Genomic DNA, 57,671 nt, shown 5'->3' on the forward strand with positions numbered 1-57,671 from the left:
ATTAGCAAAATCCTCTTCAATAACTTTCATCATTGAAGAATGAAAAGGACCGGAAACAGCTAATGGAAGAACGCGTTTAGCACCAAGTTCTTTGCCCTTTTTTACTAATTCATCAATTAAAGATTTATGTCCAGACACCACGATTTGACCTGGTGAGTTAATATTAGCAGGTTCAATTAACTGTTCTTTTGTAGATAACGTTTGACATATCTTATCAACATCATCATAATCCAAACCTAATACTGCTGCCATACCTCCAACACCGTTAGGAAACGCTCGAGCCATAAGTTGGCCACGTTTACGCACAATTCTAACCGCATCTTCAAAAGATAATACACCACTAGCAACTAAGCTTGAATATTCTCCTAAGCTATGTCCCATAGTATAATCTACTTTTAAATGATTTAATGATTCTAGTAACGCAACACTATGTGTTAATAGTGCAGGTTGTGTATTTTCTGTTTCTCCTAATTTCCCATCATTATCAGTAAACATCGTTTCTAGCAAATCAAAGTCTACTGTCTCTTGAGCTAAATTTAATACTCGAGTCGAGCGTTCCTCTTCATTATATAAGTCACTAGCCATCCCTACTTTTTGTGCACCTTGGCCTGGGAATACAACTGCTATTTTACCCATTTTACTCACCTACTGTATCTTTCATAATTTGAACGATATTCTCTTCACCAGCAATTTTTGCTTGTTTAATTGCAGAATAAAATGCTTTAGCGTTTGAACTACCATGAGCTTTTACAACCGTACCATCTAAACCTAATAATACTGATCCACCGTATTCAGAGTAGTCCATTTTCTTAGCAAATGTTTCTAAATCTTTTTTCAATACTGCACCAGCTAATTTATTTTTGAAGCTACTCATTATTGTTTCTTTCAACATTTTACCTATAGATTTTGCAGTACCTTCAAGATTTTTAAGAACCATGTTCCCTGTATAACCATCTGTTACTACGACATCAACATTTCCATCCATAAGTGTTTTTGCTTCAATATTACCTGTAAAGTTAAATGATTGATTTTTCTCAAATAAATCATATGCTTTTTTAGTTAAAGAATTTCCTTTAGCTGCTTCAGTGCCAATATTAAGAAGTGACACCGAAGGATTTTGAATACCACGAATTTTTTGAGCGTAAATATTTCCTAATTGCGCATATTGTAGTAAATGTTCTGCTTTAGCATCAGCATTGGCACCAACATCTAAGAACACAAATCCCTTGCCATCAGTAGTGGGCAATGTTACAACTAATGCAGGTCTCGCTACGCCTTTAATACGTCCAACAATAAATAATCCAGCCGACATTAAAGCTCCTGTATTTCCAGCTGATACACAACCATCAGCTTCTCCTGATTTTACCGCCTCAGCCATCTTAACCATCGAGCTATCTTTTTTACGTTTAATTGCACGTACTGGTTCATCTTCCATTTCAATCTTTTCAGTACAATGTCTAAACTCTATTCGCTCATGACTTAAATTGTATTGTGATTCGTCACCAAAAAGAATAATTTCCAAATCTTTAAAGTCCTCGACAGCTTTTTTAACTGCATCTAATACAATACCAGGCGCATCATCCCCGCCCATCATATCTACTGCGATTTTAACCATTTTATTCATCCTCACTTGTATAGTACATTTTGAATTTACCTTTAAAAACTAACATATCTGAAACATAAGAATTCACTTCAATAATATAATGCTTATCTGTTATATCTATGACACGGGCATCTGCTCGAACTGTATCATTTAATTTTACTTTTTCTTTAAATTCAACTTGACTTTCATGTGTCAATACTATTGGTTTATGTATAAGAGCTACACATAATGAGTTAGCTTGTGCAAATAAGACGTGCCCTCTAGCAATCTCACTTTTTGCAAAAACAGAATCAATTGTAATTTCAATTAAAGATTGTGCGCTAACATCAGGATTCACTTGAATCAAATCACCTATAATTTCATTGGCTTCTATTGATTTAATTCGTCCATAATTTTGTTCAGCTACCAATTTAATTCTTTTACGTAACTCAGGAATATTTAAATGCGTGCGATCTAAACGTATAGTTTGAATACTTACATCAAACTTCTCACACAATTCATAATCAGTGATGAAGGGGTTTAATTCGATAGCCTCTTTAATGGCTACTCGTCTATCGTTTTTCTTTAATTTCACACGCTCACCCCTCATTTTAGTACCAAGTCTTAAATATTCCTTAAATATCATAACACTTTCTTTATCTATTACTCAACAATAAACTGTATCAATCTATATTCAGCTGATTGTATCTTTTAATAAAATCAAAATATATCTTTGAATAGTATAATATTTTTCTAATCGAAACGAATATGGCGTAAGTTTTGTTTAATAAACTCTCTTAAATGACTATATTGTTGTTCGAAAAATTGGCCAGATTGTATAAGTTCTGCTGCTTCATCTCTAGCAACTTCAAGCATACGATAATCTTCTACTACATTTGCTACAAGAAAGTCTGGAAGACCGCTTTGTTTTACTCCAAAGAAATCCCCTGGACCTCTCATTTCTAAATCTCTTTCACTTAATTCGAATCCATCAGTAGTTTGAGTCATAATGGTCATACGTTCAATACCTGTTTCAGTCTTGGGAGATGCAATTAATACACAATAACTTTGATGTTCACTACGACCAACACGCCCACGTAATTGATGTAATGTAGATAAACCGAATCGATCTGCATCATAAATCATCATAAACGTTGCATTAGGTACATTTACACCTACCTCAACTACAGTAGTAGAAACTAAAATATCTATTTCATGTTTACTGAATTTTTGCATGACTTGATCTTTATCTTCTGCAGACATTTTCCCATGTAATAATCCAACTTTTTCATTACCATAATCACTTTGTAAGGATTCATAAAGTGCCACAACATTTTGTACATCTTCTAAATGCTCAGAGCTCTCAATTAATGGACAGATGACATAGGCTTGTCTACCTTTTTTTAATTCATTCGACATTTGTGCAAGTACTTGATCATATTGTTCATGTTTGGCCCAACTTGTTTTTATAGGTTTTCTCCCCTTTGGTAATTGTTTAATTGAAGATACATCCATTTCACCGAAAACAGAAATAGCGAGTGTTCTAGGGATTGGTGTCGCTGTCATAAACAATACATTTGTCATTGCACCTTTTTCTCTTAGAATTTGTCGTTGGTTAACACCAAATCGGTGCTGTTCATCTGTAATGACTAATCCAACATTATTGAAGACTACATCATCTTGAATCAAGGCGTGTGTACCAATCAAACAATCGATAGTTCCATTTTCTAATTGCTCTAAAAGAAGTCGTCTTTTTTTCCCTTTAACAGAACCAGTTAATAAAGCTACGTTCATTGTATTACCAAATAGTTGTATTAAACTTTCAGCGTGCTGTTCAGCTAAAATCTCCGTGGGAACCATTAATGCAGATTGATAGCCTGCAGTTTTTAAGGCGTACATACAAATTGCTGCTACCACAGTTTTGCCAGATCCAACATCACCTTGTAACAACCGATGCATACGAATAGGCGCCTTTAAATCACGAAATATTTCATTGACACTAACTTTTTGAGCGTCAGTTAACTCAAATGGCAAACTATCAATAAATTGTTTTACTTTATTTATATCGTAATTAATTTCAATAGCCTCATCTGATGTCTTTTCTAAGCGATTTAACCATTGCATACGTAGCTCAAACATAAATAGCTCTGTAAATGCATAAGTCCGTCTAGCTCTTAGCAAATTTTGTTTATTAATAGGATGATGTAGTGTTTGTATTGTATAAGCTAAAGTTTCTAATTTATACTTTTCTCTGAGGTCATCAGTTAACCATTCATGAATTGTAACATCACTAAGCGCCTGTCTTATATTATCGCGTAACTGCTTTTGCTTTATTCCTTCTTTAATCCTATATATTGGTTCTAAATGAGTATCCTCTTGATTTTTTTGATCTTTAAAAAATATACGATTACCATTAATCTCTTGTTTATTACGATTCCATTTCCCTTTTATAGTGACAATACTATTTAATTCAAGTTTCTTTTTTAAATAAGGTTGATTAAAAAATACGCATTTAACAGCGATATGATTTATCATAAGATGGACAGTTAGTTTCGATTTATTACGACCAAAAAAAGCAACAGTTGGACTGGAATAAACCTCACCTTGCACTGTTACAGTTGCTTTATCGTCTGCTTGATTTAAGTCAATAACAGTATTATCTTCATAACGTGTTGGTAAATATAATACTAAATCTTCAACTGATTTAATATTTAATTCTTCTAACAACGCTAAACGTTTCGGACCTATACCTTTAATTTTATCTAATGCATATGGGCTCTCAATAAGATGAACTTTTGACATGATGAATCACCTATTATTTTTCATTATCTTTAATCTCAACATCTATTCTACCATGTTCAATTGATTAATTTGCATTTCACAGGTTAATTATATCAACACTTCACTATAAAAATTCTCATTAATATATAAAAATAACGATTAGTGAGTTAAATTCACTAACCGTTAGTTCGACTATTTATTATCAAAAAGTAAATAGCATTTCATTTATTCTACTGCAAAGAAATATTGATAAATAGGTTGTCCACCTTCATGTTGTTCCACTTCAACATCAGGGTACTCCGATTCAATCCAATCAATGATTTGGTTTGTAATTGAATTATCAGCATCTTCGCCTGAAATCATTGTTAAAATTTCGCTATCTTCATTAAGAAGTTTGCTGAGTAGACCTTTTACTGCATGAAATTGATTAACATCACTTGTCACAATTTTGTCTTCAGCTAGACCCATGAATTCATCTTTCTTGATTTCAATACCGTCTATTTTAGTATCTCTAACTGCAAAAGTAATTGAACCAGATTGAACAGTTTCCAAAGCATCACTCATATGGCGTTTATTATCTTCTAAACTCGATTCTAGATCATATTGGAATAAGGCTGATATTCCCTGTGGAATAGATTTAGTAGGAATCACTACAGTTTCAGCTTCTACAATACTAGCTGCTTGTTCACTGGCCATCATAATATTTTTATTGTTTGGTAAGATAATTGCACGTTTACATTGTGATTGTTCAATAACTTTAACTATATCTTCAGTAGAAGGGTTCATTGTTTGCCCTCCACTAATAATGTGCGTTGCTCCCATAGATTTAAATAATTCAGCAATCCCATCGCCTACAGAAATTGTAACAATAGCTGTTTCAACTGTTTGGGATTCATTAGCTTCTTTATTTTGAAGTCCATCTTGTTCCTTACGAATAACTTCACGATGTTGTTCACGCATGTTTTCTACTTTAAGTTTAATTAGTTCACCATATTTTTGACCATAATTAAATACATCACCCGGATGTTCTGTATGTACGTGCACTTTAACAATTTCATCATCATTAATTACTAATAACGAATCTCCGAATTCACTCATATCATTACGAAATTCTTGCTCGTCAAATGCTTTTTTATTTTTACCAAATCGAACCATCATTTCCGTACAATAACCGTAAACAATATCCTCTGTATTAATAACCCCATGAAAATCATGATCGTCATTAACAAATGATTCAGTATCAAGTTTAGGTGCTTGTGCTTCTATTTTTTCGCCTTTAAGACCCTTTAAGAATCCTTCATAAACGCATAATAAACCTTTACCACCACTATCAACAACGCCTACTTCTTTAAGTACTGCTAATAAATTAGGCGTATTATCTAGAGATTCGCTTGCAGCTTCAATCACATGTGCCATTAAATCAACGCAATCTTCAGCTTGATCCACGTAATCCATTGCGGCTTTTGCTGCATCTTTGGCTACTGTTAAAATCGTTCCCTCTACCGGTTTCATAACTGCCTTATAAGCTGTTTCAACTCCAGCTTGAAAACTCTCAGCAAACTGTTGCACGCTTATTTCTTTTTCTTCTTCAATATTCTTACAAAAACCTCTGAATAATTGAGAAAGAATAACACCGGAATTACCACGAGCCCCCATAAGTAATCCTTTTGAAAATGTTTTACCTAACTCTCCAATATTTTGAGATAAATTATTTTCGACTTCCTCACGACCAGAAGTAATAGTTAAATTCATATTTGTCCCTGTATCTCCATCTGGAACAGGATAGACGTTTAATGAATCCACTAAGTCTGCATTATTTGATAAATTTTGTGCCCCTTGTATAATCATATCGGCAAATAATTTACCATTTATTTTGCTAATCATTTCACGTTGTCCTCCTAAACCTTTTTCACTGTCTCATTTACACGTACACCTTGTACGAAAATATTTATTGAATTAACTTTCACATTTAGTGTTTTTTCTAAAGTATATTTAACAGTTGATTGAAGATTGCTTGCTACTTCAGAAATTTTCACACCATAGCTCACGATGATATACATGTCTACATCAATAATTCCGTTGTCTTCTCTAACTTTAATGCCTTTAGCATAGTTATCGTGTCCAAGGATTTCAGCGATACCATCTCTAACTTGTTGTCTTGATGCCATACCAACAATTCCATAACTTTCAACGGCTTTGCCACCAACTACTGATGCAATTACATCATTTGAAATATCAATTTTACCGTAGTCATTTGAAATTTCTAATGTCATATCTGTTCCTCCTGAAAATTTCAGAGTTTTATTTTTAAAGCGTTATGCCTAGGTTATTTTATTAATGCCTTAAATACTTTAAAAATCAAATCATTGTTGATGCTTTAAATTAATAAAATTTGTATTTTTAAAAATTAGGTTTACATTGTTTGTAAATTTATCTAATTAATTTAACTGTTTCTTTACAGTATCATACTATATAACTCCACATCACACAATTATAGCATAATAAATTGCATTTTATTGTAATTTTTATAATTTATAAAAGTCTTTATTGCCGACAATCTCATTATGTGTTATCTTATTAAAGTATATAAGTAGTAGTGTGTATTTATATTTATTAAAGGAGGTACTTTCATGGGTAAACAATGTTTCGTAACAGGTCGTAAAGCTTCGACTGGTAATCATCGTTCACACGCTTTAAATGCGAATAAACGCAGATGGAACGCTAACCTTCAAAAAGTTAGAATCCTTGTAGACGGCAAACCAAAGAAAGTTTGGGTTTCTGCACGTGCTTTAAAATCTGGTAAAGTTACTAGAGTTTAATAAATATAATGCACATAATAAAAATATCCTTATGTGGAGGATAAATTTTAAGACCTTAAAGGTGAGACCTTTAAGGTCTTTTTTAGTCACGACTACGTATTTTTAAAACTGTTCCTTGTTCAACTCGAATGATTGCTTCATTAACCTTTACTTCATTTGAAATTGTGAGTGTAGAGCCTAAATTTAAGTGTTCTTGATTTAAATTATATTTGAAACCCTGTAAAGTTAATATAGTTTTATCATTTAGAGGGATAAACGATATATATGGATAAGTACTATCTCTGTTGATTACATACTTACCTTCATTTAATAATTGAATATGATTTTGTTGATCAATGACTTTTATTTTTATAGATTGATGTAAGTATTGAGGTTTTTGTAAAATTTGAAGCACACCCATAAAGTGGTCTAACCGACCGCCTGTTGCACCATAAATTGTAATTTCTGTGTATCCTCTTTCAACTGCTTGAGCTACTCCTAAAGCTAAATCAGTATCATCTTTTTCAGCTTCAACCGGTTCGATTTGAAGATTTTTCATCAACATCAAACGTTCTTCATTATTCACTGAGTCAAAATCACCTACAGAAAATATAGGTTGAATACCTTGTTTTACGAGTATAAGCGCACCTCTATCAATACCTGCCCAATTAGAATCTTTTTCTTTTTCAAAAATATGATTAGGTAATAAACGTTGAGAACATAATAAATTAATCTTCACATTATCATTCCTTTAATAAAGATGTTACTTTTGCATAATCCTCTTGTTTAAAGAAGTATGAACCAGTGACTAACATTGTAGCACCCTGTTCTACACATCGTTTACTCGTTTGATCGTTAATGCCTCCATCTACCTCAATATCAAAAGTTAAATGATTTTCATGTTTAAGTTGATTTAATTGCTCAATCTTAGTCACGCATTGTTCTATGAATGTTTGTCCACCAAAACCAGGATTTACAGTCATTACTAGAACATAATCAACAATACTCAATATAGGTAAAATTGTTTCTACAGATGTTCCGGGATTGATGACGACACCTGCTTTTTTCCCTAATTGTTTAATTTGTTCAATTGCTCTATGTATATGCGTTGTCGACTCAACATGAACAGAAATCATATCAGCACCATGTTCGGCAAAAAGATTAATATAATTTTCAGGTTGCTCAATCATTAAATGAACATCTATTGGCAAATGAGATTGTTGTCTAACAGCATCCAAAATCGGAATACCGATTGAAATATTAGGGACAAATTTACCGTCCATTACATCAAAGTGTAATCCGTCTACCTTTGCTGTTTCTAACAATTGAAGCTCTTCTTTTAAATTTAAAAAATCTATAGATAAAAGTGATGGTAAAATTTTAACCATTTAGTATCGAACCTTTCTATTGGAAATTTCATTATATAATTGCTGATAATGATCATACCTGAATTGTGGAATTTCTCCTTTTTCAACGAGTGCTTTGACATGACATTGTGGTTCTTTTATATGATTACAATTACGAAACTTACATTGCTCTCCAGCTTCATGAATATCAATAAAAAAATCTTTTAGTTGTTCTTTTTCAATATGATTAAAATCTAACGCACTAAACCCCGGTGTATCAGCGATGTAACCACCTTTTCTATCGTATAATTCGACATGTCTTGTAGTATGTTTACCCCTATTCAATGACTTAGAAATATCATTTGTTTCTAACTTCAACTGAGGCTGATAACTATTTAAGAAAGTAGATTTACCCACTCCAGATTGGCCACTTAATACTATTAAACCGTCAGACCATTCATCAACAGTAGCAGTATAATTACTATCTTTTCCAATAAACTGCGTAGCATATCCTATTTTTTGATATATTTTTATTGTGTCTTTGATTTTAAGAATTTCTTGTTCGGAAGCTAAATCATGTTTAGTGATTAAAATTCTAGGTTTGAGATGATAAGAATGAGCAATCACTAAATAGCGATCTAATAATTGTGTTGAAAATTCAGGCTCGACTGCACTCATTACTATAACTAACTCGTCAATATTACTTACAGGTGGTCGTTTTAGTTCATTATTTCGGTCATGTACATGATGAATATAGCCCTCTTTTGTATTTTGAACTTCAAAATCTACGATATCGCCCACCACAGGTGAAAACTTCTTTTTTCTGAATAAACCACGTGGTTTGGTATCAAATCTCTCACCTTCTACGTCTACTTGATACACACCACTGATTAGTTTAACGATTCGACCAGTCTTCAAAAAGACACCTCTCATTTATATTTTCTTAATCATATTATATCAAAATACTAGTACTTATAATATAACAACTCAATTCAAGCTCAATGATCTACCTACAAATATATAGTTTTTAATAAACTCTAAAGACCAATTGTCTCATATTAATAAAACGAGCCTGCAACATATGTATTCATATGTACAGACTCTTCATCTTTTACAAGGATTTTTTCATTTTAATCAGATAATCATTTAAAATTATTTCAATTATAATCATCATTGAAAAGTTACACTACAAATTTATTATTAATTTATCATTAGTTGTTACTCATTTAGCCATCATAGCTCACATCTTTATCAGCTACAATTTTATTATCAACTCTTATGGTGTACCCAGCGTCACTTCCTTTTTTAATTTTCAAAGGAATATTAATTGTTTTATCACTTTTAATATTAAACGTTTGAACTGCTGAATCACCTTTATTTTCAATATCACGAATAAATACTTCTACTTTTTGACTTTTACTTTTTTTACCGGTATACGGTACTTTAACAGTCTCATTTTTAGTCGTTGTATCCTTGTCCTCCTCATCATCTTCTTCTTCAGACTTTTCTCCTTTAGAAACCACTAATAGTATAGTAGAACCTTCATCAACAGTTTTATCCTTTGGAGATTGAGAAATGACATTACCTTTTTCGACATCATCGTTGTTTTCTTTTGTCACTTGAACTTTAAATCCTTTATCTTCAAGTTCTTTTTTTGCTGACTCATATGACTTATTTTCATAATTATTGACATATACTTGTCGAACACCTAATGATTCATAAATTGTAATATGATGATTATTAACGGCAACCTCACTATTAGCTACAACGCTTTGTTCAGAAATTAATCCTTTTTCATATGTTTGACTATAAGCTTGCTCAACGTGAATATCTTTAAATCCGATAGCCTTTAATTTTTTTAGCGCATCATTTTTCGACATACCTAAAACATTTGGCATCTTAACCTTCTCTGGTCCTTTGGATAGAACGATATCAACTCTATTCCCTTGTTCGACGCGTTCTCCACTATCTGGATTTGTTTTAATAATTTGGTTTTCAGGATATTTATCACTATAATTTCTTGATATGTCACCTACTTTTAGATGATGACTGTCTAATACCTTTTCAGCTTGTTTTTCAGTTTTCCCTTTAAGGTCAGGCATTTCTTCATATTTATTTCCAAAAACAGCCATAGCTACAAAAGAAAATAAACCAATTAATAATATTACAAAAATGATTGATAAAATTGCAATTTTCATTTTAGAACGTTTCTTGTCGCTTTTTTGATAATAACGTGGTTCAGACGATTGAAATTCTTGTTGCTTTATTGAATCGTTAACAATAGGTATTTGCATGGTTTTATTAAGGTCATTTTGATTTTGTTCATCATAGATTTTATGATTCAAATCATCTTTAGTGAGTGGTACCGTTTTAGTTTTATCTAGCTCGTATTTTTCTTCATTCAAACGATTCTCATGTAAAGCACTTGTTAAATCGTCACACATTTCTTGAACAGTATGATAGCGATGATATTTATCTTTCTCGGTAGCACGTAAAACGACATTACTCAATGATTGAGGTACATCATCTCTTTTATCCGTTGTTATATTTGGGATACTATCTTGAATATGCTTTATAGCAATACTCACTGCAGTCTCTCCATTGAATGGTGGCTCTCCAACTAACATCTCATATAATACAATTCCAATTGAATATATGTCAGTACTTTCATCAGTAGCTTCGCCTTTAGCCTGTTCAGGCGATAAATATTGAACAGTTCCTAAAACATGATTTGTTTGAGTCAGCGACGTTTCACTCAATGCTTTAGCAATACCAAAATCAAAAATTTGTAATTTTTTATTCTTATCAATTAATATATTCTGTGGTTTAATATCGCGATGAACAATTCTCATATCATGCGCATGTTTGATTCCACTCAAAATTTGTTCTGTAAACTGAATAGCAGTTTCTACACTAAGTGGACCATGACTGTGTATATATTCCGCTAAAGTAGGACCTTCTATGTATTCCATAACAATATAAAAACAATCATCTTCCTCATCTACGTCAATCATACTGACTATATTCTCATGAGAAAGTTGAGAAGAATTATGTACTTCTCTTTCAAAACGTTTAAATGTCTCTTCTTTTTCACTTGGAGGAATCGAAATCGCTTTAATAGCAACTTTTCTGTTAAGTATTGAATCTACAGCTAAGTAGACAATACTCATCCCACCACCACCGAGTTTATCGGTAATAGTATAGCGTTCATTTATGACTTTACCTATCATACTTTATCACCTTCTAACTTTAAAAGGATAAAGCTGACATTATCTTTTGAATCATGGGCAAGCGCTAAGTCCAATAACTCATTACCATGGACGTCTAATGAATTATTTGAACTTAGTAGTTCTTGGATTTCATAATCTCTGACATAATCAGTAAGTCCGTCAGAGTTCAAAAGAAGATAATCATAAAAATGAGTTCTCTTGATAAATAAATCTGGAGAAACACGTTTATCTGTTCCCATGACTTTAGTAATAATATTACGTTGTGGATGATGAAATGCTTCATCTTTAGTAATTTGTCCAGTCATTACTAAGTGATTAACAAATGAATGGTCGCTCGTAATTTGATCCATCTGTCTCTGATTAATTACATAAGCGCGCGAATCTCCTACATTTGCTACAACAACTTGTTTGTCATAAATGATGGCACAAACGAGCGTTGTACCCATACCTCTGTAATCTTCATTTTCTTGAGCATAGTTGTACAGCTGAAAATTGATTTCTTTAATGTTCGAACGCAACCACGATTCAGCACGATTTATTTCAATTAGATTTTCTTCTTCAAAACGCTTTTGAAGTTCATAAGTAACAAACTGACTAGCTATTTCTCCAGCTTGATGTCCACCCATGCCATCGCATAATACTAGCATTTGTTGCTGTGTTTGATTGTAAAATATACCGCCAGCGTCCTCGTTTTTCTCACGATGTTGCCCAGTATCAGTGAAAAATTGTGCGTTTAACATATGTCTTTACCTCGTTTCTACTTGTCGTTCCTTCGCTCTTAATTGTCCACACGCAGCATCAATATCTGACCCTTGCTCACGTCTAATTGTAGCATTAATTCCTAATCTCTTTAATTCCTTCTCGAATTTAAAAATATCATCTTTTGGTGTCTTTACATAATTTCTTTCTGGGACATGGTTAACTGGTATTAAATTAACGTGGCAATTGAGATTCTTAATTAAATGTGCCAAATCTCTCGCATGTTCAAGTTGGTCATTAACACCACCAAACAATCCATATTCAAAAGTAACACGGCGATTTGTCTTTTCTTGATAATAACGAATAGCTTCCATTAACTTATCAACGTTATAAGCACGATTGATAGGCATTAATCTTGATCTTATTTCGTCTTTAGCACCATGAAGACTCACAGCAAAATTTATTTGTATATCTTCTTCGGCAAAATCATAAATTCTTGGAATAATTCCTGAAGTAGATACAGTAATATGACGTGCACCAATATTTAAACTGTTATCATCATTAACAATTCTTAAGAAATCCATCATTTCATCATAATTCTCGAAAGGTTCACCTATGCCCATAATGACAATTTGTGATACACGTTCATTCGTTTCGTCTAGTGCCTTTTGTACAGTTAATACTTGAGAGACAATCTCTCCGGCCTCTAAATTACGCTTTAATCCGCCCAAAGTGGAAGCACAAAACGTACAACCAATTCTACATCCTACTTGTGTTGTTACACAGACAGAATTTCCATATTCATGTCTCATTAAAACAGTTTCAATAGTATAACCATCTTGTAATTCAAATAAGAACTTGATTGTTCCATCTTTACTTTCTTGTTTAACAACAGTGGTCAATGTCGTCATTGCAAAATGATCTTTGAGAATTTGACGTAACTCTTTAGACAGGTTAGTCATTTCATCAATAGTATTCACACGCTTTTGGTATAACCATTCAAAAATTTGTTTTGCTCTGAATTTTTGTTGTCCGTGATCAATAAGCCATTGTTGCATCTCGTCATATCTTAAGGAGTAGATCGATTGTTTTTCGAAATTAGGTAAGAATTTGTTTCTCTTCTTTTTTTCTGCAGTTATCATCTCTAACTTTCCTTTCTTTTTATCTTGCTAATAAAGAATCCATCCGAATTAAAATCTTGTGGAAGTATCTGTAACGTTTTAACCTGTTCACCAGTCGCTGGATTTTGGAATGGTTCAAACTCAAAATCTTTATGTCTCTTTAAAAAAGTATAGATGACATTTTCGTTTTCCATTTGTTCTATTGTACATGTTGAATACACTATTGTACCACCAGGTTTAATATTATCTTTAACATTTTCTAAAATTTGTAATTGTAATTCTACTAAAGACTTAATGCTATTTTGTGATTGACTATATTTAATTTCAGGTTTGTGTCTAAGAACACCTAATCCACTACATGGTGCATCAACAAGAATCTTATCATACATTTTATCGTATACTTCTGTAGCATCATGTTGAAAAGCCTTGATATTATTCAATTTCAATTTTTTAATATTTTGCTTTATAAGATTTATTTTATGTTCATGAATATCTGTTGCATCGACGTGACCTTCTGGTGAAAGAATTTCTGCCATATGACAAGCTTTACCACCAGGTGCGCTGCACGCATCTAAAACTTTGTCATCTCGCCCTAGGTTCATTACATAAGCTACCATCATTGAACTTTTATCTTGAATAGAGATATAACCTTCTTTAAAAGCGTTTGAATTAACCACAGGCATACCTGATATATGAAGACAAAATGGTAACATATCGTCTTTTTTAACGTGGTAACCTTCCTGTTCTAACTTAGAGATAATTGAATCAATAGAATCACGAGATATATTGGCGCGCACGGTTGTGGTTACAGGCTCTAAAAAAGATCGTGCAATGTTTTCAGTTTTTTCTACTCCAAAATGTGTAACCCAATGATCAACAATCCATTTGGGAAGACTATATTGAATTGCAATTCTTTTTTTAGTATCATCTATATCTTCAAAGCTTGGCAATTCAGTGCGCATTACTGTTCGTAATATACCATTGACTATATTCCCTGTGTGAAAGCCACCACGTTTCTTTGCTATATCTACCGCTTCATGAATAATAGCATGGTTAGGTATTTTATCTAAATATAAATATTGATATAAACTCATCCACAGTAATTGTCGCACCCATGATTTGATTTTAGTTTTGATAAAAGGCTTTAGTAGATAATCTAACGTGTATTTTCTTTTTATTGTTCCATATACTAATTCTGTGAACAAATTTTTATCTACTGTATTAATGTTATTTGTAGATAGAACTTCATTAATTTTCAAATTACTATAAGCACCTTTATTTAGGACGTCGTTGATTGTTTCTAATGCATATGTTCGCACTGATTTCATCATAATAGAACTTTCCCAACTAACGACTCTTGTACACCACTTAAATAATCAGTAACTTTCATACGTTTTTTCCCTGCAGGTTGAATCTCAGTAAGTGCGATGGCATCATCAGAACCGGTAGCTATGATGAGTTCATGCTTAGTAGTTTCAATAATTGTTCCTGGATTACCTTTTTTCCCTTTCACAATGAAAGCGCTAAATAATTTGAGATTCTTTTCATTCATAGTTGTATAAGCAACTGGCCATGGAGACAGTCCTCTAATATGGTTATGAATTGCTTGTGCACTCATATTCCAATCAACTCTCTCGTCTTCACGACGAATATTAGATGCAAATGTTGCAAGTGCATCATCTTGAGGGATACTGTCATTGGTATTATCAATGATACTAGGAAGTGTCTTCTTTAATAATTCGGCACCTAAAAAGCTTAATTTATCATGCATTGTGCCAACATTATCTTCTTCTTCAATACGAATTGATTGTTGCGAGATGATATTACCTGCATCAAGTTTTTTAACCATATACATAATCGTGATTCCAGTTTCTTCTTCACCATCAATTATAGCCTGATGTATAGGTGCTCCTCCTCTATACTTAGGTAGCAATGATGCATGGACATTAATAGCTCCTAATTTAGGTGCATTGAGTAAGGACTCTGGTAATAGTTGACCGAACGCAGCCGTTACTATTAAATCTGATTCTAAAGAAAGTAACGATTCTAATTCTTGAGAATCTTTAAGTTTTTCAGGTTGATATACCGGTATTTGATGCTTTGTAGCTACTCTTTTTACTGGTGGTGGTGTCATCACTTTCTTACGTCCCACTGGTCTATCAGGTTGTGTCACTACAGCGATAACTTCATGCTCAGCAATTAACATCTCTAAAATTTTCGTTGAAAAATCAGGTGTTCCCATAAAAATGATTTTACTCATTGTCAAAATACGCCTCCACTTCAGTTTCATTTAATATATGATGTGCTCTTTTGGTAAATTGAATTCCATTAAGATGATCAATCATATGTAAAATCATGCGTGCAATATCGTCATATGCAGTTAATTCAACTGCATTTCCATTGATATCATAGCTTTGTACAGTGATCATTTTGCTACGTTTAACTTCTCCATATATATGAGGTAAACTGATTGAGCCTTCTAAGTCAGAAACAGTCTCTTGAGATTGACTTTTAACGACAGGATTAATAAGTTGTAATAACCCTTCTTGTTCCATATCGATGAGTGCAACACTTTGATCTACTCCAATTTGAGGTGCACTAATTGCAGCAGCTTCCTCATGATATAATGTATCTTCCAAATCTTCCAATAACACTTTTAGTTTTTGATCATACGTGCTTACAGGTTGAATTGTTTTATTCAAAATAGGATGTGTTGATTTTACTAATTTCTTTACAGTCATCACTTAGGCTCCTCATTAAAATTCATCATATCATTATAACTTACTTAGTATGAAATTGCGACCTTTCGAAGTAAGCTTATATCTTAATCTCCTCTTCGTTCACCTCATACTTTAGAATGAAATATCAAAGTTATAAAGTAAAACAATTGCGTAATTTTGATTAAATTATAAAATAAGAAATGTAAGATATATAAAGTATTATGCTAAAGGAGTTGATATAAATGGAAGTTAATAAAGTCATTTATATTTTACTAGCAGTCTTTCTTGGTAGTTTTGGCATCCACAAATTTTATGCTGGTAAACCAATTCAAGGATTATTGCATATTCTATTTTGTTGGACTGCTATCCCGCATGTGTTAGCAATTATTAGTGCAGTTTTAACATTATTCAAACCTGCCGACGCAAACGGGAACGTCAGAATGTAAAATTAATTTAATGTCCATATGACGCATTTTAGTTTGATTTATAAGAATAGCCTCAAAAAACATCTAAAGTGATGGATTTTGAGGCTTTTTGATGTTTGGCACTTCATTCACATCATCATTTGTGGATTGATATCAATTTTTAATGATAGTTTATCCTTTACATATTGATCATGATAATAATCATCTAAATATTGTAACGCTTGATGTAATTGAGGCTCACTCTTATATTTTACTAGTATTTGAAAACGATACTCATTGTTAATTCTTGCTAGTGCTGCTGGTGAAGGGCCTAGCACGAATGCTTTTTCACTTAAGTGCTGTACTAAAATTTGATGTATATGCTTAGAGGCCATCATGACCTTTTTTATATCAGTATGTGAAATGGTAAAGTTAATCAAAAAATAGTAAGGTGGATATTTTCCTAATTTTCGATAATTCATTTCTTTTTGATAAAAAGAAAGATAATCGTTTAATTTCACATCCTTTATTGAATAATGATCAGGGTTGTACGTTTGTATGATAACTTGTCCTTCTTTTTCATGACGACCTGCGCGTCCAGATACCTGAGTTAAAAGTTGGTATGTTCGTTCACTGGCACGAAAGTCAGGTAAGTTTAACATAGTGTCAGCATTGAGCACACCAACTAGAGTAATGTTAGGATAATCCAAACCTTTAGCAATCATTTGCGTACCTAATAAGATATCTCCTTTTCCTGCTTCAAAGTCATTTAACAATTTCTCATGTGCACCTTTTCTTGAAGTTGTATCAACATCCATCCTTATAATACGAGCATGAGGGAATTCTTGTTGTAATAATTCTTCTACACGTTGCGTTCCAGTTCCGACTTGTCTGATATGATCACCTTCACAATTTGGACATTGAGATGGTGGATTTTCTTGATAACCACAGTAATGACATTTTAATTGATCGGTTGTTTTATGATATGTTAACGAAATATCACAATGGGGACATTGGGGAACGTAACCACAATCTCTACATAACATAAATGAAGCATATCCCCTTCTATTTAAGAATAGTACTATTTGTTCTTTTTTATCCAACCGTTCTTGTATCGCTTGTCTTAGTGCTATAGAAAACATGGAACGATTACCTTCACTTAATTCTTCTCTCATATCTATAATATCAATATGCGGTAACGCTTGTTGATTGACTCTATGTGGCAATGACAACAACTCGTAAACATTTTTTTCTGCTCTAGCATATGACTCAAGACTCGGTGTTGCGCTACCTAAAACTACAGGACAATGATGAAATTGACTTCTCCATTGTGCAATATCACGTGCATGATATCTGGGATAATCTTCTTGTTTATATGTAGATTCATGTTCTTCATCAATTATAATGATGCCTAAATTTTTAAACGGTGCGAAAATACTTGAACGAGCACCTACACTCACTCGAGCTCGACCGTCTCTAATTTTTTGCCACTCATCATAACGTTCACCTTTTGAAAGTCCGGAATGTAATACCGCTACATCATCTCCAAATCGACGTTTAAATCTTAGTACCATCTGAGGTGTTAAGGCGATTTCCGGCACTAACATCATGGCTTCTTTACCTTTATTAAGAACTTCTTCTATTGTTTGAAGATAGACTTCGGTTTTACCTGAACCTGTGACTCCGTGTAATAAAAATGTTCTTTCTTTTTCATCATGAATATAATGTTGAATAGCTTCAAATGCATCTTGCTGTTCTTTAGTTAATATCCTCTTTTGTTCTTGTTCAAATATACGATTTGCATATGGATCTCTGAAAACCTCGGCGATATATTTTTCAATATAACCTTTTTTGATTAAAGAATCTAAACTCGAGTGAGAGAAGCCCATATCATTGATTTCTTTTAAAAACACTGTTCGATGAGACTCTTCTAATAAAAATGCATACAAATCATATTGTTTTGTATATTTCTCGAGTTTTGCAAGTACTTCATCACCATTCAACGTATTAACTACGCCAACAGCTTTTTGAGTTTTCTTTTTTGTGTTTTGAGAAAGTATCGTGACCTCTTCAATCAATCCTTGATTTAACAAAGTCAACATTTCTTCTAAATCATTGTTTTGCTGAGCTTCTTTATATAAGTAATAACCGTCATTGTTAAATAGCGCTTTGGTTTTTGAAGATAAATTTTTTGGATCGATAATTGAAAAAGCTTTCTTATACTTTGCTTTAATGGCACTTGGCAACATCGCTTCTAAAACAGAAATACGTTTCATCACATGATAATGGCTCATCCATTCGCTTAATTGAATCAGTTCGGATGTTAATTCAGGTTTAATATCACGTACTTCTTTTATTTCTTTTAGTTTCGATATATCCATATTTCCATCTGGTTTTTGTTGAATATTCATGACGTATCCTTGTATAGTTCTAGGGCCAAAAGGTACCACAACGCGAACGCCAATTTGAATCACACGTTCTAAATTTTTAGGAACGATATAATCAAATTTAAAATCGACACTTTTCGACGGAATATCAACAATTACTTTTGCAATCATTACTGCCACCTAGTTTCTAAAATTTCTATAATTTGATGTGCTAAAGCTGATTTTTTTCCTTTCTTAATATTTACTTTTTCATTATTTTTAAAATGCATAGTTAATTCATTGTCATCTGAACTAAAGCCTATGGATGTATCACCTACATTGTTCGAAATGATAACATCTGCATTTTTTCTTTTGAGTTTGTCTAGAGCATACTGTTCAATATTTTGTGTTTCAGCAGCAAAACCAACAAGATATTGGTGCGTTTTATTTTCTCCTAAGTATTTTAAAATATCCTTTGTACGCTTAAATTGAACAGATAATCCTCCTTCTTGTTTTTTTAATTTATGTTCAAGTATGTCCATTGGTGTATAATCAGACACCGCCGCTGCTTTAATCACTATATCTTGTTTCGCAAAGCGTTCGGTTACAGCTTGAAACATATCATCTGCACTCTCAACTTTTACTACATTAATCCCTTCAGGTAGAGATAAGTGGGTGGGACCACTAATTAAAGTTACGATTGCTCCCTTATCTCGTAATGCTTCAGCTATAGCATATCCCATTTTTCCTGATGAACGATTTGATACGTATCGAACAGGATCAATAACTTCAACTGTAGGCCCAGCTGTAACTAATGCGCGCTTTCCAGAAAAAGAGCTTTTGATAACATTCTTCTGTTGAGTAAAAAATTTATTAATAACAGATAGGATTTGCATGGGTTCTTCCATTCGCCCTTTTGCTACATAACCACATGCTAAATAGCCACTACCAGGTTCAATAAAATAATATCCGTCTTGACTTAGCACTTTCATATTATGTTTAGTACGTGGATTGTTATACATATTTACATTCATTGCGGGTGCAACGAATTTTGGTGTTGTTGTAGCAAGTAATGTAGAAGTAATTAAATCATCAGCAATTCCAACACTTAATTTTGCGATAGTATTAGCAGTTGCTGGCGCGACTATAATCGCATCTGCCCAGTCTCCTAATGATACATGTTGAATCTCTTCAGGATTTTCTTCTTTAAATGTATTTGTGTAAACAGGATTTCTACTGATTGCTTGAAAAGCTAGCGGAGTAACAAACTCTTGAGCATGATCAGATAGCATAACTCTTACATCATAGCCGGATTGTATTAATTTACTTGTTAAATCAATTGCTTTATATGCTGCGATACCGCCTGTAACAGCTAATAAAATATGTTTCATTATTTATATTCTCCCTTAATACTTTATCAATACGCCTAAATTAGAAATGGAACGGAATAATTTAGTTATGTGTTATCTATTAAATATCAAATTTAAAGGCAACTTTGGCTAAGCAAAAGCATATCCCTCGTAAAAAGAGAGCGGAATAGAATTCATAATGAATTCATTATCCCACCCTCTCGCAATATGACCTTAAATAGAGAATCTAATAAAATTTTCATAACAGAAACTCAGACCCTTAAACGTTTTATTTTAAGTACATTTCAGGGTAGTCAATCTACTGCGAAGAGATTTAATGGCTAAAACTAGTCATTTATATTTCAGATTCATTGACGACTTATTTATAATTATTATACACAAATTAATCATTAAATTAAAAAAGTGACTATTACTAAATGTAACTTTCAAGTTGGACAAAGAATTTTTGTCTGATTTCAAGCTTGTTTTATACGCTATTCAACTATTTTATAATTTACTAGTAATTAAAAAACCTAGGACAATTTTTATGTCCCAGGCTCTACCAATATTAATAAAACTTTATCCTAAATACTCTTTCGGTACAACAGGTTCTATTTTACCATCAGCAATTTCTTCTAAAGCTTTTCCAACAGGTTTAGCTGAATGGTACTGATCTAAAAGCGCTGTTTCGCGTTTTTCATCTAATTCACGTGCTCTTTTAGCCGCCGTAGTGGCAATAAGATATTTTGAATTCACTTTTGCAGTAAGTTGGTTTAACGGTGGATTTAACATTATTTTTTGACCTCCAGTAACATTTTTCTATATTTAGCTTCGATTCGCTCTCTTTTTAAATGCTCAGCTTCAACTATTGACTGAATTCGATTCTTAGCGAGTTCAACCTCGTCGTTAACTACAACGTAGTCGTATAAATTCATCATTTCTACTTCTTTTCGTGCCTCGTTCACACGACTTTGAATCTTTTCATCTGATTCAGTTCCTCTACCAACAAGACGTTCTTTCAAGTCATCTAAACTTGGAGGCGCTAAAAATATGAACAACGCATCTGGAAATTTCTTTCTTACTTGCTTAGCACCTTCAACTTCGATTTCTAAAAAGACGTCATGACCTTCTTCCATAGTATCCTTTACATATTGTACAGGTGTACCATAGTAATTACCTACATATTGTGCATACTCAATAAACTGGTCGTCTTTAATTAACGCCTCAAATTCTTCCTTTGTTTTAAAGAAGTAATCTACACCATCAATTTCACCTTCACGCATATGACGTGTCGTCATTGATATAGAATACTTATATGAAGTAGTTGGGTCTTCAAATATCTTCTTTCTAACAGTTCCCTTTCCAACACCTGAAGGGCCTGAAAGAACAATTAACAGTCCTTTTTCCTTATCCATGCCTTACGACCTCTCTAAGCTATTCTTCTATTATTTAAATATAATATCATATTGCTACGATATATGTATAGCCGTACATTGTTATAGAGTCAAATTCATCTTATTTCGTCATATCTTTAAAATTTTTAAGCACTTCAATTCGCCTTTATAAATTGCTATAAAAATTAAGAATATTCAACTTTAAAATAATTTACAGTCTTTAATCATGACCTCTCAGTTTACGCATGTTACAATATGATGAATGAAAAAGTATAAGGTGGCAGATAATTATGGCATATGATGGCTTATTTACTAAAAAAATGATTGAATCATTACAAGGTTTAGTCTCAGGCCGAATTCATAAAATAAATCAACCAGAAAATGACACAATAATTATTGTAATAAGACAAAATCGTAAAAATCATCAACTACTTCTATCGATTCACCCTAGTTTCTCTCGTTTACAATTAACCACTAAAAAATACGACAATCCATTTACCCCACCAATGTTTGCAAGAGTTTTCCGTAAACACCTTGAGGGAGGCTTTATAAAAGCAATTCGACAGGTTGGTAACGATAGACGTATAGAGATTGATATCGAAAGTAAAGATGAAATTGGTGATACAATATATAGAACTATCATATTGGAAATAATGGGTAAACATAGTAACCTTATCCTTGTCGATGATCAACGTAAAATCATCGAAGGGTTTAAACATCTAACTCCTAACACAAATCAGTACAGAACCGTTATGCCTGGCTTCAAATATGAAGCACCACCAAATCAAAATAAAATCAATCCTTATGAATTAACAGGACAAGAGGTATTAAAATATATAGACTTTAATGCTGGAAAGATTGCCAAACAATTACTTAATATATGTGAGGGCTTTAGTCCGCTAATCGCTAATGAAATTGTGAATCGTCGTCAATTTATGACTCAAGAAACATTACCTGATGCTTTTGATGAAGTCATGGCCGAAACAAAATCAGCACCTACCCCTGTCTTTCATAAAAATCATGAAACAGGTAAAGAGGACTTCTATTTCATGAAACTTAATCAATTCTATGATGATATAGTTGAGTATCATTCACTTCATGAACTATTGGATCGCTTTTATGATGCACGTGGAGAGAGAGAAAGAGTCAAACAACGTGCAAATGATTTAGTCAGATTTGTACATCAGCAACTGCAAAAACAACAAAATAAATTGAGTAAACTTATCGATGAGTATGAAAGTGCTAAAAACAAAGAAACTCAGCAATTATATGGAGAGTTGATTACAGCTAATATATATCGTATTCAACAAGGTGACGATTCTGTTATAGCGTTGAATTACTATACTGGTGAAGAAGTAAAGATTCCACTTAACCCTACAAAATCGCCATCAACTAACGCTCAATATTATTATAAACAATATAACCGTATGAAAACACGGGAGCACGAATTGACTCATCAGATTAAACTTACTAAAGAGAATATTGATTACTTTGATAATATTGAACAACAGTTAAAGCACATTACCGTTGATGATATCGATGATATTCGCGATGAACTTGCTGAACAGGGATTCATGAAGCAAAGAAAACAAAGTAAAAAGAAAAAACAGTCTAAAATTCAACTTCAAACGTATCATTCTACTGATGGAGATACGATATTAGTAGGTAAAAATAATAAACAAAATGATTATCTTACCAATAAAAAGGCACGTAAAAATCATTTATGGTTTCATACAAAGGATATTCCAGGATCTCATGTTGTCATACTCAATGAGAGTCCAAGCGAAACAACGATTAAAGAAGCGGCAATGCTAGCTGGGTACTTCTCTAAAGCTGGGAGTTCAGCTCAGATTCCTGTAGATTATACAGAAATTAGACACGTTCATAAACCTTCTGGAGCAAAACCTGGATTCGTGACATATGACAACCAAAAGACCCTATTTGCAACACCTGATTATGATCATATTCAACAAATGAAAGAATCATAATATTAAAAAAGACAGCAGAATTGAATGCACATATCATTCAACATTCTGCTGTCTTTTTAATCTATTTGTTTTCTGGTAAAGCAAGTTGAAAACTCACGCCAAATTTATCTTGAACCCATGCAAACTCTCTAAATGGTGGCATTTCTGTTTTAGGCATTAAAATGGCGCCTTCATTTTTCAAACCATTAAATAAACGTTCCATCTCCATAGTATCCTTAACAGTGACATATAGTGACATTGCTGGATTCATAGGCAACTCTTCTCCACTATTTGCATCTATTGCCATAAATACTTGGCCATTTAGCGTAAAGATGGAGTGTTGTACTGATCCAGGTGTGCCCGGTCCTTCTTCGCCATACTTCACCATTGTAATAATTTCACTATCTTCAAATAAACTTGTGTATAATTGAATTGCTTCTTCAGCTTCATCATTAAACATTAAAAACGTCGTAATTTTTGGTATGTCCATGTGCTATTCCCTCTTTATATCGTATTCTTGTTATTTAAAAATCAATCTTACTTATTATTTTAACATGTATGTCCTTTCATTGTAGAATGTAGTTATATAGGATTTAAAAAATTAGAACTTTAATATAGTTTGATTCTTAATTTGATTGATAGTTCGATTAAGATTGGAGGCGTTGTTATGCTCATACATTATGGTGTGCCATTATTAATATTTGCATTAGTTCTATTAATTGGATGGCTAATGACTAAGATGTTTATACGTTAATTTTGAGTAATTATTATAACCTTTGATTTATCGTAAATAATGCGTGTAGAATTTATTGATTTGAATATAATTATTTCAAATATGCATTGAAGGTGAAGTACAATTGTACGATGAATTGGAATACTCTAGTGATTTTTCTTCTCAGCTTATTTCCACAATTCATTCTGACTTTATAATAAAAATTTACTATGATTTCGAAGTTAATTCATAAAAACACTCCGAAAGTTGATTGAATCATCACTTTTGGAGTGTTTTTAGAATATCGATTTATAGTTAATGATTTAAATTTTTCTTGGCACGTTTAAAAATTTCAATTGAATGTTTAAATACTTCATCATTCATTGTTTTTAAAATATTTTCATTATTAGAATGGTCTGATTGAGAATCAGATGGAATTCTATAATCATCTCGTCTATAAAGAAACTCATTACAATGTTTTATTAAAGTGTAAAGATGATTATTATCATTATTTTGTTCCATTAGACGCCTCCTCACCATTCATATATTACGATAAGTTATCTCGCCAATCAACTAATGTTTGGATATCATTTAAAGAGATTTTACCTTCATCTTTCGCAACTTCTATAAGCTCATTATAATCACTTAAAGTGTAAAACGGAATATGAGCCTTATTAAATGTCTTGTCTGCTTTCGCAAGACCATATGTGAATATAGCAACGACCCCAAGCACATTAGCTCCCGCTTCTTCCAATGCTTCGACAGCTGTAATCGAAGAACCTCCAGTAGAAATTAAATCCTCGACTACAACGACATTTTTATTCTCGCTTTTTGCACCTTCTATTTGGTTTTGTTTACCATGGCTTTTACTTTTTGATCTAACGTAATTCATAGGTAATTCTAATTTTTCAGAAATGTAAGCTGCATGAGGGATACCAGCAGTGGCCGTACCCGAGATAATTTCAACGTTAGAAAAATGTTCTTTAATTAATTGAATTAACCCATCTCTAATCGCATTACGCACTTCAGGGTAGCCTAAAGTTATTCGATTATCACAATATATAGGCGATTTAATTCCAGAGCTCCAAGTAAATAAATCATTTGGAGATAATGAAACTGCCTCTATGTCTAACAATGCTTTAGCAATATTTTTAGCCATTTAACTTAACCAACTTTCTTTTATTTTATGATAACTGTCAATTGGATGCTCACTTTGAGTGATAGGTCGACCTACTACGATATGTGTTGACCCCAAGGTTTTAGCTTCCTCTGGTGTTGTAATTCGTTGTTGATCATTACGAGCTGCGCCTTTCGGGCGAATACCTGGTGTCACTTTTAAAAAGTCAGTACCTAGTTCTTTAGAAATCATCTCAGCCTCAAGAGGAGAACATACGACACCGTCTAAACCAGCTTTTTTAGTAAGACGAGCATAATTTAAAACTGCCTCCTCTATTGAGGTTTGAATATTTTGTTCTTCATGTAATTGTCTTTCAGTAGTTGAAGTTAATTGAGTAACTGCAATGATTTTAATATCAGCATTATGTTTTCTTAACCCTTTTTTAGCTTCTTCCATCATTTTAATACCACCGGCAGCATGAACATTGACTAAATCTACATCTAAACGTGCTAAGCCTTCCATTGCTTTACTCACAGTATTAGGTATGTCATGTAATTTTAAATCTAAAAAGATATCATGACCTCTTTTTTTAATGGACTTAATTAAAGCTGGCCCTGTTTGATAAAATAACTCCATCCCAATTTTGACGCATAACGGTTCATTAAATTTATTTAAAAATGTATGAACCTCGTCTGCTGATTTAAAATCTAATGCTATAATGGGTAGATTTCTCACACTCATCTTCTCCTTTTAACTTCTATCATAAAGATTATACATTTCTCATAGTAAACGTCATGCTTTCAATGACATTTGTTAAAGCACTGGCAGTATCCAGTGATGTTAAACAAGGTACACCATTTTCAACTGTTGTACGTCGAATTTGGAATCCATCTCGTTCGATTTCTTTTCCTTTTGTCATAGTATTAATGACAATTTGCACTTCTCCATTTTGAATTCGTGTCAGTAAATCATCCTCGCCACCGATTTTACCTACGACCTCAACTGGAATATTATGATCTTTTAACTTTTGTGCTGTTCCACGAGTAGCCAATATTTTGTAGCCTATTTCATTTAATCGATGTGCAATCTTGACTATTTCATCTTTATCTTTATCACTTACAGTCATCAATACTGTACCATGATCTTTCACTTCAAATCCGCTACCAGTGAGACCTTTGTATAGCGCTTTTTCAAGTGTTAGGTCTTTACCCATAACTTCACCTGTAGACTTCATCTCTGGTCCAAGCGTTATATCTACATTTTTTAATTTATTAAAACTAAATACGGGCGCTTTAACATATACGCCTTCAGAGTATGGTTGGATACCTTGTTTGAACCCAATTTCGGCAAGCGTTTCACCCATAATTGCACGCATCGCTAATTGTGCCATTTGAATATCAGTAATCTTACTTAAGAATGGTACCGTACGGCTTGAACGCGGATTAACTTCTAACACATAAACACCGTCGTGAGCTATGACAAATTGAATGTTAATAAGACCTTTAATATTTAAACCTTTTGCCAATTTAATTGTGTAGTCTTCGAGTGTATTAATTTCGTCTTGAGTCAGTGTTTGTGGTGGATAAACTGCAATAGAATCTCCACTGTGAACACCTGCACGCTCTATATGTTCCATAATTCCTGGAATCACGACAGTCTCACCATCTGAAATAGCATCCACTTCTATCTCTTTTCCTGTTAAATAGCGGTCTACCAATACAGGATGTTCTGGACTTGCTTTAACAGCTTGAGTCATATAATTTTCAAGTTCTTGATCATTATCTACAATCTCCATTGCACGGCCACCAAGCACGTATGAAGGACGAACTACAACTGGATAGCCTATTTCTCTTGCATTTTCAAGAGCTTCTTTAGGTGATGTAGCAGTTTTACCTTGTGGCTGGGGTACAGCTATTTCACGTAATAACGCTTCAAATTCCTTTCTATCCTCAGCTCGATTTAAATCTTCTAATGATGTTCCGAGAATTTTAACACCATGTTGTGCTAACTTATCAGCTAAGTTTATTGCTGTTTGACCACCAAATTGTACTACAACACCTTTAGGTTGTTCTAAGTTAATGATATTCATAACATCTTCTTCTGTTAGTGGTTCAAAATATAATTTGTCAGAAATTGAAAAGTCAGTAGATACAGTCTCCGGATTATTATTCACAATAATAGCTTCGTAACCAGCATTTTGAATAGCCCATACTGCATGTACAGTTGCATAATCAAATTCTACCCCTTGGCCAATTCTAATTGGTCCTGAACCTAGTACTAGAATTTTCTCTTTATCAGTTACTATAGATTCATTTTCATATTCATACGTACCATAATAGTATGGCGTTGTGGATTCAAATTCAGCTGCACATGTATCAACCATTTTATAAACTGGTTTAATATTTTGACTCATACGTAGTTGATATATGTCTTTTTCTTCCTTATCCCATCTATGAGCAATCACTTTATCACTAAAACCATAATCTTTAGCGTATTTTAAATACTCTAAATCACCTTGATGATTTTTAAGTTCATGCTCAATATCAATAATGTTTTGGAACTTATTTAGGAAGAAATAGTCAATTTTTGTCATATTATGAAGTTCTTCAAGAGATGTTCCTCTACGAATTGCTTCGCCGATAAAGAACAATCTTTCATCATCTTGATGTCCAATACGCTCTTTAATGTAATCTAATTCATAACTTTCTCCATTTGGTAAACCTAAATGATGAACACCATATTCAAGTGAACGAATGGCTTTCAGTAAAGATTCTTCATATGTACGACCGATTGCCATGACTTCGCCTGTCGCTTTCATTTGAGTTCCAAGTTCACGTTCACCTTTTTCGAATTTATCAAATGGGAAACGTGGAATTTTAGAAATAACATAGTCTAAAGTTGGTTCAAATGCAGCATATGAAGTTCCTGTGATAGGGTTAAGCATTTCATCTAATGTTAAACCTACGGCAATCTTAGCAGCTAATTTTGCAATAGGATAACCCGTCGCTTTTGAAGCTAATGCTGATGAACGAGACACACGTGGGTTGACCTCAATGATGTAATAATTCAATGAATGTGGGTCAAGCGCGAGTTGCACATTACATCCACCTTCAATACCTAAAGCACGAATTACTTTTAAAGATACGTCTCGTAGCATTTGATATTCTACATCTGACAGTGTTTGACTCGGTGCAACAACGATTGAATCTCCAGTATGAATGCCTACAGGATCTATGTTCTCCATATTACATACTACGATTGCGTTATCATTTTTATCACGCATAACTTCATATTCGATTTCTTTATAACCTGCGATTGATTTTTCTATTAAACATTGTGTAGCAGGGCTATAGTGTAAACCATTACTAACAACTTCTTTTAATTCAGCATCATTATGGCAAATACCACCGCCAGTACCTCCCATCGTAAATGCAGGACGTACAATTAACGGGTATCCAACTTGTTCTTTAAATTCAAATGCTTGTTCTACTGTATTAACAATATCGCTTTCTGGTACAGGTACATTTAAATCATTCATTAATGTTCTAAACATTTCACGATCTTCGGCTTGTTGAATAGACTCTAGCTCTGTGCCTAACAACTTTACATTATTAGCTTCTAACACACCACTATCATGAAGTTGAATCGCCATGTTCAACCCAGTTTGACCACCTAAAGTAGGTAATAATGCATCTGGTTGTTCTTTTCTAATAATACGAGCAATAAAATCGTGCGTTAATGGTTCTATGTAGACTTTATCGGCAATTTCTTTATCTGTCATTATTGTTGCAGGATTAGAATTAACTAAAATAACTCTGTAGCCTTCTTCTTTTAATGCTAGACAAGCTTGTGTTCCTGCATAGTCAAATTCTGCAGCTTGTCCAATAATAATTGGGCCTGAACCGACTACTAAAATTGTCTTAATATCATCTCTTTTAGGCATTGATTTGACGCTCCTTTTCTTTGAAATCCTTCATCATTGCTATGAACTCATCAAATAAGTAATTAGAATCACTTGGACCTGGTCTTGCTTCAGGATGATATTGGACTGAAAACGCTGGAAGTTCTTTATGTCTTAGTCCTTCAACAGTACCATCGTTTAAAGCAATGTGTGTAACTTCAAGGTCAGTATTTTTTAGCGAGTCACGATCAATAGAATAGCCGTGATTTTGGCTCGTGATATCTATTTTACCTGTTCTTAAATCTTTAACGGGATGGTTCGCACCACGATGTCCAAATTTCATTTTGAATGAAGTTGCGCCTTGTGATAATGCAAAAAGTTGATGACCAAGGCAGATACCAAAGAATGGTATCTTTCCTAATATGCCTCTGATCATATCTAAAGCAACGTCAACTTCGTCTGGATCACCAGGTCCGTTTGATAGCATGACACCATCTGGAGACATGCCTAAAATCTCTTCAGCTGACGTATCATATGGTACAACTGTGACGTTGCAACCACGTAAATTTAATTCACGAACGATATTTTGCTTTTTACCAAAGTCGAGTAAAACGACGCTTAAATCGGAACCTGTTGATACATATGGTGTTTTTGTAGAAACCGTTTGAACTTCATCTCTAGGTAATTCAGCAGTTTTCAACTGTTCAACAAGTTCCTGAATGTTATCTTTATTATCTGTAAATCCAGCTCTTAAAACACCATGATTTCTAATTTTACGAGTAATACTTCTAGTATCTACCCCCGATATACCAGGAATATGATATTGAGCAAGTGTTTCGTGTAAAGTTTTTTGGTGTCTAAAGTTACTAGGGTGTGTACTTGCTTCCTTTACTACTACCCCATTTAATTTAGGTGTTAATGATTCAAAATCATCGCGATTAATACCATAGTTTCCAATTAGTGGGTACGTAAAAGTTATGATTTGACCTGTGTAAGACGGGTCAGAGATTGTTTCTTGGTACCCCGTCATAGCAGTGTTGAATACAATTTCGCCTATAGATAAGTCATCTGACCCTAAGCGATATCCTTCGTAATAAGAGCCATCTTCCAGTACAAGATAACGTTTTTCAAGCATCTACTTTTCCTCCTCGAATACTACTTCACCTTTAAGCATTGTTAGTGTTGGATTTCCATAAACTTTTTCACCAATAAATGGAGTGTTATCAGCTTTAGATAAGAAATCTTCACTTTTGATTTCTTTTTCAGTATTAAGATCAATTATTGTTAAATCAGCGTAACTATCTTTGTGTAATTTTCCATAATTTAAGTTGAAAATAGTAGCTGGTTTAATAGTGAAATAATCAACTAATTGTTGCAGTGACCAATTACCTCGTCTTACAAAGTGTGTATAAAGTAATGGGAATGCTGTTTCACTACCTACGATGCCGAAAGGTGCTTTTGTCATAGGTTGTGCTTTTTCTTCTTTAGCGTGAGGTGCATGATCCGTTGCAATACAATCAATTGTTCCATCTAATAAGCCTTCTAAAAGTGCTTCTCTATCTTCATTACTTCTTAATGGTGGATTCATTTTGTAGTTTGAATCATCGCCAGGAACATCATTTTCAGTTAATAATAAATGATGTGGTGTAACTTCTGCTGTTACATGGATACCAGCTTTTTTAGCGTCTCTGATTACTCGAACACTTTCCTTAGTTGAAACATGACACACATGATAGTGACAACCAGTTGCTTCAGCCAATAATACATCTCTAGCAATTTGTACAGATTCAGCAATATTTGGAATACCAGGTATGCCTAATTCTTCACTACGTTTACCTTTATGCATTGCACCACCATAGATTAAGCTATTATCTTCACAGTGTGCGACAATCGGTTTTTTAACTTTTGCAGCTTGCTTCATAGCAGCATACATCATACTTGCTGTTTGAACTCCCACACCATCGTCAGTAAATGCAAACACACCTTCTAGTGCTAATTTTTCAAAATCAACAAGTTCAGTACCTGCTTGTCTCTTAGTAATAGCAGCATAAGGCAACACCCTAACTTGTGCTGTTTCAGAAATTCGTTGTCTTAATTCTCTGACATGTTCAACTGTATCTGGTACAGGTCTTGTATTAGGCATAGGGCATACTGTAGTAAAACCACCTCTTGCAGCGGCTTTTGTACCACTTTCAATTGTTTCTTTATGTTCACCACCTGGTTCACGTAGGTGCACATGAACATCTACAAAACCGGGAGCAATTAAATTTCCTTTTGCATCAATAACTTCAATATTTGAAGATGAGGCATTAATTTTACTACTAATTTGTTTAATACGTTTACCGTCGATTAATATTTCTGTGTCTTTTAGGATACCGTTTTTTAAGATTTTTCCGTTTTTAATTAATTTCATGTAGAATTAACCCCTTTCTATTGTAAAAGCGCACTTATTACTGCCATTCTTAAATACATTCCATTTTCCATCTGCTTAAATATTCGAGACTTAGGTGCTTCAACTAGCTCGCTTTTAATTTCAACACCTCTATTTACAGGAGCTGGATGCATTACAATGGCTTCCTCTTTTAATTTATCATATCTAGCCTGTGTTAAACCAAATTGTTGATGATATTCTTCAGCAGCAAAGTTAGCTTCACCTGAAATTCCATGTCTTTCATGTTGAACTCTAAGCAACATAACAATATCTACTTTATCAATGACTTCATCAATTTCAACATAAGGCGCCTCTAATGTATTATCTACCCATTCTTTTGGACTTGAGAACATTACGTTGGCACCTAATGATGTTAAACTATGATAATTACTTCTTGCGACACGAGAATTTTTAATGTCCCCGCATATTAGAATATTCAAACCTTCAAACGAACCATATTCTTCATATATTGTCATTATGTCTAATAAACTCTGAGTAGGATGTTGTCCACTTCCATCACCTGCATTAGCAATTGGAATATTTAATTGATCCAGTTCTTCGTAATAAGAATTTTGGGAGTGACGTATGACAAGTAAATCAACACCTATACTTTCAAGTGTTTTACATGTGTCATAAAGTGACTCACCCTTTTTTACAGATGATGTACTTGTTTCAAAATTAATAAGTTTTAATCCTAATTTTTGTTCTGCCATCTCAAAGCTACACTTTGTTCGCGTTGAATTTTCGAAGAATAAGTTTGATACGTATTGACCGTTAAATTGAGGTAATGGTCGCTCACCAGATTTGAATTGGCAAGCGATAGTAATTAAATCATAAATTTCTGAATTAGATAAATGCTCCATTGATAATAAGTGTTCCATAAAGCGCCTCCTATAGAAATAAAGCTTAATTTATTTGGTTTTTATCTTTTGGCAAAATTAAATTTAATATTATTCCTGAAAGTGCTGATAATGCCATTCCTTCAATTTGTAAATTGATACCTATGCCTTTTAAATTGATAAGAAGATTACCAATCCCGACAACAAGCACAACTGATGCTATAACCAAGTTGCGATTGCTTGCGAAATCTACTTGACTTTCAACAAGCATTCTTAAACCACTAGCTGCTATAATACCGAATAATAAAATTGAGACACCACCCATCACTGGCGTAGGTATTGAAGATATTAAAGCAGTGAACTTACCAATAAATGCAAGAATGATAGCTATAACTGCCGCACCACCAATAACGTAAATACTATATATTTTGGTGATCGCTAGTACACCTATATTTTCACCATAAGTTGTACTAGGAGGACCTCCTATCATACTTGCAAACATAGTTGAAACACCATCACCAATGATTGATTTATCTAAACCTGGATTTTCAAAGAAATTGCGTCCTACTATTTTATTAATTACCATTTGATGACCAATATGTTCACTTACCGTCACAAACACCACGGGTATCATCACGAGAATGAGTCCTAAATGAAAAGATGGTGTGTAATCTTTAAATGGTAGATAAATATGAGGAAAATCTATCCATTTCGCTTGTGCTATTGGAGCAAATTTAACTATGCCCATGAAAATGGATACAATATATCCCACTATAATACCTATAAGTACAGGTATTAGTGATAAAAATCCTTTGAAGAATCCTTGGACGATGATGGTTACTGCTAATGTAATCAAAGCAACAATTAAGTAACTTAAGTTATACCCTTTCATTTCAGCAGAATTTTCGAACATGGCCATGTTTACTGCTGTAGGAGCTAAACTTAACCCAATGACCATTATTACTGGTCCGACAACTACTGGTGGTAACAAGTGCATTAACCAATGTGTTCCACTCAATTTAATGAAAATACCTATAATCACGTACATTAATCCACTCATAAATAATGCAACCAGCATATCTCCAAGACTATGTGTACTTAACCCTGTAATGATAGGTGTAATAAAGGCAAAACTCGATCCTAGGTAGGCAGGAATTTTCGCTTTTGTGATTAATATGTATAAAAGTGTACCAATACCTGATGCCAACAAAGCTGCTGATATAGGCAGATGTGTTAAAAATGGTACAAGTACAGTTGATCCAAACATTGCAAATAAATGTTGAAGACTCAGAAATGCCCATTGTGCTGGTTTTGGTTTATCTTTTACATCAAGAACTGGCTGAACGGTACGCTCAAACATTTGCTCATTTTCCATGTTGATTCATTTCCTTTCATAAAAAAAGTCTCTTTACAATCAGTAGAATGTAAAGAGACTAAAATGAAATATATCTAAGTGTAATGTTAAGTTAAACTTTTATCATCACATTTATCAATGAAGCTTCTATTGGATATTTATAGTTTACATAATCTTTTTATAGTCATATTTAGATTTATCCATAAGAAACACTTCACCTTTTTCAGTCTCTCGTACTGTTTTAAAAGGATAATTATTCAATGACGACTGCATTTCTATCGTCAATTTCTTCTAAATAAACTGAAACAGATTCATCTCGTGCTGTAGGTATATTTTTTCCTACAAAATCTGCGCGTATAGGGAGTTCACGATGACCACGATCCACAAGTGCTGCAAGCCCTATTTTAATAGGTCTTGTATGTAATAAAATCGCATCTAATGAGGCTCTTACTGTACGTCCGGTATACAAAACATCGTCAATGATAACAACCACTTTGTTATTAATATCTACATTAATATCAAAAGCGTATTGATCAGCTTGTTGCACTACCTTATCAACGTCATCTCGAAAATGCGTGATATCGATAGTACCTGTTGGTACTAATTGTTGTTCAATTGAATTTATTTTATCTTGTATACGATGTGCTAAAAAAGCACCTCTTGTTTTAATGCCTAATAGAACTAAATCTTTAGTTCCCTTGTTATATTCTAGAATTTCATGAGCAATTCGTGTAATTGTACGTTGTATCGCTGCCTCATCTAAAATAATTCGTTCAGACATTGTTTCACCTCTTTTAATATAAAAAAACTCATATCTTTAATAAAGATATGAGACAAAAAGTTAAAGAGAATAATCTATATTCTCTATTATATTCACATTCTTAAGTTATAAACACAGCAAAAGTATTAGTAACTTAATCATCAAAATATTATTATCCTAATTATTCATATCTTCGGAGCCTCTCTGGACCCTCAATTAAAGATGACGTTTTTATATTTAAACTGTTATTAGTTTAAAACTTTTAATAGTATAAGTCAATGGCAAAGTTAGTATTTATAATTAAAAATCGATGCCTCATTCGTTTATGCATCTCTACGTCTTATATCATCTAGTAACTTTTCAAAATCGTTAGGTAATGTTGCATGCTTCTCAATGTATTCATGTGTTACAGGATGTTCGAAACCAATTATACCAGCATGTAAAGCTTGTCCATCGATATCTAACGTTTTTTTAGGTCCATACTTCGGATCCCCTACAAGAGGATAACCAATATATTTCATATGTACACGAATTTGATGTGTACGCCCTGTTTCTAATTGACATTCTATCAATGTATAATCTTTAAAATGCTCTAATACATTAAAGTGTGTCACAGCTTCTTTACCGTCATCAACCACAGCCATCGATTGTCTATCGTTTTTATTTCGACCAATTGGTGCGTCAATAGTGCCATAATCATGAGGGATATTACCATGAACTAACGCCGTGTATTTTCGTTTAACAGTTTTAGACATAAGTTGTTCAACTAAATGACGATGAGCAACATCATTTTTAGCAACCATTAATAAACCAGACGTATCTTTATCTATTCTATGAACTATGCCGGGACGTATTTCGCCATTGATTCCTGATAAATCTTTAATTTGATACATTAATCCATTTACTAATGTTCCACTATAATGGCCTGGAGATGGATGTACAACCATACCTTTTGGTTTATATACAACAGCAACGTCTTCGTCTTCATAATAAATATCTAAATTTAAGTTTTCAGGTTTTATATCTGCCTCTACGACTTCTTTCTCGGTTACAACAATTTTGTCATTTAACTTGACCTTATAGTTCGATTTAATTACTTTACCATTTACCTTGACTAAACCTTCTTTAATCCAATCTTGAAGTTGACTACGTGACCAATCTTTATTTAAATCTGAAACAAGTTTATCTATACGTTGTCCAACTTGTGATTGTTCGATAATATTAAAATTATAATTTTCCAAAACTAGACCTCCTTCTTATTTATGATTGCATCTTTAATGAGTGCGATGATTACGAATATAACTCCAATTGTTAAGCTTGAATCCGCAATATTAAAGATAGGAAAATCGTATCCGAATATATTTGTATCAATAAAATCCACAACTTCGCCATGTAATACGCGATCAATAAAATTTCCTAAAGCTCCAGCAAATAATAGGCTTATTGCAACTTGCATAAACAAATTAAATTGTGCTTCTTTAATATAAAAAATAACTAAAACGATTAAAATAATGATAGTAATAATATAGAAAAATAGCATTTTACCACTCAAAATCCCCCATGCTGCACCGTTGTTTCTATGGGATGTAATATTTAAAAAGTTAGGGATAATTTCATATGAATCTCCAACCTTCATTGAGATTGTAATAAGCCATTTAGAAACTTGATCGAAAACTAATACAATGATTGTCATAAGTAAAGAGATGCTAATATAGTATTTCTTTTTCAAAGAAGTGCCTCCATTCTTTTTAATGTCATCTAAAGCAACACTTAACATTATATCCTAGAACGTAATTTTGAAAAAGATATCTTGTCTATTATGTTTTTATCTTTTGCGGATGAATATAATAATAATTTTTAATATCATAGGTATGAATTGTGCGTTTTGTGATTTCATAAGGTTGTGTATAGTTCATTTCTGAAACTTGCATAGAACCATCTTCATTTATTGTTTCTATATATGCAACATGACCGTATTTCCCTTTAGAAGATTGTAATATTGATCCTTTTTTAGGGTTACGGTCAACAATGTATCCATCATCAATTGCTTTTTTATCCCAATGCTTGGCGTCGCTCCAATTATTGTTTATCTTATTTCCATCATTTTTAACACGTTCAAAGACGTAATATGTACACTGCCCCTTTTTATATGTATTGATTTTCATAGGATGATGTGACGTAAAACGACTTTGACCATGTTTCGCATCTTGAATCATAAACTCGTCAATGAGTGCTGCTATTGTCAAGATAACAGTAACAACAAACATGACTATGATTGCTTTTTTCATATCATCACACTTCTTTTATTCTATTAAATCTAAAATAAATACCATCAGGTCCTTTAAGATTTTTATGTGTTGTTTTTGGATAGTGAAAATCTATCATAGCTAAACCATAGGTATGTTCATTATCTACTCGTTTTGTCGCAGATAACCACTGATTAACAGCCAAATGATTATAATACTCGTTTGAAGATAAAAATAGAGAATAATCGTCCATATATGCTGATTCTTCTAGTCCAAAATAATTTAAATAATATGATTTAACATCAGAAATTCGAATGGACTTAATATGTAATGAACCTAATTTAGTTTCATCTGGTATGCCCTGCCATTGAGTATGAGAGACGTTTTGCAGTAATCGAGGTACATTAATTGGAGCAATATCCATTCTAATTCTGCCTTCTTTCTCATCAATCCATGATTCTGTCTCACGATCGACATAAAACTTTATAGCATTGCCCTCTGGATCCTCAATAAATAAACATGTTGCAACACTTTGTTGTCCACCGTTCACTGGTACTTCAAAATCACTTAAATGTACGAGTAAATCAGCTAATGTAGTCAAAGTAGGCAACAATATACCAATATGGAAAAGACCTGCTTCAGACATTAACGGTTCTCGTCCATTCTGTATTTCAATAAAAGTAATAAATTGATTTGAATCGCCAACTTCAAATTGTACAGCAGTTTCAGATTCATTGATAAGATTAAATCCTAAAACATTCTCATAAAATGTTTTAATTGTTTCTTTATCTTTAATATTGATAGTTACACCATTTACAAAATTTGCATTTTTGTTATGAAACATCTTATTTTCCTTTCAATGATTACTTTTCTTTTAAATAATTAAATGATTACTTTTCTTTTAAATAATTAAATGATTACTTTGTTGAAAGTGTATGTTTATCTTTTTAAGCGCAGTAATAAAAAATATATACGTGTTTCTTCTTTTAATCTTTCTCTTTTTTTCACTCACATAATAAAGATAAATGAAAATCTAAATGCTATCTAAATTTAGTAACAACGTTTATTAAAAACATATGCCTATATTTTATTAAAAATTAAATATTTTTGTCCAAGACGTTTGATTATGAATTGTATCTATACAAAAATTTAATACATTTAGATAAAATTATTATATTGATGCTTTTATTATTAAATCCTAATGAATTCAATCAGTAATGTGAATAAATACTATACTACACTATCCAACACTTTGTATTTTATATATTATGACTAAAAATTAAATTGAACTCAAATGATTGATTTATACCTTATTAATATTGTTATCATTTTATACATGAAGATTCAATACAATCACTGTGCTTATAATGAGAAAAATATTCTATGACACAAAAATGTAATGAATATGAATCTACGAAACTTGTTCAATTTTATTAAAAACCAAACATTAAATATAGAAATCTACTTTATCAAATTACCTTTAAAAAGTTAGTGAAATTTCTTTATTTGAAATCTTATAACTTCACAAAAATAAGCCCAAAATGAAATTCATTTTGGGCTTTCTTATTGTATTTAATCAATAATTTAAAATTTATTTTCTTGAAATACACGCTCACATGTAAAAACTTTTTATTATACTAAAGTTTTTACTACTTCTTGACATCGTGGGCATAAATGTTCAAGTTCACCTACTGAACCTAATTCTTCTGTATAGTTCCAACATCTTTCACATTTTTCACCTTCAGCATGTTTAATATGGATATCTCCATATTGATAGGATACACCATCATTTACTTTATCTTTAACTTCAACTTGTGAAACGATGAATAATTGTTGTAAGTCATTAAATTGTTGTAAGAATTCCGCTGTATTAAATGTTTCATTGTTTCCAATAACCACTTTAGCTTCTAATGACTTACCAATTACTTTTTCATTACGTGCTTGTTCTAATGCACGGTTAACATCATCACGTAAATTCATAAATGTATTCCATTTTTCTAACAATTCTTCATCTACATCAACAACTTTAGGCATATCTGAAAGGTGTACACTTTCTTCTTTTACATGAGGCGTATGAGACCAAACTTCTTCAGCTGTATGCACTAAAATTGGTGCTAGTAATTTTGTCATGTCAATAAGTATTTGATATAAAACGGTTTGCATGCTACGACGTTTATGAGAATCTTTTTTCTCAATATAAAGTATATCTTTACCGTAATCTAAATAGAAGTTACTTAGTTCAACATTGATAAAGTTTTGAACTTCTTGATAAATATTCAAATAATCAAAATTCTCATAGTTATTAATCGTACTCGCTGTGAATTCACGTAAACGATTTAACAAATAGCGATCTACTTCAAGTAAATTTGTTTCAGCAATACTATCCGTTTCAGGGTTGAAATCGTTAATATTACCTAACATAAATCTTAAAGTATTTCGAATTTTTCGATATACATCAGACGTTTGTTTAAGAATTTCATCGGAAATACGCACATCAGAAAGGTAATCAGTACTACTTACCCATAAACGTGCAATATCTGCGCCTTTTTGTTTAACAACTTGATCAGGAACTATAACATTACCTAATGACTTACTCATCTTCTTACCTTCACCGTCCATGACAAAGCCATGTGATAACAAGAATTTATACGGCGCTTGACCACGAGTAGCTACAGCAGTTGTAATTGAAGAGTTGAACCAACCGCGATACTGATCACTACCCTCAAAATAGAGGTCTGCTGGGAATGAAAGTTCAGGTCTCGTTTCTAATACACCACGGTGTGATGAACCAGAATCAAACCAAACGTCCATAATATCAGTTTCTTTAGTAAATTCACCGTTAGGGCTTCCAGGATGACTAAATCCTTCAGGAAGTAATTCTTTAGCTTCTTTTTCAAACCAAATATTTGAACCGTATTTTTCAAATAAATCTGCAACATGATTTACTGTCTCTTTAGTCATAATGATGTCGCCATTTTCAGCATAAAATACCGGTAAAGGAACGCCCCATACACGTTGACGAGAAATTACCCATTCGCCACGATCGCGAATCATATTGTAAATTCGTGTTTTACCCCAGTCTACTTTAAAGTTCGTGTCTTCAATTGCATCAAGAATATCCTGTCTTACTTTATTAATGGATGCAAACCATTGTGGTGTAGCTCTAAAGATAACAGGTTTTTTCGTACGCCAATCATGAGGATAACTATGTGTAATAAAGTCAAGTTTAAGTAGTGCGTCTTTTTCTTTTAAAAGATCAGTCACAGCTTTGTTTGCTTTGTCGTAGAACATTCCTTCAAATGGTCCACCTTCTTCAGTGAATACACCTTTATCATTTAAAGGACTAATTACTGGTAAATCATATTTTTGACCTACAATATAGTCATCTTCCCCGTGACCGGGAGCTGTATGGACACATCCCGTACCAGCGTCTGTCGTAACATGTTCACCGTTAATTACTAATGATACACGATCTAGGAATGGATGTTGTGCCTCTATAAATTCCAATTCTTTACCTGTGAATTCTTTCTCTAATTGTATAGAATCTTTATCCCAACCTAATGCTTCTGCGACTTCTTCTGATAATGCTTGGGCAACTATGTATTTATGTCCATCAACATTATACTGACCATATTTTAGCTCTGGATGAACTGTAATTGCCACATTTGATGGAATTGTCCATGGTGTAGTTGTCCAAATAATAAATTGGGCATCAGAATCAACTTTACCTTTACTGTCTTTGACGTCAAAAGCAACGTAAATTGATGCAGAACGTTTGTCATGATATTCTATCTCAGCTTCTGCAAGTGATGATTCACTTGAAGGTGACCAATACACAGGTTTTTTCCCTTTATAAATCAAACCTTTGTCTGCCATTTCTCCAAATAATCTTATTTGTGCGGCTTCGTATTCAGGTGTTAATGTAATGTATGGATTATTAAAATCACCTCGTACACCAAGGCGCTTAAAATCTTTCTTTTGAATGTCAATTTGCTTTAATGCAAATTCTTTACATTTCTCTCTAAATTCTGCAACTGACATTTTTTTGCGATCAACGCCTTTTTTAGTTAAAGCCTGTTCAATTGGTAAACCATGAGTATCCCAACCTGGCACATACGGTGCATAAAAGCCTTGCATTGTTTTATAACGAACAATAAAATCCTTTATGATTTTATTTAATGCATGTCCCATATGTAAATTACCATTAGCATATGGTGGTCCGTCATGCAAAATGAATGATGGATTATTTTTATTTTTTTCTAACGCTTTGCGATATTGCTCATCATTATCCCACATTTCTTGAATTTGTGGTTCTTTATTCGGTAAGCCACCTCTCATAGGAAAATCAGTTTTCGGCATTAATAGGGTATCTTTGTAATTCATTAAATTCACTCCTTGTAATGATAAAAAAGAACTCTAAGTTCAATTAAAAGGGACGGTTAATCCGCGGTACCACCCTACTTAACTCAACTTAGAGTTCTCTTAAGAATATTTATAAAATTGAAAAAGCCAGTGATATAAGAAACAAACAATATGCTAGGCTCACACCAATCCTAACTCGCTGTACTATGTTCACTGTTTCTTACGCGTCTGTCTTTATATCATATCAATAAATTACTATTTAGAAAATGCATTTTTAATAAACAATGAAATTTCTTCGGTATTTTTACATCAAATAGTTAACCTGTGATTCGTTTTTAATTATTTGATGTTGATTGTGATGATTCGTTATTTGCATTTGATTGACTCACAGATTCTGAACTTGATGTAGAAGGCTGATTAGCCGATATTTCTTGATTTTGCTTTTGTTTCATTGCACGTTCTTCAGGTGTCAAATCATTATCATGAAGATGATGAATATCTTCTAATGTCACTTGCTCGGCGTCTAAATCATAATTGAGTAAGTAATCCCAATCTTCACTTTTGAGTAAGTCAAGTTGTGCTTCAACAAGCATACGGAAACGAGAGCGGAAAACTTTAGATTGTCGTTTCATGTCTTCAGTTTGGAAAGCTAGACGACGCGCTTTTTCAATTGCATCATTCACAATACTGTCAGCTTGTACTTGTGCTTTTGATAAAACGGCTTCAGCTTCTTTAGTTGCTGCTTGTTTTGTCTCTTCTCCTACTTTTTGTGCTTGAATAAGTGCATCGCTTACTGATTGGTGAACATCTTTATATGATTTAATATTAGAATCTCTATCTTCAATGACTTTTTCAAGTTGCTTTTTATCTTCTTTTAAACGTTCGATTTCATTACTTAGTTGCTCTAAGTAATTTGCAACTTCTGTAGGTTCTAAACCATTTTTTACTCGTGTAAATTCTTTATTCTTAATCTCACTTGGTGTAAAAGGCATGATAATCCTCCTTGATTGATAGCTATTTAAATAGTGTTTGATAATGAATGTGTAACTTGTTCTTTTTTGTTTTTCCACCTATTTCAACAATTTGAGCTCTACCATAACCTTGGATTGACAATAAATCATTCTGCTCTAATTGAAAATCTGTAGAATCTATTACTGTATGGTTAACTTTGACTCTTTTTTTTATAATTAATTGTTGTGCAATATTTCGAGACTTATGAATCATCTCTTTTAAAACTACATCTAATCTCAAAGCGCTCACAGTTGTACTATGAACTTTCCAATTCTCTTCTGATTGTATCATATCTTCAGTAGGAATAGAATTAAGTTTAACTGAGGCTCCCTTAATACGCGTTAATTCAGATATAATATATGATTCTAATTGTTTTGTCAAAACAAACTGTATATCTTCTCCAACTATAATATCGCCGAGTTGATCTCTTTGTATTCCCAGTGACATGAGTGTTCCAAGAACGTGTTGATGTTGTATTGTTACAAATTTCTTAGGATATTGAAGTTCAAATAAAGTTAATTCAAAGTCCTCAGGCTGTGGCTTAAAATATAATGGTGCGATGATTGCACGTTTTCTTTCTGCATGTGGTCCACCAAAAAATGTAACATGTAAATCTTGATAACTACGCGTAATGACTTCAAGTATATATTGACCTCTCGGATCCAAGAAATGGGTTAGAACTGGAGCATAATTAGCATCAGCCTGCTTACATTTATCGATGAATTGATCGAGAGCATCTTGTTCTTCCTTTCTAAAATGCTGATATATATCGATGGTTATCTACTCCTTTTATGTTGAAAAACTTTTAAAACACTACGACTATAACACTGTCAACAATAAGTCATATGATAAAACGAGGTCAAAGTCTAGCTACTTTGCCTCGTTATGTTAAATATTATAAAATTAGTGCGTGTCACATTTTAAGATAAATATGCAAGAATTAAATTAAATATTTTTACTAAACCACTTTGGAATAAAACTAGAACGAAGATTGCCGCGATAGAAGAAATGTCTATAAAGCCAATAGGAGGAATAATTTTACGGAAAGGTTCTAAGAAAGGTTCATATAACTTTCCTAAAAATTCTCCAAACTTAGACTCTCTTATACTCGGAACCCAAGAAGTAAAGAAATATATAATCATTCCAAAATAATATATTTGAACTAAAAATATAATAAATCGGAAAATTGTACTTAGCAAACCAATATCCATAGTTGAACTCCTTATTCGTAGTGTTGCTCCATATTCTCGATGTGATCAGTTATACTGCCGGCTACTTCAACATTATCAGGTGTGCATAAGAAAATATCAGTACCCACGCGTTGAATATCTCCACCAATTGCGTATACCGTACCACTTAAAAAATCAATAATACGCTTTGCTGATACTTGATCAATGCGTTGTAAATTTACTAAAGTTGCACGTCTGTTTTTTAATTCGTCGGCAATATCTTGAGTATCTGAAAAGACACGTGGTTCAAACAGACACATTTTTGAACTTTCCTGAGCAGCATATGATTGTGATGCTTGGTTCATTGTTACAACGTTTCTAGAATTATTTTTTGAATTATTATTCATACGATAATTCCTTTCTTCAGAAGTTGTATTCGATCTCAAAGTGTTCTTTTGAGGTACAGACTTAATCGCTTGTTGCTTATTGTTAAAAGTTTGTGGTGTCGCTTGATTCTCATTACGATTGTAATCTTCGCGTTCTTGAACACGTTCACGTGATCTAGAAGATTCACGTTCTTCAGGTCCTTCAACTTCCTCTTCTTCTTCAACTACAAAAAAATTATTAAATAAATCCTTTAAAGCCAAGGGGGGCTCACTCCTATTCTCCTACAAGTTTAGTCCCAATTCTGACAAAGGTTGCACCTTCTTCAACTGCCATTTGATAATCATTACTCATTCCCATAGATAATTCTGTACAAGGTGCATGTGCTAAATTGAATTGTTGAATTTCATTTCTTTTATGTCTTAATTCTTTAAATAAATTTCTTATGTACGATAAATCATCAGTCAATGGTGCCATCGTCATTAATCCAATAATTTGGATATTTTCATATTCTTTAATTTGATTTATAAATTGATTCACTTCTTCAAGAGCTATGCCATGTTTAGATTCTTCTCCAGAAACATTTACTTGTAAGAAACATTTTATAACATGATTTGCTCTTTTATTAATCTCCTTAGCTAGACTTAAACGATCTAAAGCATGAAAATAATCGACTTCATTTATAATATCTTTTACTTTCCTTGATTGTAAAGAACCAATGAAATGTAATTTAACATCGCTTGGTAGAGATTCTTTCTTCTCTTTGAATCCATCTAATCGATTTTCACCGAAATGTCTTATTCCTACTTTATACGCTTCTCTAGCTCGCTCTATTGTAACATATTTTGTTACTGCAATCACGTGAGGTTGTGCTGAATGCGCACTTTTTTTAATGCTTGCATCAATTTCCTTTTCAATCTTAGCAAGATTTTCTTTAACATCCATAAATTATTCACCTACTTCATTCACTTTACTTCCGTCCAATAAATGCTAACATACGTCCCGTCTGCCCTTTTTCAACACGATATGAAAAGAATAAATCTAAGTTTTCTGAAGTTGCATATTCCGTAACGTATATGTTTTTTGATGGAACTCCAGCTTCTTCTAGAAGAAGTGCGTTAGCCTTTTTCAAATCAATACCATGTTGATTTTTACCTCTGGTCTCAATATATAAAGTTGAATCAATGGTTAATTCCTCAAACTTATTTTTTATATCATCATTGATTTCATAAGAATTTGAAGTTGCTGGACCAATTACAATCTTTAAGTCTTCATAATCAAAATCCACTTTTTTTAGCATTTCTTTTACTATTTGACCATATGTTCCTCGCCAACCTGCATGTGCTAATCCTATATAGCCATGTGGTTCACTATAAAAATATACAGGTACACAATCCGCATAACACATAGTAAGAAGAATGTGAGAATCAAAAGTATACATTCCATCTATGCCATGTAAATCATCAGTTAGTTCATCAATATTTGTTCCTTTATGTTCACTTGTAACTTCAACGATACGATTATCATGTGTTTGTATAGGAAAAACCCATTCATCTCTTGTATAACCAATAAGATTCGCTAAGATATTTTGATGATGTGTAATATGATGTGCACTGTCACTGATATATCTCGCCATATTAAAACTATGATTAGGATAAGGACTTAACCCATTTTCTCGAGTAGTGAAACCTAACTTAATATCAGTAGGCTCATCAAATTGATAGTCTAAATAATGAGTTTTCTTAATAAATCTCTCTTTCAAAATATTTCACCACCCCTTTATATATACATTCCACTATACACTTAATTTCAAATCGAAATGTTCTAAAAATAATCTAAATATTAAGTAACCAATTATGAAACAATTATATATCATACTTAAATTTATTTAAACTTGTACCAATTACTAACTATCAATGGTTACCTAAATGATGCACATGAGATAATAAATATATAAAGTATTTATATTAACAGTGTTATCGATATATGAATGTCATTTTGAGAATTAGCGTCAAAAATTTATTAAAAGTGTTGTCTTATCTTTCAAAACAAAAAAATTTAGTTAAATATTGATATATAACTAAGTTTTCAGATTACTTAGATACTCCAATACGTTAAAAATGCCTGAGACTATAAAATGTCTCAGGCTATTATAAAATACAGTGATTATATTGACGATTAGCGTCTAGTTCTTCTAGAACGTCTTTCTTCTCTATTTCTAATAAAGCTAGGAATATCATCATCTTTAGTAGTGTGGCTTCTTTCATTTACACTTTCACTTGATTGTGAATGAGAAGTGTGTGCAGAGAATGAATCTTCTTTAGCACTAGCACCAGATTGATGATTAGAACTACTATTTACACTTGAACCAAAACCAGTACTTGTAGCTTTACGACCTTGTGAAGAAGGTTTATCTTCAAAACCAGTTGCGATAACAGTAACTACAATTTCATCTTGAAGCTCTGGGTTAATAACTGTACCAAAAATCATATTCACATCTTCATCTGCAGCATCTTGAACAATATCAGCTGCTTCTTGAGCTTCAAATAAAGACAGTGATTCTCCACCTGTAATGTTCATAAGTACACCTTGAGCACCTACAATTGATGTTTCTAATAATGGAGATGAAATTGCTTTTTTAGCGGCTTCGACTGCTCTGTTTTCACCAGATGACACACCGATACCCATTAACGCAGAACCTTGATTAGACATAATTGTTTTAACGTCTGCAAAGTCTAAGTTCACTTCACCTGATACTGCAATTAAATCTGAAATACCTTGTACACCTTGACGTAATACATTATCCGCTTCTTTAAATGCTTCCATCATTGGCGTAGATTTGTCAACGATATCTAATAAGCGATCATTTGGAATAACAATTAATGTATCCACTGCTGCTTTCATAGATTCTACACCAGCAGCCGCTTGTGTTTGGCGCTTACGACCTTCGAAACCGAATGGACGCGTAACAACACCTACAGTTAAAGCACCCATTTCTTTTGCTATTTTAGCAACAACCGGTGCAGCACCTGTTCCAGTACCGCCACCCATACCAGCAGTTACGAATACCATATCAGCACCTTGGATAGCATCTTCAATTTGTTCTCTTGATTCTTCTGCTGCTTTCTTCCCAATTTCAGGATTAGCACCAGCACCTAATCCACGTGTTAATTTCTCACCAATTTGAATTTTTGATTCAGCTTTTGATAAGTTTAAAGCTTGTCCATCAGTGTTGATGGCAATAAATTCTACATTATTCATACCATGGTCAATCATACGGTTAACGGCGTTATTTCCGCCACCACCTACACCGATAACTTTCAATGTGGCTAAATGATTAAATCCTTGTTCAAATTCTAACATTTAATTTTCCTCCTAGTCTTTATGGCCAATAATCATTCAAATAGAGATTTCATTAATTTTTTAAACTTACTTTCTTCTTTGGCTTTGCCTTCTGTTTGTTGTTCATCTTCTAGATGATTTTCACGGTCTTCATAATACTCTTCACGAGGCGCTTCTGGTGCTACCTCGTCATTTTCTTTTTTGTTTGATTTACGCTTAAACCAATCAAAACCGCTTGATTTTGTTTCAGTATCTTTATCAGTTTCGATAACTTCTTCTTCAAATTCTTCACTATCTTGATAACTAATTGTAACATAATCTAATAACTCGTCAAAAGCGATACTACTAGAAATCGTAGAAATAGCCGAAGAAAATTCTGGTTTTCTGATACCCATTTGTGACGGTGTATGAATTCTCACTTTTTCACTAACCATATCTTGTAGTAATTCTTTTACACCTAGTAAATTTGCAGATCCACCAGTAACTACAAATCCTCCGTTTACTTTTGTAAGTCCTAGCTCTTGTAAAACGTCAAAGACTTCAAAGAATATATCTTCGACTCTTTGTTCAATAAAGTCACTTAAATCTTTTTGAGTATATTGAACATGTTCATCTGAATCAACTTGATCTACTGAAAAGACATCTTGATCTGAAGCAGAGTCATAAAACGCATGACCATATTGATGTTTTACCTTTTCAGCTGTGTCATATGTAGTATTTAGTCCTTGAGCAATATCATCCGTAATGTCTCGACCGGCCATTTCTATAGATTCAGCATCTACAAGTTCTCCTCGTTCATAGAAAGCAACTTGCGTTAAGTCTTCACCGATATCAATAACACAAGCGCCTAATTCCTTCTCCGTTGGTGTGAGAATAAAACCATAATTGTACGCATCAGAATAAACATCTAACACGTCAACACCACATGCCTCAACACATTTAATCATATTGATTAAAATAGATTTTTGGATTGCGATGACACCTGCATCTACTTTTAATGAATGTCTTGCAATTAATTCTTTAGGATCTGAAACTTCATTGTCTTTGTCAACTACAAAACGAATTGGGAATACATTTATCACTTCAGTTTCAGGCACATCATTTTTATCCCGGATACCTTCTAAAACTGATTCAATATGCGTGCCATCAATTTCAGTATCCTCATAAAATTCAATTTCATTTGATTCATCATATACTTCGGTACCGATGATAGGTAGTTTTAAAAATACATCTTTTATATCTACACCAGAGGCAATTGAAGCCTTCTTAATTGTATCTTTAATTGCTTGTCTTGCAATATCAAAATCATCAATTAAACCATTCTTGATACCACTTGTGTAGGTTTGCCCTGTACCTATCACATTAATTCCGTTGTGAAATTTTTCGCCTACTATTGTTTTTACGCTTGATGAACCTATATCTATGCTCACATAGTAATGTTCCTCCATAGATAGGCACCTCCTGACAAATTATACTATTTAAGTACACTATGTTTAGTGTACAATACGTTGAATAGCTTGTGAACTATAAACACATACTATTATCGAAATTTTTTAATTATTTTCTTTAGATTGTTTATTTATTTTATTCAACACATTTTGAAGTTCTTCTTTTGCATCATTTTCTTCTTGTGTTGACTTGGTTACATTTTGTTCTGTACCCGATTGAACAGTTGATGAACCTTGATAAGGAATAAATGACGCTCCAACCGATAAATCAATATAGCCATTTGTCTTAAGTTCGCCAGAGTCATCTCTGCTTAATGATTGTGACATTTGAGGATAATATTGCATTTTGTCTGCAATCGTTGTAATGTCACCAATAACTTGCATATTATCTTTGGTGAAGATCTTTATGCGACTTTGTTTATTTTTAGTTGGTGCGTAACTCACCTCTGCAATTAAGTTTCTCACTTTAGGTGACATTTCTGATAAAGCTTTTATAATTCGTGTTTTTTTGTCTCCTTTGAACCCATCAATGATAGGCCCATCATGTGACACTTCATCTTTGTATTCTGTTAATTCTTTACCATCTTCTATAATTGGCACATATTTATCTTTATTTTTTTCTAAACCGACAATTTGGTACTCAGTCACGTTGACAGTTAACGTGTTTGGTAATTGTTTATGAATATCAACTTCTTTGATTAAAGGATTCTGTTTTAAGTTCCTAATCGCTTTATTTTTACTAAAAGTATACATTCGTGATCGCGAAGTAACGTTAAGTTCTTTCTTTATTTTACTCGTACTTACGTTGTTATTACCTTTAACATTTACATTTGATATTTTACTCAGTGGTGTAAACATATAGAGTAAAATGAGAACAATGATAAGAATGAGTAGTGTGATAATGGTATATTGGATTCTTTTTTGCTTTTTACGTCTTATGGCTCTTTTTTCTTCTAAACTAAGCGGTTTAATTTGAGTTACCTTCTCATTATTATTGAACGATGTAGATGTTTCCTTTTCTTTTTTAGAAGTAAATTTACTTAGTAATTTATGCTTTTTAGAATGACGAGAGGCTTTAGGTTGTTGTTCACTCCGATGATCAAGTAGAAATTCCTCATCGTCTTCAGTACTTTGACGACTTTCATTTGTTTCTTGGACAATACGGTCATTTAATTTATCATTAATATTTTTTTGATTGTCGTTTTCATCATTAACATTATCTTCAATTAAGTCACTTTTTATTTCTTTGTCTTGATTATGCGACTTGTGATTATCTATAAATTTATCCATTGGTTTAGTTTCTAACTGTGATTGTGTAGACGTAGCATCCTTTTCTTTACTTTGGTTATCTATACGACGTCTTCTGCGTTGGCGAGCGTTTTTATTCCGTCTAAAAAGCTCTAAGTCTTCATTTCTTTGACTGTCATTCAAATGAGTTGCATTATCGTCTTTATTCGACATATTCTCCTTATTAGGTTGATTTTTATTCTCTTCCATGAGCATTCACACTCCTTAGTATGATGGCAAGTGCGCTCGGAATCTATCGATAAACTTCTCACCACGTTCTTCAAATGTATGATACTGATCCCAACTTGCACAAGCTGGTGATAATAGAACAACATCATTGGGCTCGACTATATCTTGAATTTTATCAACAGCATCCTCTACATCTGTTGCTTTAATCACATACTTACCTTGACTATTTCCCAATTTAGCAAATTTATCTTGTGTTTCTCCAAAAACAACCATCACACGTACATTTTCCATATAAGGAATAAGTTCATCGAATTCATTACCACGATCTAATCCACCACACAACCAAATAATTGGTTGATCAAAAGAGTTAAGCGCAAATTGAGTAGCTAAAGTATTAGTTGCTTTTGAATCATTATAATATTTATTTGTGCGATTTGTACCAATATACTGAAGTCTATGATCAATACCGGAAAAAGTAACAAGACTATCTACAATAGCTTTGACTGGCACTCCAGCAATGATTGATGCTAGAACAGCTGCTAAAATATTTTCCAGGTTATGTTCTCCCGGTAGCACTAAGTCTTTAGTGTTAATAATGCGAATGCCGTTAAAAACAATGAAACCATCTTTAATGTATATCCCATCAACTTCTTGCTGTGTTGAAAAATAAAATGTTTTCGCTTCTAGATTTTCTGATTCAATTAGGTGCCTTTGATGATAATTACAAATGAGATAATCATCTTTAGTTTGATTTTTATATATTTGCTTTTTAGCATTTTGATAGTTCTCTAACGTTTCATGGTAATCCAAATGTGCAGAATAAATATTAGTAATGATAGCGATATGTGGTTTATATTCCTCAATGCCTAATAATTGAAAAGATGATAATTCTGTTATTAAATACTCATCTGATTTAACTTCTTGTGCAACTTTTGAGGCTACATAACCAATATTCCCAGAAAGTCGTCCAGTCAACACGCTTTTTTGGAACATATCACCGATTAGTGAAGTGACAGTAGTTTTACCGTTAGTTCCAGTAACTGCTATGATTGGTGCCTCAGAAATTAAATAGCTAAGTTCAACCTCTGTTAAGATTTTAAGCCCTCTATTTGTTGCTTCTTTAATAATTGATACAGTATATGGAATACCTGGGTTTTTCACAATGATAGGATCATCATCTAATAAAGAAAAAGGATGACTACCGCTAATTACCTCAATGCCCATAGATTCTAAATCTTTAGCATGTGCATCCTGTGAAAGATCCTTTCCATCATTGACTTTAACGTTAGCCCCTAATTTAAGGAGAAGTTTCGCCGCTTCATATCCACTTTTTGCTAAGCCTACTACTAAAACATTTTTATTTTCTAATTCAGTGTAATTTAGCAATTTAATGCACTCCAATCCATAAACCTATTAATCCTGTAATTAAACCTACCGTCCAAAATACTGTTACTACCTTCCATTCACCCCAACCACTTAATTCGAAGTGGTGATGTATAGGACTCATCTTGAAAATACGTTTCTTCGTTAATTTATATGAGGCTACTTGTAACATTACAGATAATGTCTCAACTACAAACACAAAACCAATTAATATTAATGATAATTCTTGATTCAACATGATTGAAATCGTTGCAAAAATACCACCTAGAGCAAGACTTCCTGTGTCTCCCATGAAAACTTTCGCTGGATTTAAATTGTAAGGTAAGAAACCTAGTAAAGCGAAAATCATTATAATACAAAATATGCCAATAGCCGGTGAATCTAACATGTAACTCATTACAGCATACATTGCAAAACCTATTATTGACAAACCGGTTGCCAATCCATCTAAACCATCAGTTAAGTTTACAGCATTTGAGAAACCAACTTGCCAAAAGACGATAAATATCACGTAAGCAAATGACAACGGAATATCAAAATTCACAAATGGAATATGCAAATCTGTCGTAAAATGCACAAGGTGAAATACATCACTTAGCACAAAGAATATAACTGCAATAATTATTTGTGCTAGAAACTTTTGTTTACTAGTTAATCCTTGGTTATTCTTTTTAACTACAATAATATAGTCATCAATAAATCCAATAAGACCAAAACCGATTGTTACAAATAGTAACAAAATAATTGGATTTGAATGGTCTACAAAGATAATTGCAATGATAGAGGAAATTATAATACTAATTAAAAATGTAAGCCCACCCATAGTAGGAGTACCTGTTTTTTTCATATGGCTTTGAGGCCCTTCCTCACGGATACTTTGTCCAAACTTCATACGTTTCAATGTTGGAATAAGTATAGGGACTAAAATAAATGTTATCAGTAATGCGATGATTGCGTATATAAAGATCATATAAATCTCCTTTTCTTCACTTTCTAATTTTAGCTCTTTTTATTTGTAAATAACCTTTAATATTTTATCAGTTTTTGTTTTATTTTAATATACGACATTATCTATTTATTAAATAAGGTTGGGAACATTTGTGAGCTAATCCCTAAAATGTTAATCCCAACCTGTTGTTGATATCAAGTTCTCTTAAATTAATTATTTCTCTCAGAACCTGATGTTTCATTTGTGCTGTCATCAGAATCATTTTTCGAGTCGGCGTTTGACTTATCATTCTTAGTTGACGAAGATGTATTTGAATGATCCTCATCAGCTTTATCTTTCTTTGATTTGTTATCCGAAGAGTCCTCATCAGTTTTCTCTTGGTCATCATCCGTATCTTCAGCAGATAATGACACTTCTATCTTATCTTTATTTTTAATGATTTGACCTTTTGAGATACTTTGATTCGTGACAAATCCATTACCTTTAGTAGAAACTTTAATTTTCGTTAAATCTTCAAAAGCAAGTACATCTTCCTTTGTCCATCCGGTCATATCCGGCATTGTTAATTCCCCGTCTGTCATTAACATTACTTTACTGTGTGGTAGGACTTTGGTACCTGACTTAACTGATTGTTGTTTAATTTGTTTGCCATTACCAATCGTAATAGGTTTAAGAGATTGAGCATTGACGCTATCCTCTGCTTTTTGAACTTCATCTCCTTGCACGTTAGGCACTTTACTATAGTCAGTTTTTGATGAAGTATCACTAGATTTTCCAACATTTAAATATTTCAGCGTATTCTCCATAATTGGTTTAAATGCTTTGCTCACACCCATTTCATATGCTTCTTGATCATTTTTTTGAGCAAGACTCATACCTGCATAGACAATGACTTTAGGTTTTTTCTTAGGTGCATCCCCAATGAAGCTTACAAAGTAAGGATTTTCACCTTTAACATAACCGCCTCCATTTGAATCAGCTACTTGTGCTGTTCCTGTCTTACCTTCAATATCATAACCTTTTACGCGATAATTCATAGCATGACTCTTCTTACTATTTACTACTTTATCAAGTTCTTCTTCAACTTTATTGGCTGTTTCTTCCGTTACTGGTTTACCGGCAAACTCTTTTTTACCAGAGTAATAATTCTTTTTAGTTATTGGATTATCAATACTACTTACAAACCATGGTTTAAGCATATTCCCTTTATTAAAGAAAGCCGATTGTGCTTGAATCATTTGAGCAGGGGTAACAGTTGTGGATTGACCAAATGCTGACGTTTTTTGTTGTAATTCATTTGCCCAACCAATATTACCTGCAGCTTCTCCATCAAACATACCACCTGTTTTTTTGCCAAATCCAAAGCGTTCATACCAAGATTTCATTTTATCGGCACCAACCAAATCTTGTAAGTGCATCATCAACGTATTTGATGAATAAGTAAAACCTAACGACATAGGTATACGTCCCCAACCAGTTTTATTCCAATCGGAAATTTCAGAGCCCATAATATTTCTATGACCTGATTTATACTTTTCATCCGGTTTGAATTTACCTTCTTGAATTGCTGCAGCTAAGCCGTATGTTTTAAAAGTAGAGCCCGGTTCATATGTATTTTGATATAAATCGTTTGCCCACTTTTTGCCAAAATCTTTACCTGTTTCAGGGTTAAAAGTCGGACGTTGGCTATATGCAAGTATTTCACCAGTTTTTGCGTCCATTACTACTGCAAATAAATCTTTTGGAGCATAGCGTTCAACCATGTCATCAAGAGCTTCTTCCACAAAGACTTGTATATTAGAATCAATTGTTAAGTGTACATCGTCTCCACGTTTAGGTTGCTGCTCTTTCTTCGTATTAGGTGCGATGTAGCCCCATATATCATGTATATATTTAAGTGCACCTCTTGATCCATTTAAATAACTATTGAATATTTTTTCAACACCTAATGCACCATTTAATTCACCAGTATCAGGATCTTTCTGTGCCATCCCTATTAAATGGGAGGCAAAATTACCATTAGGATAAAACCGCTCAGTTTCTGGGTAAAGTGCTATACCAGGTAATTTCATTTTCTCTATTTTTTCTTTTTCTTGATAAGTTAAATTAGTACCTTTCTGACCAAATTCGATTTGAAAGGCTTTCTTATTATTAAGTCGTTTTTCTATTTCGTCAGCGTCCATATCTATGATTTCAGCTAATTTTTTTGCTGTCTTTTTTTTATCAACCACGTGTCGCGGCTTTTTACTTTCTTTACTTGCTTTTTTATCCACAACTGCAACAAGTTTATATCTTTCTACATCTTCTGCTAAAACTTTACCATTACGATCATAAATCTTACCTCGTTCTGGTTGTTGAGAATTTTTGACTAAGTATTTCTCATTTGCTTTCATAATTAAATCTTGACCATTAGAGTGGCCAGTAATCATTACATAAGAAAACCTTAGCACCAATATAAAAAAGAGCAGTCCGAATAAACCAACAAGTAGGACTGCTCCTATTTTATTTTTTTTAATTTTAATTTTTCGCTTCGCCATTATTACGCACTACCTTTACATTGTCGTTCTCTAGGCTCATGCCCTGCTTCTTAGCCTTGTCGTAAATGCGTTCATATGAAGAATTTTTCTTAATTTCAGACTTTAATGCGCTGTTCTCACTAGATTGTTTCTCTATTTTTTGATCTAAATCTGCAATTTTTCCTCGCGTATCGTACGCATCCATTTTTAAAGATAGCATATAAATACTTATTAGAGCAATTACAGTTATTAAAGCTATGTATAAAATTTTTTCAAATCTAGTAAGTTGAACAACAACTTTTCTTTTAACGGTTTGTTTTTCAGGACTCGATTGTGGTTGTCTTTGTGGGATACTGGTTTGTGTCGCTTCATCATAAGGTTGATAAATTTTTTCTACAGCCATTACACTTACTCCTTATTTTAATATTTCTGCTACGCGTAACTTGGCGCTACGTGCTCGATTGTTTTCGTTTAAATCGTCATCAGTAGCGGTAATCGGTTTACGATTTACTCGTTTTAACTTAGGTGTATATGCTTCAGGAATAACGGGTAGACCTCTTGGTACGTCTGGACCTTTCTCAAACTCTTGGAAAATTTGTTTACACAAACGATCTTCCAAAGAGTGGAAAGTAATAACTGAAATTCTACCTCCGACCTTCACACATTCAATGGCTTGCTCAACTGAATCTTCAAAAGCTGATAACTCATCATTCACAGCAATTCGAATAGCTTGGAACACGCGTTTCGCAGGATGTCCCCCTTTTCGTCTTGCTTTCGCTGGTATGCCTTCTTTAATGACATCAACTAGTTCTAAAGTTGTTTCTATAGGTTGTTGTTCTCGATGGGCTTCAATTCTGCGTGCAATCTGTTTAGAAAATTTCTCTTCGCCGTAACGAAAGAAAATCCTAACTAATGCTTCATAAGACCATTGATTAACTACTTCATACGCAGAAAGTGATTGTGTTTGATCCATTCGCATATCTAGTTTCGCATCATTGTGATAACTAAAGCCTCTTTCAGGCACATCCAATTGCGGGCTTGAAACACCTAAGTCATAATAAATACCATCTACTTTTTCAATTTCTAATTCATTTAAAATATTTGTTAATTCTCGAAAGTTGTTATGAACAAAAGTGACTTTGTGCAAATGTTCTTTTAAAACTTCTTTCGCATTTTCTATGGCTGTTAAATCTTGATCAATCGCAATAAGTCTACCTTTATCATTTAATTGATTAAGTAAATAGAGGGCATGTCCTGCTCCACCCAACGTACAGTCAACATACACACCATCTTCTTTAATATTTAAATAATCAATGGTTTCGTTTAACATGACGCTCACATGATGAAACATCTAAATTCCTCCATTTAAAAATCAAAATCTATTAAATCTTCAGCAATGTCTTCGAAACTTTCTTCAGATTCATCATAGAAATCATTCCAAGTTTCTCTGTCCCAAATCTCAATACGATTTGAGACACCAATTACTGTACATTCCTTACTTAAATTGGCATATTTCCTTAAATTTTGCGGAATATTAATACGCCCTTGTTTATCTAATTCTACTTCTACAGCACCTGAGAAGAACATACGCATAAATTTACGCGCGTCTTTTTTTGTCATAGGTAAGGTTTTCATCTTCTCTTCAATTTGCTGCCACTCTTCTAGAGTGTAACCAAATAAACATTTATCAAGGCCTCTTGTGATAATAAAACGTTCATTTAGATCATAACGAAACTTGGACGGTATAATCATACGTCCTTTTGTATCCAATTGATGATCGAATTCTCCCATGAACATTTTTTATCACCTCACCTTATTTATAATTTACCACATCTCCCCACTATCCTCCACTAATTATACAAAAAAGGTGCAAATAATTTGCTCAAACACAAAAAACCCGTTTTATCTTTAAGATAAAACGGGCAAAAATACTGTCATATCAAGGATTTATAATCAAATGATCAAACGAGTAAGAAAGTGGTGGATAGGTGGAGGGACTGAACACATCTATCCCAAAATCATTCATAATTTGAAGTGGATTCCAAACTCTTTCTTGTAGACCACCCATTGGATGGAGTGTTTCACTAATTTCTCTAAACTGTCGCATACTTATATCATTTTCTCTTTCAATATTCAGTAAGTACCGTTTGATTAAATAATCGTACTGATTGAGATGAATTTGATTATTTTTTTCTAAAAGAAGTTGGTTGTCATGGTTATTTTCCACATAGGTGAATAAATTGTTATAAAGTTCTTGTTGCTGAATTTTCATTTCTTCTACTTCATTTATAAAATTATTTGATGCTTTTTCACGAACAAAACGTTGACGTTCCTGTTCTACTCCATTAGCAATGACAGACTCTATCGATAAATTATATTGTTTTAATAACTTTTTAGTTCTAGCATACAAATACGTGATTCTTAATCTTGGCATAACAATAGGCATTTCTACATTTAACGTATCGAAAACACCTTTTAATTCTGCCCAATATTTGATTTCGCTTGGACCTCCGA

General features: G+C 33.0%; 53 protein-coding genes (2 of these 53 cut by a window edge). 3 read left to right on the forward strand and 50 right to left on the reverse strand.

The window, feature by feature from the left end:
- The 6 genes from fabD to AC1Q7N_RS01080 form a co-directional block, all read right to left on the reverse strand.
- Positions 1 to 636, reverse strand: the 5' portion of a protein-coding gene (gene fabD / locus AC1Q7N_RS01055; RefSeq protein ID WP_001830062.1) for an ACP S-malonyltransferase. It extends 291 nt beyond the left edge of the window; only the first 636 of its 927 coding nucleotides appear in the window; it begins with the start codon at positions 634 to 636; its stop codon lies beyond the left edge, outside the window.
- 1 nt (position 637) lies between these two features.
- Positions 638 to 1,615, reverse strand: a complete 978-nt coding sequence (gene plsX, locus AC1Q7N_RS01060) for a phosphate acyltransferase PlsX (RefSeq protein ID WP_001830112.1) — start codon at positions 1,613 to 1,615, stop codon at positions 638 to 640.
- Between the two features lies 1 nt (position 1,616).
- Entirely contained in the window at positions 1,617 to 2,177 is a 561-nt protein-coding gene (fapR, locus tag AC1Q7N_RS01065) for a transcription factor FapR (RefSeq protein ID WP_001830099.1), read from the reverse strand.
- Positions 2,178 to 2,335: 158 nt separating this feature from the next.
- Positions 2,336 to 4,384: an ATP-dependent DNA helicase RecG gene (gene recG / locus AC1Q7N_RS01070; RefSeq protein WP_002489349.1), complete on the reverse strand. Its 2,049-nt coding sequence runs from the start codon at positions 4,382 to 4,384 to the stop codon at positions 2,336 to 2,338.
- A 204-nt stretch (positions 4,385 to 4,588) separates the two neighbouring features.
- Positions 4,589 to 6,247, reverse strand: a complete 1,659-nt coding sequence (gene fakA / locus AC1Q7N_RS01075; RefSeq protein WP_002489351.1) for a fatty acid kinase catalytic subunit FakA — start codon at positions 6,245 to 6,247, stop codon at positions 4,589 to 4,591.
- 14 nt (positions 6,248 to 6,261) lie between these two features.
- On the reverse strand, positions 6,262 to 6,636 hold the full coding sequence (locus tag AC1Q7N_RS01080) for an Asp23/Gls24 family envelope stress response protein (RefSeq protein ID WP_001830156.1): 375 nt from the start codon (positions 6,634 to 6,636) through the stop codon (positions 6,262 to 6,264).
- Positions 6,637 to 6,993: 357 nt separating this feature from the next.
- On the opposite strand from AC1Q7N_RS01080, the gene rpmB reads away from it, so the two are divergent.
- Positions 6,994 to 7,182 (forward strand): 50S ribosomal protein L28, encoded by a 189-nt coding sequence (rpmB, locus tag AC1Q7N_RS01085; RefSeq protein WP_001830107.1) that lies wholly within the window; start codon positions 6,994 to 6,996, stop codon positions 7,180 to 7,182.
- An 82-nt stretch (positions 7,183 to 7,264) separates the two neighbouring features.
- On the opposite strand, the gene AC1Q7N_RS01090 is transcribed toward rpmB, so the two are convergent.
- From AC1Q7N_RS01090 to AC1Q7N_RS01130, 9 genes are all read right to left on the reverse strand, one after another.
- Positions 7,265 to 7,900: a thiamine diphosphokinase gene (locus tag AC1Q7N_RS01090; RefSeq protein WP_001830164.1), complete on the reverse strand. Its 636-nt coding sequence runs from the start codon at positions 7,898 to 7,900 to the stop codon at positions 7,265 to 7,267.
- A 4-nt stretch (positions 7,901 to 7,904) separates the two neighbouring features.
- Positions 7,905 to 8,549 carry a ribulose-phosphate 3-epimerase gene (gene rpe / locus AC1Q7N_RS01095; RefSeq protein ID WP_001830173.1) on the reverse strand — a complete coding sequence of 215 codons (645 nt, stop codon included), beginning with the start codon at positions 8,547 to 8,549 and terminating at the stop codon, positions 7,905 to 7,907.
- Positions 8,550 to 9,425 carry a ribosome small subunit-dependent GTPase A gene (gene rsgA / locus AC1Q7N_RS01100; protein WP_001830137.1) on the reverse strand — a complete coding sequence of 292 codons (876 nt, stop codon included), beginning with the start codon at positions 9,423 to 9,425 and terminating at the stop codon, positions 8,550 to 8,552.
- A 308-nt stretch (positions 9,426 to 9,733) separates the two neighbouring features.
- Positions 9,734 to 11,737 carry a Stk1 family PASTA domain-containing Ser/Thr kinase gene (pknB, locus tag AC1Q7N_RS01105; RefSeq protein WP_001833032.1) on the reverse strand — a complete coding sequence of 668 codons (2,004 nt, stop codon included), beginning with the start codon at positions 11,735 to 11,737 and terminating at the stop codon, positions 9,734 to 9,736.
- Positions 11,734 to 12,477 (reverse strand): Stp1/IreP family PP2C-type Ser/Thr phosphatase, encoded by a 744-nt coding sequence (locus AC1Q7N_RS01110; RefSeq protein ID WP_002439460.1) that lies wholly within the window; start codon positions 12,475 to 12,477, stop codon positions 11,734 to 11,736. Before AC1Q7N_RS01110 ends, pknB begins: the two co-directional genes overlap by 4 nt.
- Positions 12,478 to 12,483: 6 nt before the next feature.
- Positions 12,484 to 13,578, reverse strand: coding sequence for a dual-specificity RNA methyltransferase RlmN (gene rlmN, locus AC1Q7N_RS01115; RefSeq protein WP_001830070.1), 1,095 nt, complete (start codon positions 13,576 to 13,578; stop codon positions 12,484 to 12,486).
- Positions 13,579 to 13,580: 2 nt separating this feature from the next.
- Positions 13,581 to 14,888 (reverse strand): 16S rRNA (cytosine(967)-C(5))-methyltransferase RsmB, encoded by a 1,308-nt coding sequence (gene rsmB / locus AC1Q7N_RS01120; RefSeq protein ID WP_001830124.1) that lies wholly within the window; start codon positions 14,886 to 14,888, stop codon positions 13,581 to 13,583.
- Positions 14,885 to 15,817, reverse strand: a complete 933-nt coding sequence (gene fmt, locus AC1Q7N_RS01125; RefSeq protein WP_002439455.1) for a methionyl-tRNA formyltransferase — start codon at positions 15,815 to 15,817, stop codon at positions 14,885 to 14,887. Before fmt ends, rsmB begins: the two co-directional genes overlap by 4 nt.
- The gene (locus tag AC1Q7N_RS01130; protein ID WP_001830064.1) at positions 15,810 to 16,298 is read right to left on the reverse strand and encodes a peptide deformylase; all 489 of its coding nucleotides are present in this window, start codon (positions 16,296 to 16,298) and stop codon (positions 15,810 to 15,812) included. Before AC1Q7N_RS01130 ends, fmt begins: the two co-directional genes overlap by 8 nt.
- Before the next feature lie 221 nt (positions 16,299 to 16,519).
- Between AC1Q7N_RS01130 and AC1Q7N_RS01135 the strand changes: the two genes are divergently transcribed.
- Positions 16,520 to 16,723: a TM2 domain-containing protein gene (locus AC1Q7N_RS01135; RefSeq protein WP_001830141.1), complete on the forward strand. Its 204-nt coding sequence runs from the start codon at positions 16,520 to 16,522 to the stop codon at positions 16,721 to 16,723.
- 107 nt (positions 16,724 to 16,830) lie between these two features.
- Here the strand turns inward: AC1Q7N_RS01135 and priA are convergent, their stop codons facing one another.
- The 4 genes from priA to gmk form a co-directional block, all read right to left on the reverse strand.
- Positions 16,831 to 19,239: a primosomal protein N' gene (gene priA / locus AC1Q7N_RS01140; RefSeq protein WP_001830152.1), complete on the reverse strand. Its 2,409-nt coding sequence runs from the start codon at positions 19,237 to 19,239 to the stop codon at positions 16,831 to 16,833.
- On the reverse strand, positions 19,239 to 20,438 hold the full coding sequence (gene coaBC, locus AC1Q7N_RS01145) for a bifunctional phosphopantothenoylcysteine decarboxylase/phosphopantothenate--cysteine ligase CoaBC (RefSeq protein WP_002489766.1): 1,200 nt from the start codon (positions 20,436 to 20,438) through the stop codon (positions 19,239 to 19,241). Before coaBC ends, priA begins: the two co-directional genes overlap by 1 nt.
- A gap of 537 nt (positions 20,439 to 20,975) precedes the next feature.
- Positions 20,976 to 21,188, reverse strand: coding sequence for a DNA-directed RNA polymerase subunit omega (gene rpoZ, locus AC1Q7N_RS01150; protein ID WP_002456586.1), 213 nt, complete (start codon positions 21,186 to 21,188; stop codon positions 20,976 to 20,978).
- Positions 21,188 to 21,811: a guanylate kinase gene (gene gmk / locus AC1Q7N_RS01155; protein ID WP_001830096.1), complete on the reverse strand. Its 624-nt coding sequence runs from the start codon at positions 21,809 to 21,811 to the stop codon at positions 21,188 to 21,190. Before gmk ends, rpoZ begins: the two co-directional genes overlap by 1 nt.
- Positions 21,812 to 22,080: 269 nt before the next feature.
- Here gmk and AC1Q7N_RS01160 point away from each other — a divergent pair, with 269 nt between their 5' ends.
- Positions 22,081 to 23,778 (forward strand): Rqc2 family fibronectin-binding protein, encoded by a 1,698-nt coding sequence (locus tag AC1Q7N_RS01160; RefSeq protein ID WP_049387465.1) that lies wholly within the window; start codon positions 22,081 to 22,083, stop codon positions 23,776 to 23,778.
- A 61-nt stretch (positions 23,779 to 23,839) separates the two neighbouring features.
- Here the strand turns inward: AC1Q7N_RS01160 and AC1Q7N_RS01165 are convergent, their stop codons facing one another.
- The 31 genes from AC1Q7N_RS01165 to bshC all read right to left on the reverse strand — a co-directional run.
- The gene (locus AC1Q7N_RS01165) at positions 23,840 to 24,247 is read right to left on the reverse strand and encodes a VOC family protein (protein WP_001830181.1); all 408 of its coding nucleotides are present in this window, start codon (positions 24,245 to 24,247) and stop codon (positions 23,840 to 23,842) included.
- A gap of 537 nt (positions 24,248 to 24,784) precedes the next feature.
- Positions 24,785 to 24,991 carry a hypothetical protein gene (locus AC1Q7N_RS01170; protein WP_001830061.1) on the reverse strand — a complete coding sequence of 69 codons (207 nt, stop codon included), beginning with the start codon at positions 24,989 to 24,991 and terminating at the stop codon, positions 24,785 to 24,787.
- A gap of 25 nt (positions 24,992 to 25,016) precedes the next feature.
- Positions 25,017 to 25,628 (reverse strand): orotate phosphoribosyltransferase, encoded by a 612-nt coding sequence (gene pyrE / locus AC1Q7N_RS01175; RefSeq protein WP_001830179.1) that lies wholly within the window; start codon positions 25,626 to 25,628, stop codon positions 25,017 to 25,019.
- Positions 25,629 to 26,321, reverse strand: coding sequence for an orotidine-5'-phosphate decarboxylase (gene pyrF, locus AC1Q7N_RS01180; RefSeq protein ID WP_002469379.1), 693 nt, complete (start codon positions 26,319 to 26,321; stop codon positions 25,629 to 25,631).
- A gap of 34 nt (positions 26,322 to 26,355) precedes the next feature.
- Positions 26,356 to 29,529, reverse strand: coding sequence for a carbamoyl-phosphate synthase large subunit (carB, locus tag AC1Q7N_RS01185; protein ID WP_002439440.1), 3,174 nt, complete (start codon positions 29,527 to 29,529; stop codon positions 26,356 to 26,358).
- Positions 29,522 to 30,622: a carbamoyl phosphate synthase small subunit gene (locus AC1Q7N_RS01190; protein ID WP_002470226.1), complete on the reverse strand. Its 1,101-nt coding sequence runs from the start codon at positions 30,620 to 30,622 to the stop codon at positions 29,522 to 29,524. Before AC1Q7N_RS01190 ends, carB begins: the two co-directional genes overlap by 8 nt.
- A complete protein-coding gene (gene pyrC / locus AC1Q7N_RS01195; protein WP_001830129.1) occupies positions 30,623 to 31,900 on the reverse strand; it encodes a dihydroorotase in 1,278 nt (425 codons plus the stop codon). It lies immediately after the preceding gene.
- 17 nt (positions 31,901 to 31,917) lie between these two features.
- Positions 31,918 to 32,799: an aspartate carbamoyltransferase catalytic subunit gene (locus tag AC1Q7N_RS01200; protein ID WP_001830068.1), complete on the reverse strand. Its 882-nt coding sequence runs from the start codon at positions 32,797 to 32,799 to the stop codon at positions 31,918 to 31,920.
- 25 nt (positions 32,800 to 32,824) lie between these two features.
- On the reverse strand, positions 32,825 to 34,132 hold the full coding sequence (locus AC1Q7N_RS01205; RefSeq protein ID WP_001830174.1) for a uracil-xanthine permease family protein: 1,308 nt from the start codon (positions 34,130 to 34,132) through the stop codon (positions 32,825 to 32,827).
- 232 nt (positions 34,133 to 34,364) lie between these two features.
- A complete protein-coding gene (gene pyrR, locus AC1Q7N_RS01210; protein WP_001830167.1) occupies positions 34,365 to 34,892 on the reverse strand; it encodes a bifunctional pyr operon transcriptional regulator/uracil phosphoribosyltransferase PyrR in 528 nt (175 codons plus the stop codon).
- A gap of 302 nt (positions 34,893 to 35,194) precedes the next feature.
- Positions 35,195 to 36,112: an RluA family pseudouridine synthase gene (locus tag AC1Q7N_RS01215; protein WP_001830176.1), complete on the reverse strand. Its 918-nt coding sequence runs from the start codon at positions 36,110 to 36,112 to the stop codon at positions 35,195 to 35,197.
- Between the two features lie 2 nt (positions 36,113 to 36,114).
- Positions 36,115 to 36,600, reverse strand: a complete 486-nt coding sequence (gene lspA, locus AC1Q7N_RS01220; RefSeq protein WP_002494957.1) for a signal peptidase II — start codon at positions 36,598 to 36,600, stop codon at positions 36,115 to 36,117.
- An 88-nt stretch (positions 36,601 to 36,688) separates the two neighbouring features.
- Positions 36,689 to 37,159: a CHAP domain-containing protein gene (locus tag AC1Q7N_RS01225; protein ID WP_021298726.1), complete on the reverse strand. Its 471-nt coding sequence runs from the start codon at positions 37,157 to 37,159 to the stop codon at positions 36,689 to 36,691.
- Positions 37,160 to 37,163: 4 nt separating this feature from the next.
- Positions 37,164 to 37,961 carry a VOC family protein gene (locus AC1Q7N_RS01230; RefSeq protein ID WP_001830106.1) on the reverse strand — a complete coding sequence of 266 codons (798 nt, stop codon included), beginning with the start codon at positions 37,959 to 37,961 and terminating at the stop codon, positions 37,164 to 37,166.
- Positions 37,962 to 38,749: 788 nt separating this feature from the next.
- Positions 38,750 to 41,500 (reverse strand): isoleucine--tRNA ligase, encoded by a 2,751-nt coding sequence (gene ileS, locus AC1Q7N_RS01235; protein ID WP_002469567.1) that lies wholly within the window; start codon positions 41,498 to 41,500, stop codon positions 38,750 to 38,752.
- Positions 41,501 to 41,814: 314 nt separating this feature from the next.
- Entirely contained in the window at positions 41,815 to 42,471 is a 657-nt protein-coding gene (locus AC1Q7N_RS01240) for a DivIVA domain-containing protein (protein WP_001830163.1), read from the reverse strand.
- A gap of 22 nt (positions 42,472 to 42,493) precedes the next feature.
- A complete protein-coding gene (locus AC1Q7N_RS01245; protein WP_032604113.1) occupies positions 42,494 to 43,270 on the reverse strand; it encodes a YlmH family RNA-binding protein in 777 nt (258 codons plus the stop codon).
- Between the two features lie 140 nt (positions 43,271 to 43,410).
- Positions 43,411 to 43,701: a YggT family protein gene (locus AC1Q7N_RS01250; protein WP_001830086.1), complete on the reverse strand. Its 291-nt coding sequence runs from the start codon at positions 43,699 to 43,701 to the stop codon at positions 43,411 to 43,413.
- A gap of 11 nt (positions 43,702 to 43,712) precedes the next feature.
- A complete protein-coding gene (locus tag AC1Q7N_RS01255) occupies positions 43,713 to 44,306 on the reverse strand; it encodes a cell division protein SepF (RefSeq protein ID WP_001830143.1) in 594 nt (197 codons plus the stop codon).
- A 13-nt stretch (positions 44,307 to 44,319) separates the two neighbouring features.
- Entirely contained in the window at positions 44,320 to 44,988 is a 669-nt protein-coding gene (locus tag AC1Q7N_RS01260; protein WP_001830146.1) for a YggS family pyridoxal phosphate-dependent enzyme, read from the reverse strand.
- Positions 44,989 to 45,013: 25 nt separating this feature from the next.
- Entirely contained in the window at positions 45,014 to 45,805 is a 792-nt protein-coding gene (gene pgeF, locus AC1Q7N_RS01265) for a peptidoglycan editing factor PgeF (protein ID WP_002456593.1), read from the reverse strand.
- A gap of 416 nt (positions 45,806 to 46,221) precedes the next feature.
- Positions 46,222 to 47,406, reverse strand: coding sequence for a cell division protein FtsZ (gene ftsZ / locus AC1Q7N_RS01270; RefSeq protein ID WP_001830170.1), 1,185 nt, complete (start codon positions 47,404 to 47,406; stop codon positions 46,222 to 46,224).
- Positions 47,407 to 47,438: 32 nt separating this feature from the next.
- Entirely contained in the window at positions 47,439 to 48,833 is a 1,395-nt protein-coding gene (ftsA, locus tag AC1Q7N_RS01275; RefSeq protein WP_002489413.1) for a cell division protein FtsA, read from the reverse strand.
- Between the two features lie 105 nt (positions 48,834 to 48,938).
- Entirely contained in the window at positions 48,939 to 50,330 is a 1,392-nt protein-coding gene (locus AC1Q7N_RS01280) for a cell division protein FtsQ/DivIB (RefSeq protein WP_002470268.1), read from the reverse strand.
- A 15-nt stretch (positions 50,331 to 50,345) separates the two neighbouring features.
- Positions 50,346 to 51,695, reverse strand: a complete 1,350-nt coding sequence (gene murD / locus AC1Q7N_RS01285) for a UDP-N-acetylmuramoyl-L-alanine--D-glutamate ligase (RefSeq protein WP_001830127.1) — start codon at positions 51,693 to 51,695, stop codon at positions 50,346 to 50,348.
- 1 nt (position 51,696) lies between these two features.
- Positions 51,697 to 52,662: a phospho-N-acetylmuramoyl-pentapeptide-transferase gene (gene mraY / locus AC1Q7N_RS01290; RefSeq protein ID WP_001830122.1), complete on the reverse strand. Its 966-nt coding sequence runs from the start codon at positions 52,660 to 52,662 to the stop codon at positions 51,697 to 51,699.
- Positions 52,663 to 52,850: 188 nt separating this feature from the next.
- Complete coding sequence (locus tag AC1Q7N_RS01295) at positions 52,851 to 55,178, reverse strand: penicillin-binding protein (protein ID WP_002439409.1); 2,328 nt, start codon at positions 55,176 to 55,178, stop codon at positions 52,851 to 52,853.
- Positions 55,159 to 55,560 (reverse strand): cell division protein FtsL, encoded by a 402-nt coding sequence (ftsL, locus tag AC1Q7N_RS01300; protein WP_002446224.1) that lies wholly within the window; start codon positions 55,558 to 55,560, stop codon positions 55,159 to 55,161. Before ftsL ends, AC1Q7N_RS01295 begins: the two co-directional genes overlap by 20 nt.
- Before the next feature lie 12 nt (positions 55,561 to 55,572).
- On the reverse strand, positions 55,573 to 56,508 hold the full coding sequence (rsmH, locus tag AC1Q7N_RS01305; protein ID WP_001830134.1) for a 16S rRNA (cytosine(1402)-N(4))-methyltransferase RsmH: 936 nt from the start codon (positions 56,506 to 56,508) through the stop codon (positions 55,573 to 55,575).
- Between the two features lie 14 nt (positions 56,509 to 56,522).
- Entirely contained in the window at positions 56,523 to 56,954 is a 432-nt protein-coding gene (gene mraZ / locus AC1Q7N_RS01310; RefSeq protein WP_001830185.1) for a division/cell wall cluster transcriptional repressor MraZ, read from the reverse strand.
- 142 nt (positions 56,955 to 57,096) lie between these two features.
- Positions 57,097 to 57,671, reverse strand: partial view of a bacillithiol biosynthesis cysteine-adding enzyme BshC gene (gene bshC / locus AC1Q7N_RS01315; RefSeq protein ID WP_002439402.1) — the final stretch only. 1,039 nt of this gene lie beyond the right edge of the window; 575 of the gene's 1,614 nt are visible here — the last part of the coding sequence; its start codon lies beyond the right edge, outside the window; its stop codon occupies positions 57,097 to 57,099.

The sequence above is a fragment of the Staphylococcus sp. GW823-FHT05F06 genome (assembly GCF_058795495.1).

Coding starts and splice junctions, on each gene's coding strand:
- plsX (WP_001830112.1), bottom strand. CDS start 1,615: ATGGTTAAAATCGCAGTAGATATGATGGGCGGGGATGATGCGCCTGGT.
- recG (WP_002489349.1), bottom strand. CDS start 4,384: ATGTCAAAAGTTCATCTTATTGAGAGCCCATATGCATTAGATAAAATT.
- fakA (WP_002489351.1), bottom strand. CDS start 6,247: ATGATTAGCAAAATAAATGGTAAATTATTTGCCGATATGATTATACAA.
- AC1Q7N_RS01080 (WP_001830156.1), bottom strand. CDS start 6,636: ATGACATTAGAAATTTCAAATGACTACGGTAAAATTGATATTTCAAAT.
- rpmB (WP_001830107.1), top strand. CDS start 6,994: ATGGGTAAACAATGTTTCGTAACAGGTCGTAAAGCTTCGACTGGTAAT.
- rpe (WP_001830173.1), bottom strand. CDS start 8,549: ATGGTTAAAATTTTACCATCACTTTTATCTATAGATTTTTTAAATTTA.
- pknB (WP_001833032.1), bottom strand. CDS start 11,737: ATGATAGGTAAAGTCATAAATGAACGCTATACTATTACCGATAAACTC.
- AC1Q7N_RS01110 (WP_002439460.1), bottom strand. CDS start 12,477: ATGTTAAACGCACAATTTTTCACTGATACTGGGCAACATCGTGAGAAA.
- rlmN (WP_001830070.1), bottom strand. CDS start 13,578: ATGATAACTGCAGAAAAAAAGAAGAGAAACAAATTCTTACCTAATTTC.
- rsmB (WP_001830124.1), bottom strand. CDS start 14,888: ATGATGAAATCAGTGCGAACATATGCATTAGAAACAATCAACGACGTC.
- fmt (WP_002439455.1), bottom strand. CDS start 15,817: ATGAGTAAAATCATTTTTATGGGAACACCTGATTTTTCAACGAAAATT.
- AC1Q7N_RS01130 (WP_001830064.1), bottom strand. CDS start 16,298: ATGACTGTAAAGAAATTAGTAAAATCAACACATCCTATTTTGAATAAA.
- AC1Q7N_RS01135 (WP_001830141.1), top strand. CDS start 16,520: ATGGAAGTTAATAAAGTCATTTATATTTTACTAGCAGTCTTTCTTGGT.
- priA (WP_001830152.1), bottom strand. CDS start 19,239: ATGATTGCAAAAGTAATTGTTGATATTCCGTCGAAAAGTGTCGATTTT.
- coaBC (WP_002489766.1), bottom strand. CDS start 20,438: ATGAAACATATTTTATTAGCTGTTACAGGCGGTATCGCAGCATATAAA.
- rpoZ (WP_002456586.1), bottom strand. CDS start 21,188: ATGTTAAATCCACCGTTAAACCAACTTACTGCAAAAGTGAATTCAAAA.
- gmk (WP_001830096.1), bottom strand. CDS start 21,811: ATGGATAAGGAAAAAGGACTGTTAATTGTTCTTTCAGGCCCTTCAGGT.
- AC1Q7N_RS01160 (WP_049387465.1), top strand. CDS start 22,081: ATGGCATATGATGGCTTATTTACTAAAAAAATGATTGAATCATTACAA.
- AC1Q7N_RS01165 (WP_001830181.1), bottom strand. CDS start 24,247: ATGGACATACCAAAAATTACGACGTTTTTAATGTTTAATGATGAAGCT.
- AC1Q7N_RS01170 (WP_001830061.1), bottom strand. CDS start 24,991: ATGGAACAAAATAATGATAATAATCATCTTTACACTTTAATAAAACAT.
- pyrE (WP_001830179.1), bottom strand. CDS start 25,628: ATGGCTAAAAATATTGCTAAAGCATTGTTAGACATAGAGGCAGTTTCA.
- carB (WP_002439440.1), bottom strand. CDS start 29,529: ATGCCTAAAAGAGATGATATTAAGACAATTTTAGTAGTCGGTTCAGGC.
- AC1Q7N_RS01190 (WP_002470226.1), bottom strand. CDS start 30,622: ATGCTTGAAAAACGTTATCTTGTACTGGAAGATGGCTCTTATTACGAA.
- pyrC (WP_001830129.1), bottom strand. CDS start 31,900: ATGAAATTAATTAAAAACGGAAAAATCTTAAAAAACGGTATCCTAAAA.
- AC1Q7N_RS01200 (WP_001830068.1), bottom strand. CDS start 32,799: ATGGAACACTTATTATCAATGGAGCATTTATCTAATTCAGAAATTTAT.
- AC1Q7N_RS01205 (WP_001830174.1), bottom strand. CDS start 34,132: ATGGAAAATGAGCAAATGTTTGAGCGTACCGTTCAGCCAGTTCTTGAT.
- pyrR (WP_001830167.1), bottom strand. CDS start 34,892: ATGTCTGAACGAATTATTTTAGATGAGGCAGCGATACAACGTACAATT.
- AC1Q7N_RS01225 (WP_021298726.1), bottom strand. CDS start 37,159: ATGAAAAAAGCAATCATAGTCATGTTTGTTGTTACTGTTATCTTGACA.
- AC1Q7N_RS01230 (WP_001830106.1), bottom strand. CDS start 37,961: ATGTTTCATAACAAAAATGCAAATTTTGTAAATGGTGTAACTATCAAT.
- ileS (WP_002469567.1), bottom strand. CDS start 41,500: ATGAATTACAAAGATACCCTATTAATGCCGAAAACTGATTTTCCTATG.
- AC1Q7N_RS01240 (WP_001830163.1), bottom strand. CDS start 42,471: ATGCCTTTTACACCAAGTGAGATTAAGAATAAAGAATTTACACGAGTA.
- AC1Q7N_RS01250 (WP_001830086.1), bottom strand. CDS start 43,701: ATGGATATTGGTTTGCTAAGTACAATTTTCCGATTTATTATATTTTTA.
- AC1Q7N_RS01260 (WP_001830146.1), bottom strand. CDS start 44,988: ATGGATGTTAAAGAAAATCTTGCTAAGATTGAAAAGGAAATTGATGCA.
- ftsZ (WP_001830170.1), bottom strand. CDS start 47,406: ATGTTAGAATTTGAACAAGGATTTAATCATTTAGCCACATTGAAAGTT.
- ftsA (WP_002489413.1), bottom strand. CDS start 48,833: ATGGAGGAACATTACTATGTGAGCATAGATATAGGTTCATCAAGCGTA.
- AC1Q7N_RS01280 (WP_002470268.1), bottom strand. CDS start 50,330: ATGGAAGAGAATAAAAATCAACCTAATAAGGAGAATATGTCGAATAAA.
- mraY (WP_001830122.1), bottom strand. CDS start 52,662: ATGATCTTTATATACGCAATCATCGCATTACTGATAACATTTATTTTA.
- AC1Q7N_RS01295 (WP_002439409.1), bottom strand. CDS start 55,178: ATGGCGAAGCGAAAAATTAAAATTAAAAAAAATAAAATAGGAGCAGTC.
- ftsL (WP_002446224.1), bottom strand. CDS start 55,560: ATGGCTGTAGAAAAAATTTATCAACCTTATGATGAAGCGACACAAACC.
- rsmH (WP_001830134.1), bottom strand. CDS start 56,508: ATGTTTCATCATGTGAGCGTCATGTTAAACGAAACCATTGATTATTTA.
- mraZ (WP_001830185.1), bottom strand. CDS start 56,954: ATGTTCATGGGAGAATTCGATCATCAATTGGATACAAAAGGACGTATG.